This window comes from Pseudomonas sp. 43NM1 (assembly GCF_002836905.1).
In the GTDB taxonomy this organism is placed as follows: Bacteria; Pseudomonadota; Gammaproteobacteria; order Pseudomonadales; family Pseudomonadaceae; genus Aquipseudomonas; species Aquipseudomonas prosekii.
On the sequence record NZ_MKGS01000058.1, the window covers coordinates 1 to 57274 of the forward strand.

General features: G+C 59.5%; 53 protein-coding genes and 1 pseudogene (1 of these 54 cut by a window edge). 23 read left to right on the plus strand and 31 right to left on the minus strand.

The features are described 5' to 3' along the window. Positions 1-147: 147 nt before the first annotated feature. On the minus strand, positions 148-516 hold the full coding sequence (locus BI292_RS07140; RefSeq protein ID WP_092278381.1) for a PH domain-containing protein: 369 nt from the start codon (positions 514-516) through the stop codon (positions 148-150). Positions 517-548: 32 nt separating this feature from the next. Then, positions 549-1025: a hypothetical protein gene (locus BI292_RS07145; RefSeq protein ID WP_101207454.1), complete on the minus strand. Its 477-nt coding sequence runs from the start codon at positions 1023-1025 to the stop codon at positions 549-551. A gap of 373 nt (positions 1026-1398) precedes the next feature. Here BI292_RS07145 and BI292_RS07150 point away from each other — a divergent pair, with 373 nt between their 5' ends. Genes BI292_RS07150 through BI292_RS07165 form a run of 4 tightly spaced genes read left to right on the plus strand, consistent with a single transcriptional unit; the run spans position 1399 to position 6513 of the window. Further along, positions 1399-1875 carry a formate dehydrogenase subunit gamma gene (locus BI292_RS07150; RefSeq protein ID WP_101207455.1) on the plus strand — a complete coding sequence of 159 codons (477 nt, stop codon included), beginning with the start codon at positions 1399-1401 and terminating at the stop codon, positions 1873-1875. Beyond that, positions 1872-3416, plus strand: a complete 1545-nt coding sequence (locus tag BI292_RS07155) for an NADH-quinone oxidoreductase subunit NuoF (RefSeq protein ID WP_101207456.1) — start codon at positions 1872-1874, stop codon at positions 3414-3416. Before BI292_RS07150 ends, BI292_RS07155 begins: the two co-directional genes overlap by 4 nt. After that, entirely contained in the window at positions 3413-6295 is a 2883-nt protein-coding gene (fdhF, locus tag BI292_RS07160; RefSeq protein WP_101207457.1) for a formate dehydrogenase subunit alpha, read from the plus strand. Before BI292_RS07155 ends, fdhF begins: the two co-directional genes overlap by 4 nt. After that, a complete protein-coding gene (locus BI292_RS07165; protein ID WP_101207458.1) occupies positions 6292-6513 on the plus strand; it encodes a formate dehydrogenase subunit delta in 222 nt (73 codons plus the stop codon). The genes fdhF and BI292_RS07165 overlap by 4 nt, the downstream gene beginning before the upstream one ends. Positions 6514-6574: 61 nt before the next feature. Here the strand turns inward: BI292_RS07165 and BI292_RS07170 are convergent, their stop codons facing one another. Beyond that, entirely contained in the window at positions 6575-7324 is a 750-nt protein-coding gene (locus BI292_RS07170) for a type IV pilus biogenesis/stability protein PilW (protein WP_092278367.1), read from the minus strand. Positions 7325-7526: 202 nt separating this feature from the next. Between BI292_RS07170 and BI292_RS07175 the strand changes: the two genes are divergently transcribed. Further along, the gene (locus BI292_RS07175) at positions 7527-8798 is read left to right on the plus strand and encodes a VWA domain-containing protein (RefSeq protein WP_101207459.1); all 1272 of its coding nucleotides are present in this window, start codon (positions 7527-7529) and stop codon (positions 8796-8798) included. Positions 8799-8869: 71 nt separating this feature from the next. Here the strand turns inward: BI292_RS07175 and BI292_RS07180 are convergent, their stop codons facing one another. The 13 genes from BI292_RS07180 to BI292_RS07240 all read right to left on the minus strand — a co-directional run bounded on the left by BI292_RS07180 (position 8870) and on the right by BI292_RS07240 (position 20420). Further along, positions 8870-9448, minus strand: coding sequence for a TerD family protein (locus BI292_RS07180; protein WP_092278363.1), 579 nt, complete (start codon positions 9446-9448; stop codon positions 8870-8872). Between the two features lie 30 nt (positions 9449-9478). Continuing rightward, the gene (locus tag BI292_RS07185) at positions 9479-10054 is read right to left on the minus strand and encodes a TerD family protein (RefSeq protein ID WP_092278361.1); all 576 of its coding nucleotides are present in this window, start codon (positions 10052-10054) and stop codon (positions 9479-9481) included. Positions 10055-10087: 33 nt separating this feature from the next. Then, positions 10088-11122, minus strand: coding sequence for a TerC/Alx family metal homeostasis membrane protein (locus BI292_RS07190; RefSeq protein WP_092278359.1), 1035 nt, complete (start codon positions 11120-11122; stop codon positions 10088-10090). Between the two features lie 12 nt (positions 11123-11134). Beyond that, complete coding sequence (locus BI292_RS07195) at positions 11135-11584, minus strand: tellurite resistance TerB family protein (protein WP_092278357.1); 450 nt, start codon at positions 11582-11584, stop codon at positions 11135-11137. Between the two features lie 47 nt (positions 11585-11631). Continuing rightward, positions 11632-12828, minus strand: coding sequence for a TerD family protein (locus tag BI292_RS07200; protein WP_101207460.1), 1197 nt, complete (start codon positions 12826-12828; stop codon positions 11632-11634). Next, the gene (locus BI292_RS07205; protein ID WP_092278353.1) at positions 12825-13412 is read right to left on the minus strand and encodes a TerD family protein; all 588 of its coding nucleotides are present in this window, start codon (positions 13410-13412) and stop codon (positions 12825-12827) included. The genes BI292_RS07200 and BI292_RS07205 overlap by 4 nt, the downstream gene beginning before the upstream one ends. Beyond that, positions 13393-14172, minus strand: coding sequence for an HAD-IB family hydrolase (locus BI292_RS07210; protein WP_092281662.1), 780 nt, complete (start codon positions 14170-14172; stop codon positions 13393-13395). Before BI292_RS07210 ends, BI292_RS07205 begins: the two co-directional genes overlap by 20 nt. Next, a complete protein-coding gene (locus BI292_RS07215) occupies positions 14169-15119 on the minus strand; it encodes an HpcH/HpaI aldolase/citrate lyase family protein (RefSeq protein ID WP_101207461.1) in 951 nt (316 codons plus the stop codon). Before BI292_RS07215 ends, BI292_RS07210 begins: the two co-directional genes overlap by 4 nt. Next, positions 15119-16213 carry a cysteine protease StiP family protein gene (locus tag BI292_RS07220; RefSeq protein WP_101207462.1) on the minus strand — a complete coding sequence of 365 codons (1095 nt, stop codon included), beginning with the start codon at positions 16211-16213 and terminating at the stop codon, positions 15119-15121. Before BI292_RS07220 ends, BI292_RS07215 begins: the two co-directional genes overlap by 1 nt. Then, entirely contained in the window at positions 16206-16964 is a 759-nt protein-coding gene (locus BI292_RS07225; RefSeq protein WP_101207463.1) for a trehalose phosphatase, read from the minus strand. The genes BI292_RS07220 and BI292_RS07225 overlap by 8 nt, the downstream gene beginning before the upstream one ends. Then, entirely contained in the window at positions 16954-18090 is a 1137-nt protein-coding gene (locus BI292_RS07230) for a phosphoribosyltransferase domain-containing protein (protein ID WP_101207464.1), read from the minus strand. The genes BI292_RS07225 and BI292_RS07230 overlap by 11 nt, the downstream gene beginning before the upstream one ends. Before the next feature lie 68 nt (positions 18091-18158). Beyond that, a complete protein-coding gene (locus BI292_RS07235; RefSeq protein ID WP_101207465.1) occupies positions 18159-19298 on the minus strand; it encodes a trypsin-like peptidase domain-containing protein in 1140 nt (379 codons plus the stop codon). A 123-nt stretch (positions 19299-19421) separates the two neighbouring features. Continuing rightward, positions 19422-20420, minus strand: coding sequence for an ATP-grasp domain-containing protein (locus BI292_RS07240; protein ID WP_101207466.1), 999 nt, complete (start codon positions 20418-20420; stop codon positions 19422-19424). A 151-nt stretch (positions 20421-20571) separates the two neighbouring features. On the opposite strand from BI292_RS07240, the gene BI292_RS28755 reads away from it, so the two are divergent. The 5 genes from BI292_RS28755 to BI292_RS07260 all read left to right on the plus strand — a co-directional run bounded on the left by BI292_RS28755 (position 20572) and on the right by BI292_RS07260 (position 25414). Further along, positions 20572-20733: a hypothetical protein gene (locus BI292_RS28755; protein ID WP_157831224.1), complete on the plus strand. Its 162-nt coding sequence runs from the start codon at positions 20572-20574 to the stop codon at positions 20731-20733. 84 nt (positions 20734-20817) lie between these two features. Continuing rightward, a complete protein-coding gene (locus tag BI292_RS07245) occupies positions 20818-22719 on the plus strand; it encodes an alkaline phosphatase D family protein (protein WP_101207467.1) in 1902 nt (633 codons plus the stop codon). A gap of 116 nt (positions 22720-22835) precedes the next feature. After that, positions 22836-23420: a DedA family protein gene (locus tag BI292_RS07250; RefSeq protein WP_101207491.1), complete on the plus strand. Its 585-nt coding sequence runs from the start codon at positions 22836-22838 to the stop codon at positions 23418-23420. Between the two features lie 111 nt (positions 23421-23531). Then, entirely contained in the window at positions 23532-24545 is a 1014-nt protein-coding gene (locus BI292_RS07255; protein ID WP_101207468.1) for a sensor domain-containing diguanylate cyclase, read from the plus strand. 164 nt (positions 24546-24709) lie between these two features. Then, on the plus strand, positions 24710-25414 hold the full coding sequence (locus tag BI292_RS07260) for a hypothetical protein (protein ID WP_092278262.1): 705 nt from the start codon (positions 24710-24712) through the stop codon (positions 25412-25414). Between the two features lie 105 nt (positions 25415-25519). On the opposite strand, the gene BI292_RS07265 is transcribed toward BI292_RS07260, so the two are convergent. Both BI292_RS07265 and BI292_RS07270 read right to left on the minus strand, forming a co-directional pair. Beyond that, on the minus strand, positions 25520-26014 hold the full coding sequence (locus BI292_RS07265; RefSeq protein ID WP_101207469.1) for a RidA family protein: 495 nt from the start codon (positions 26012-26014) through the stop codon (positions 25520-25522). Positions 26015-26159: 145 nt separating this feature from the next. Then, positions 26160-26645: a RidA family protein gene (locus BI292_RS07270; protein WP_092278258.1), complete on the minus strand. Its 486-nt coding sequence runs from the start codon at positions 26643-26645 to the stop codon at positions 26160-26162. Between the two features lie 124 nt (positions 26646-26769). On the opposite strand from BI292_RS07270, the gene BI292_RS07275 reads away from it, so the two are divergent. Next, entirely contained in the window at positions 26770-28188 is a 1419-nt protein-coding gene (locus BI292_RS07275; RefSeq protein WP_101207470.1) for a PLP-dependent aminotransferase family protein, read from the plus strand. A 148-nt stretch (positions 28189-28336) separates the two neighbouring features. Here BI292_RS07275 and BI292_RS07280 read toward each other — a convergent pair. The 8 genes and pseudogenes from BI292_RS07280 to hmpA form a co-directional block, all read right to left on the minus strand. Continuing rightward, a pseudogene (locus tag BI292_RS07280) lies at positions 28337-28423 on the minus strand (transcriptional regulator); the annotation flags it as partial. 788 nt (positions 28424-29211) lie between these two features. Continuing rightward, complete coding sequence (gene cyoE, locus BI292_RS07285) at positions 29212-30099, minus strand: heme o synthase (protein WP_101207471.1); 888 nt, start codon at positions 30097-30099, stop codon at positions 29212-29214. An 11-nt stretch (positions 30100-30110) separates the two neighbouring features. Continuing rightward, on the minus strand, positions 30111-30446 hold the full coding sequence (gene cyoD / locus BI292_RS07290) for a cytochrome o ubiquinol oxidase subunit IV (protein WP_092278252.1): 336 nt from the start codon (positions 30444-30446) through the stop codon (positions 30111-30113). Next, entirely contained in the window at positions 30446-31072 is a 627-nt protein-coding gene (locus BI292_RS07295; RefSeq protein WP_092278250.1) for a cytochrome o ubiquinol oxidase subunit III, read from the minus strand. The genes cyoD and BI292_RS07295 overlap by 1 nt, the downstream gene beginning before the upstream one ends. A gap of 3 nt (positions 31073-31075) precedes the next feature. Further along, positions 31076-33106 carry a cytochrome o ubiquinol oxidase subunit I gene (gene cyoB, locus BI292_RS07300; protein ID WP_101207472.1) on the minus strand — a complete coding sequence of 677 codons (2031 nt, stop codon included), beginning with the start codon at positions 33104-33106 and terminating at the stop codon, positions 31076-31078. A 3-nt stretch (positions 33107-33109) separates the two neighbouring features. Then, a complete protein-coding gene (gene cyoA / locus BI292_RS07305) occupies positions 33110-34054 on the minus strand; it encodes a ubiquinol oxidase subunit II (RefSeq protein ID WP_092278246.1) in 945 nt (314 codons plus the stop codon). Positions 34055-34864: 810 nt separating this feature from the next. Next, the gene (locus tag BI292_RS07315) at positions 34865-35374 is read right to left on the minus strand and encodes a disulfide bond formation protein B (protein WP_092278244.1); all 510 of its coding nucleotides are present in this window, start codon (positions 35372-35374) and stop codon (positions 34865-34867) included. Positions 35375-35630: 256 nt separating this feature from the next. Then, entirely contained in the window at positions 35631-36812 is a 1182-nt protein-coding gene (hmpA, locus tag BI292_RS07320) for an NO-inducible flavohemoprotein (RefSeq protein WP_101207473.1), read from the minus strand. A gap of 148 nt (positions 36813-36960) precedes the next feature. Between hmpA and norR the strand changes: the two genes are divergently transcribed. From norR to BI292_RS07345, 5 genes are all read left to right on the plus strand, one after another. Further along, complete coding sequence (gene norR / locus BI292_RS07325) at positions 36961-38523, plus strand: nitric oxide reductase transcriptional regulator NorR (protein ID WP_101207474.1); 1563 nt, start codon at positions 36961-36963, stop codon at positions 38521-38523. Positions 38524-38787: 264 nt separating this feature from the next. Then, on the plus strand, positions 38788-39690 hold the full coding sequence (locus tag BI292_RS07330; RefSeq protein WP_092278238.1) for a chemotaxis protein CheV: 903 nt from the start codon (positions 38788-38790) through the stop codon (positions 39688-39690). 27 nt (positions 39691-39717) lie between these two features. Beyond that, positions 39718-40176, plus strand: a complete 459-nt coding sequence (locus BI292_RS07335) for an N-acetyltransferase (RefSeq protein ID WP_101207492.1) — start codon at positions 39718-39720, stop codon at positions 40174-40176. 128 nt (positions 40177-40304) lie between these two features. Then, positions 40305-40631 (plus strand): hypothetical protein, encoded by a 327-nt coding sequence (locus BI292_RS07340; protein WP_092278236.1) that lies wholly within the window; start codon positions 40305-40307, stop codon positions 40629-40631. A gap of 83 nt (positions 40632-40714) precedes the next feature. Beyond that, the gene (locus BI292_RS07345) at positions 40715-41464 is read left to right on the plus strand and encodes a YkgJ family cysteine cluster protein (RefSeq protein WP_101207475.1); all 750 of its coding nucleotides are present in this window, start codon (positions 40715-40717) and stop codon (positions 41462-41464) included. Between the two features lie 203 nt (positions 41465-41667). On the opposite strand, the gene BI292_RS07350 is transcribed toward BI292_RS07345, so the two are convergent. Together BI292_RS07350 and BI292_RS07355 are read right to left on the minus strand one after the other, a co-directional pair. Then, a complete protein-coding gene (locus BI292_RS07350) occupies positions 41668-42810 on the minus strand; it encodes a transporter substrate-binding domain-containing protein (RefSeq protein WP_101207493.1) in 1143 nt (380 codons plus the stop codon). A 142-nt stretch (positions 42811-42952) separates the two neighbouring features. Then, on the minus strand, positions 42953-43207 hold the full coding sequence (locus BI292_RS07355) for a hypothetical protein (protein WP_092278232.1): 255 nt from the start codon (positions 43205-43207) through the stop codon (positions 42953-42955). A 369-nt stretch (positions 43208-43576) separates the two neighbouring features. On the opposite strand from BI292_RS07355, the gene BI292_RS07360 reads away from it, so the two are divergent. The 7 genes from BI292_RS07360 to BI292_RS07390 all read left to right on the plus strand — a co-directional run bounded on the left by BI292_RS07360 (position 43577) and on the right by BI292_RS07390 (position 54314). Continuing rightward, positions 43577-44737 carry an efflux RND transporter periplasmic adaptor subunit gene (locus BI292_RS07360; protein ID WP_101207476.1) on the plus strand — a complete coding sequence of 387 codons (1161 nt, stop codon included), beginning with the start codon at positions 43577-43579 and terminating at the stop codon, positions 44735-44737. Beyond that, positions 44734-47838 (plus strand): multidrug efflux RND transporter permease subunit, encoded by a 3105-nt coding sequence (locus tag BI292_RS07365; RefSeq protein WP_101207477.1) that lies wholly within the window; start codon positions 44734-44736, stop codon positions 47836-47838. Before BI292_RS07360 ends, BI292_RS07365 begins: the two co-directional genes overlap by 4 nt. A 9-nt stretch (positions 47839-47847) precedes the next feature. Continuing rightward, positions 47848-48525, plus strand: coding sequence for a heavy metal response regulator transcription factor (locus tag BI292_RS07370; protein ID WP_101207478.1), 678 nt, complete (start codon positions 47848-47850; stop codon positions 48523-48525). Further along, entirely contained in the window at positions 48515-49879 is a 1365-nt protein-coding gene (locus tag BI292_RS07375) for a heavy metal sensor histidine kinase (protein ID WP_092278224.1), read from the plus strand. Before BI292_RS07370 ends, BI292_RS07375 begins: the two co-directional genes overlap by 11 nt. 984 nt (positions 49880-50863) lie before the next feature. Next, on the plus strand, positions 50864-51088 hold the full coding sequence (locus BI292_RS07380) for a hypothetical protein (RefSeq protein WP_092278222.1): 225 nt from the start codon (positions 50864-50866) through the stop codon (positions 51086-51088). 244 nt (positions 51089-51332) lie between these two features. Next, positions 51333-52601: an OprD family porin gene (locus BI292_RS07385; RefSeq protein ID WP_371918709.1), complete on the plus strand. Its 1269-nt coding sequence runs from the start codon at positions 51333-51335 to the stop codon at positions 52599-52601. 213 nt (positions 52602-52814) lie between these two features. Continuing rightward, on the plus strand, positions 52815-54314 hold the full coding sequence (locus tag BI292_RS07390) for a sensor domain-containing diguanylate cyclase (RefSeq protein ID WP_101207480.1): 1500 nt from the start codon (positions 52815-52817) through the stop codon (positions 54312-54314). Positions 54315-54489: 175 nt separating this feature from the next. Here the strand turns inward: BI292_RS07390 and lpxC are convergent, their stop codons facing one another. The 3 genes from lpxC to ftsA form a co-directional block, all read right to left on the minus strand. Further along, complete coding sequence (gene lpxC / locus BI292_RS07395) at positions 54490-55401, minus strand: UDP-3-O-acyl-N-acetylglucosamine deacetylase (protein WP_054045542.1); 912 nt, start codon at positions 55399-55401, stop codon at positions 54490-54492. Positions 55402-55513: 112 nt separating this feature from the next. Then, positions 55514-56716 carry a cell division protein FtsZ gene (gene ftsZ / locus BI292_RS07400; RefSeq protein WP_092278216.1) on the minus strand — a complete coding sequence of 401 codons (1203 nt, stop codon included), beginning with the start codon at positions 56714-56716 and terminating at the stop codon, positions 55514-55516. Between the two features lie 75 nt (positions 56717-56791). Then, a protein-coding gene (gene ftsA / locus BI292_RS07405) for a cell division protein FtsA (protein ID WP_046048247.1) crosses the window boundary here: on the minus strand, positions 56792-57274 show its final stretch. The gene runs 777 nt beyond the window's last position; only the last 483 of its 1260 coding nucleotides appear in the window; its start codon lies off the right edge, out of view — the gene reads right to left on this strand; it ends in the stop codon at positions 56792-56794.

Below are 57274 nucleotides of genomic sequence, written 5' to 3' on the forward strand. Positions count from 1 at the left end.
GGGATGGGGTTGCTTGCGAGGGGGTGTATCAGTTGGGTTCGGTGTTGGCTGATAGATTGCTTTCGCGAGCAAGCTTTGCTCCCACAGATGTCGCCCCACCCCTATTGAGTATTTAGCCCCGAGTTTTCGGGGCTTTTTGCGTTGGGCTCAGAGGACGTGTTGGGAGATGAGTTTGGAGATGGCGACCGTTGATGTTCTGCCGGTGAATTCGAATTTCACTTTGCCCAGCGACGAGAAGTAGATCTCCAGTTCCGAATCCAGATCGAAGGTGCCGGAGGTTTCCACCGAGTACGCGACGATGTTTTTGTATGGCAGCGAGGTGAAGTCTTTTTTGCTGCCGGTGATGCCCTGCACGTTGACGGCGATGATGCGTTTGTTGGTGAACACGACGCCGTCGCGCATGGACTTGTAAGAGTCGATGACGTGTTCGCCGTCGAGCAAAAGGTCGGACACGCGTTCGGCGTATTCCTCGTTTTGCTTGAGTTTGAAGAATCCCTTGTTGTTGAAATCAATCATGTGCCGCTCCTGTTGTTGAAGTGCTGTGCTGGCTATTCAATCTGAATCGGTCCTTTGGTGCCGGCATCGCTGTCCATCCAGTAATCCTGGTTTTGCAGGCGCCGGTCGCCCTGGAGGGTGAAGAGGAATTTGCCGTGGCGGAACTGCAACGTGCCGTCGGTGCGCTTGGCGTTGACGCGTTCGCCGTTGACCCAAACCTGTTCCTTGGCATCGATGCGAATCGTCGCGACGGTTTTGCCCGCCTCACTTTTGGCCACCCACTGCCCGGCGTAAGGCGTTGGCGTGGTTGCGGTGTCTGCGGCGGGGTCGGTGGCGGATTCCAGGGCGGGATTGGTGAAACCCGCCTTGGCGTTTTCCGCTTTGCTTTTGTGGATATCGCAGCCCTGCGCTTCGCTGACTTGCGTGCAGCCGGATTGCTCCAGTTGCTTGCGGTATTTGTCGTTGATGGCGTAGGCCGGGGCTTCCGCGGCGATCAGGATGACCAGCGCCGGCAGGATGGCTTTGTTCATGTGGGTTCCTCTGCGATCTCGTCGGGTTGCATCGTACGTTGACTATAGACAGCGGGTGCGCCGCGCTTGTGCCACAAAACATTTCCGACAACCCACGGCTTTGCCAGCTCTCTTCTAGACTTAACGCGTGGTCGTGGAAAGAACCGAGCACGTCGCTTTTGTGCAGTTGAATTGAAAGCGCCGTGGCAAGCTGCGATTTATGCCCTGAAGAGGTGCGGCGAAGACCGTACCGGGCCCAACAAGATGCCCGCTCAGGGTGCCTGGCCAACGGCCTGAAAATGCCACGAAACCGTGACGTGGTGTGAATGCCGCAGCCGACACTTTCGGACAACCGACGACCTTCTGGTATGTCCGTGACCGTGAGGAATGCTGTATGCCTGATGAGATGTTGAACCTGCCGATGGTCAACAACCTGCTGGAGCGCCACAAAGGCTCCCCCGGCGCGCTATTGCCGATCCTTCATGAGATTCAACAAGGCATCGGCTACATCCCCGATGCCGCGATCCCCGAAATTGCCCACGCGCTGAACCAGAGTCAGGCCGAGATTCGCGGCGTGATCAGCTTTTACCATGACTTTCGCACCGCGCCGCCAGCCCGGCACATTCTGCGTTTGTGCCGCGCCGAATCGTGCAAAAGTCGCGGCGCCGAGCAACTTGCCGCGCAGTTGCGCGAACGTCTGCAACTGGACGATCACGGCAGCAGCGCCGACGGCAGCATCAGTTTGCGTCCGGTCTATTGCCTCGGCGCGTGTGCCTGTTCGCCGGCGCTGGAGCTCGATGGTCAGGTGCACGCGCGGCTGAATGCCGAGCGCCTCGATGCGCTGCTCGACACCTGCCGGAAGGACGTATGAACCTCTACTTGCCGAGTGATTCGCTGGCCCGCGCGGTGGGCGCCGATGCCGTGGCGTCGGCGCTGGCCAATCAGCCTGGGGATAACCCTCTGCAACGCACCAGCTCCCGTGGACTGTATTGGCTGGAGCCGCTGCTGGAAGTGGACACGGCGCAAGGCCGGATGGGTTTTGGTCCGCTGAGCGCTGCCGACGTGCCTTCCGTGCTCGCTGCGCTGAACGGCAACCCCGCCGCGCATCCACTGGCGTTGGGTCTGGTCGAAGAGCTGCCTTATCTGAAGTCGCAACAACGCCTGTTGTTCGCCCGCGCCGGAATCACCCGGCCGCTGTCGCTGGATGATTACCGCGAGCACGATGGTTTCCAAGGCTTGAAAAGAGCCGTCGCCATCGGTGGCGAACTCACCGCGACCGAGGTTTTCGACTCAGGCCTGCGTGGCCGTGGCGGCGCGGCATTCCCCGCCGGGATCAAATGGCGCACGGTGCGCGCGACCGAAGCGGCGCAGAAATACATTGTGTGCAACGCCGACGAAGGCGATTCCGGCACCTTCGCCGACCGCATGTTAATGGAGGGCGACCCGTTTCTGCTGATCGAAGGCATGGCGATTGCCGGCATCACCGTCGGCGCCAGCTACGGCTACATCTATGTGCGTTCGGAATATCCCCAAGCCGTCGCGACGTTGCGCGAAGCGTTGGAGATCGCCCGGGCCAACGGTTACCTCGGCGCCAATGTTGGTGGCAGCGGTCAGGCGTTTGATATGGAAGTGCGCGTCGGCGCCGGCGCTTACATCTGCGGTGAAGAAACCGCGCTGCTCGACTCACTTGAAGGCAAGCGCGGCGTGGTCCGCGCCAAGCCACCGATCCCGGCGTTGAAGGGTTTGTTCGGTTTGCCGACGCTGGTGCACAACGTGCTGACCCTGGCCTCGGTGCCGCTGATTCTGGCCAAAGGCGCGCAGTTTTATCGCGATTACGGCATGGGCCGTTCGCTGGGGACGATGCCTTTTCAACTGGCCGGCAACATCCGCCACGGCGGTCTGGTGGAACGGGCGTTTGGCCTGACCTTGCGCGAATTGGTCGACGATTACGGCGGCGGCACCGCCAGTGGCCGACCGCTGAAAGCCGCGCAGGTCGGCGGACCGCTCGGCGCGTGGGTGCCGCCGGCGCAATTCGACACGCCGCTGGACTACGAAGCGTTCGCCGGCATCGGCGCGATGCTCGGCCACGGTGGCGTGGTGGTCGCGGACGACACGCTGGACATGGCGCACATGGCGCGCTTCGCCCTGCAGTTCTGCGCCGAGGAATCGTGTGGCAAATGCACGCCGTGCCGCATCGGTTCGACCCGCGGCGTCGAGGTCATCGACCGCTTGCTCGCCGCGCCGGACCAGAGCGCTCGCGATACGCAGGCGCTGATCCTCAAGGACCTGTGCGACACCATGCAATACGGTTCGTTGTGTGCGTTGGGCGGCATGGCCCCGTTCCCGGTGGTCAGCGCCCTCAAGTACTTCCCCGCCGACTTCGGTCTGCAGCCCTCGGAGGCCGACCAATGATCACCCTCTTCGACCCGAAAACCGACATTGACCTCGGCACGCCCGCGCGCGATAGCCAGGTGCAAGTCACGCTGAACATCGATGGGCGCAGCATCAGCGTGCCCGAAGGCACTTCGGTGATGCGTGCTGCGGCGTTGCTCGGCACGACCATTCCAAAACTCTGCGCCACCGACAGCCTCGAAGCCTTCGGCTCGTGCCGCATGTGCCTGGTGGAAATCGACGGCATGCGCGGTTATCCGGCGTCCTGCACCACGCCGGTCAGCGAAGGCATGAGCGTGCACACGCAGACGCCAAAACTGGCGACGCTGCGGCGCAACGTCATGGAGTTGTACATCTCCGATCACCCGCTGGACTGCTTGACCTGCTCGGCCAATGGCAACTGCGAGTTACAAACCGTCGCCGGGCAAGTCGGCCTGCGCGAAGTGCGTTACGGCTACGAGGGCGACAACCATCTGGCCGACGTCAAGGACACGTCCAACCCGTATTTCGACTACGACCCGAGCAAATGCATCGTCTGCAACCGCTGCGTGCGCGCCTGCGAAGAAACCCAAGGCACGTTCGCCCTGACCATCACAGGACGCGGTTTTGAATCGCGGGTCGCAGCGGCCGGTGGCGACAACTTCCTCGACTCCGAATGCGTGTCCTGCGGCGCTTGCGTGCAAGCCTGCCCGACCGCGACGCTGATGGAAAAAAGCGTGGTCGAACTCGGCCAACCCGAACACAGCGTGATCACCACGTGCGCCTATTGCGGCGTCGGCTGCTCGTTCCGCGCCGAGATGAAGGGCGACCAACTGGTGCGCATGGTTCCGGACAAAAACGGCCAGGCCAACCACGGCCATTCCTGCGTCAAGGGCCGGTTCGCCTGGGGTTACGCGACGCACCCGGATCGCATCACCAAACCGATGATCCGCCAGCACATCAGCGACCCGTGGCAGGAAGTCAGCTGGGACGAAGCGGTGACCTACGCCGCCAGCGAATTCCGCCGGTTGCAGCAAACCTACGGCCGCGACTCGATTGGCGGCATCACTTCCAGCCGTTGCACTAACGAAGAAACCTATCTGGTGCAAAAACTGGTGCGCGCCGCGTTCGGCAATAACAACGTCGACACCTGCGCGCGGGTTTGCCACTCGCCGACCGGTTATGGCTTGAAACAAACCTTGGGCGAGTCCGCCGGCACGCAGAGTTTCGATTCGGTGATGAAGGCCGATGTGATCCTGGTGATGGGCGCCAACCCGAGCGACGCGCATCCGGTATTCGCTTCGCAACTCAAACGCCGTTTGCGTGAAGGCGCGCGGCTGATTGTCATCGACCCAAGGCGCATTGATCTGGTGGATTCGGTGCACGCGCGCGCCGAGCTGCACCTGGCCCTGCGCCCCGGCACCAACGTCGCCATGCTCAACGCTTTGGCGCACGTCATCGTCACCGAAGGTTTGCTCGATCAGGCGTTTATCGACGCCCGTTGCGAGGGCAGCGATTTCGCCCGTTGGAGCGAACAAGTCAGCCGCGCCGATAATTCGCCGGAAGTGCTCGGCGAGATCTGCGGCGTCGCCCCAGCCGACATCCGCGCCGCCGCCCGCCTGTACGCGAGCGCCGGTAATGCGGCGATCTATTACGGCTTGGGCGTGACTGAACACAGTCAGGGCAGCACGGCGGTGATGGGCATCGCCAACCTCGCGATGGCCACCGGCAACATTGGTCGCGAAGGCGTCGGCGTCAATCCGTTGCGTGGGCAAAACAACGTTCAGGGCTCGTGCGACATGGGCTCGTTCCCGCACGAGTTGCCCGGCTACCGGCACATTTCCAATGAGGTAGTGCGCACGCAATTCGAACAAGCGTGGAACGTGACGCTGCAACCCGATCCGGGTCTGCGCATTCCGAACATGTTCGAAGCGGCGTTGGGCGGCAGTTTCAAGGGTTTGTATTGCCAGGGCGAAGACATTGCCCAGAGCGACCCGAATACCCAACACGTGACGGCGGCGCTGTCGGCCATGGAATGCGTGGTGGTGCAGGATATTTTCCTCAACGAAACCGCGAAGTTCGCCCATGTGTTTCTGCCGGGCAGCTCGTTTCTGGAAAAAGACGGCACGTTCACCAACGCCGAACGGCGGATCTCGCGGGTGCGCAAGGTCATGGAGCCGCTGGGCGGCAAGGCTGACTGGGAAGGCACGGTGGCGCTGGCCAACGCGCTGGGTTACCCGATGAACTACCAGCATCCGTCGCAAATCATGGATGAAATCGCCAGCCTGACGCCGACCTTCACCAACGTCAGCTACGCCGAACTCGACCGCCACGGCAGTCTGCAATGGCCGTGCAACGCGGCGGCACCGGACGGCACGCCGACCATGCACATCGAGCAGTTCGTGCGTGGCAAGGGGCGCTTCATGCTCACCGGTTATGTGCCGACCGAGGAGAAGGTCAACAACCGTTATCCGCTGCTGCTGACCACCGGACGGATCCTCAGTCAGTACAACGTCGGCGCGCAAACCCGGCGCACCGAGAACGTCGCATGGCACGACGAGGACCGCCTGGAAATCCACCCGACCGACGCCGAGAGCCGTGGCATCAACGAAGGCGATTGGGTCGGCATCGGCAGCCGCGCCGGGCAAACGGTGTTGCGCGCGCGAGTCACCGAGCGGGTAGCGCCGGGCGTGGTGTACACGACGTTCCACTTCCCGGAATCGGGGGCCAACGTGATCACCACCGACAATTCGGATTGGGCGACGAACTGCCCGGAATACAAGGTCACGGCCGTGGAAGTGAGCCGCGTCTACCACCCTTCCGAGTGGCAAAAACGCTATCAGGCGTTCAGCGACAATCAGCAACGCCTGCTCGATGAACGCCGCCAGGCCCGTGGCGCGAAAGCGGAGGTGCGCCGATGAGCACGGACAATTTGATCAAGATGGTCAACCAGATCGCCCAGTATTTTGCCGGTCAGCCGGATCACGCTGAAGCCGTGCTCGGCGTACGCAATCACCTGCAGATGTTCTGGACCCCCGGCATGCGCAAGGAGTTGCTGGCCTGGCAGACCGAACATCACGGCGAAAATCTGCACCCACTGGCGCAGGAAGCGGTCAGTGGGGCGGGCTGGGAGGCTTAGCTTTTTGCGTGGAATCAGCCCCGAATGTTTCGGGGCTTTTTTATAGCTGCAGCTTTTCTGACTAGAGCTCGACCCGGTGATAAACGCCGTCGGCGCCGACGTTGTGGCCAAAACCGCACCATTCGCCGGCCGTGCGTTTGACCGTGAGCTGCTCCTTCTGGATGTCGAAATCGTAAGCGCAGTCGCCATCGTCGTCGGCGCTCATGGCGTAATGCGCCTTGCCGTTATTGATCTCGACCAGTGCCGAGAACTCGCCAATGTTTGGCCCGGAATACATGGCCATCAGGCCGGCGTAATAACCCTGGAAGTCGATCTTGTAACGCTTGCCTTGTGGCTCGATGGTCATGCTGTTCCACAACGAAGCGCCTGCGTATTGCCAATACTGGCCTTCGGTTTTCGTCGGCAACTTGGCCAGCGCCTTGTTCACCTCGGCGCTGATTTTGCCGAGGTTGAAGATCGACTTTTTATCGTCGGGCAAGATGCTCAGCCATGCCCGCGCCTTGAGGTAGTTGCCCTCGTGGATGTAGGTCAGTGCGACGTTGTTATAGGCCATCGCAATCTTGTCTTCGTCGAGCTGACAACTCTCGGACCAGCCGACCTGCTGCTCGTACTGCGCCCGCGCCTTGGCGTATTGCTTGAGTTTGTAGAACTTGCCGCCCTCGGCGGAATACTCGCTGATCTTCTGGCAATTGTCGGCCACCTCTTCCTCGGTCACTTCTGCGTGAGCAACTAATGGCGTGAGCAGAAGCAGGAAGATCGCTTCGATTGTTATCAAGCGACGCAATGAAGGATAGAAGCGCTGAATGTTCATATAACTGTTCCCTGTTTGAACGGCGATTGGCCAAGCGGTGCGCAGATTAGCGTGGCCGCGCGGGCGAAACAATCAGCGCCGCTGATCCATTTGCTCCGGGCAAATGACGTGTCGCTCGCGCATAATCGGCTGCACTTTCATTCAATCGACACCACTTCCAATCACAGCCGCTTGCACAGCGCAGCCATTACAGGGACGGAACATGCAAATCAGCCAAGGACAACGCCTGCCTTTGTCCAGCCTCATGTCAGGCTCGCAACTTATCCTCTCGATCAACGTTCAGTCGCCGCATGTACTCGACTTTGTGTGCTTCGGCATCGATGCCCAAGGCAAGCTCTCGGATGATCGTTACATGGTGTTTTTCAACCAACCGACGACGCCGTGCAACAGTGTGAGCATGGCCAATGGCGGCGATTTCACGCTGGACTTGGCCAAGTTGCCGGCAAGTATTGATCGGCTGGTTTTCACTACTTCAATTGATGGCGCTGGCGCGATGCGCGACATTCAGGCCAGCAGTTTCAGCATCAAGAGCCTGTCGGGCGAAGTGTTGGCGCAATGTCCGTTCTCGGGCGCGACCTTCGCCGACGAGAAAGCCATCATGGTCGTCGAGTTGTACCGCAAGTCGGGCGAATGGCGTTTGGCGTCCAACCTGCAAGGCTTCAACGCAGGCCTTGAAGCGTTGGTGAAACACTTCGGCGGTGATGTAGCGGACGAACCGGCCGCGCCAACGCCAACGCCAACGCCGGCTCCCGCTGCGGTTACCAGCAGCGTTTCGCTTGAGAAGAAGATTGGCAGCGCCGCGCCGCATTTGATCAGCCTGGCGAAGAAAGCGCAGATCAGCCTCGAAAAAGCCAAGCTCACCGACGTGAAAGCACGGGTTGGCCTGGTGCTCGATGCGTCTGGCTCGATGAACCATCAATACACTTCTGGTCGGGTTCAAGAAGTGGTCAATCGCCTATTGCCGCTGGCGTTGCACTTCGACGATGACGGCACCCTCGATTGCTGGGCCTTCGGCGCCGAAACATTGCAGCTGTCCGCCGTGACCCTGGCCAACCACAAAGACTTCATCAACACCGATAGCAGCGGCTGGAAAGACTGGAAAATCGGCGCGCGTTACAACGAAGAACCGAAGGCGATCAAGAAGGTGATCGACTTCTACAAGAATTCCCGCGACACCACGCCGGTGTACATCCTGTTTATCAGCGATGGCGGCGTGTCCGCGAGTGGCGCGATCAAGAAACTGATGATCGAAGCCGCCAAACTGCCGATCTTCTGGCAATTCGTCGGCATCGGCGGACACAACTACGGGATCCTGGAAAAGCTCGACACCATGACCGGCCGGGTTGTGGATAACTGCGGGTTCTTCGCCCTCGATGACTTGCACGACATCAGCGAAGAGCAGCTGTACGACAAGCTGATGGAAGAATTCCCGCAGTGGCTGAAGGATGCGAAGGTCAAAGGGATCATTCTCTGACGCCGCGACCTCCAGCGCCGAGGCAAAAAAAAGCCCCGCTCGAAAGCGGGGCTCTTTGCCACCCGTGAGGGTTAGCCGATGCTCACACCGTGGGCTTCAGCCAGAGGCTTCAGGCCGCCAGCGAAACCTTGGCCGATTGCCTTGAACTTGAACTCTTCACCGCTGCGATACAGCTCGCCAAAGATCATCGCAGTTTCGGTCGAAGCGTCTTCGCTCAGGTCGAAACGTGCCAGTTCTTTGCCGTCAGCCTTGTTCATAACGCGGATGTAGCCGTTGGAAACCTGGCCGAAGTTCTGCTTGCGTGCATCGGAATCGTGGATGGTGACAGCGAACACCAACTTCTTCACCAGCGGCGCCAGGGAAGTCAGTTTAACGGTCACTTGTTCGTCGTCGCCTTCGCCGGCACCGGAGCGGTTGTCGCCCATGTGTTCAACGGAGCCGTCAGCGGACTTTTTGTTGTTGTAGAAAATGAAGCTGTTGTCGTCGAGCACTTTGCCGTTTTCGCCAACGATGAAAATCGATGCGTCGAGGTCGAACTCGGTGCCGTCAGTTACACGTGGATCCCAACCCAGACCGACGATGACTTCGGCCAGGCCTGGCGCTTCTTTGGACAGGGAGACGTTGCCGCCTTTGGAAAGACTTACAGCCATTTTCAGATTCCTTATTCAGTAAACCGTGGGTTAGAAGTTCATACCGTAGGAGTTGGCGAGGGCTTTCAAGCCACCCGCATAGCCCGAACCAACAGCGCGGAATTTCCACTCGCCATTGTTGCGATACAGCTCGGCGAAGATCATTGCAGTTTCGGTCGAAGCGTCTTCTGCCAAGTCGTAACGCACGATTTCGGCGTTGGTGACTTCATTGACAACACGAATGAAGGAACCGCCAACCTGGCCGAAATTTTGTTTGCGTGCATCAGCGTCGTGGATGGTAACGGTGAACACGACTTTGTCGATGTCGGCCGGAACGCGGCTCAGATCGATTTTCAGCACTTCGTCATCGCCATCGCCAGCACCGGTGCGGTTGTCACCGGTGTGCTCGATGGAGCCGTCAGCGCTTTTGAGCTGGTTGTAGAAGATGAAGTCGGCGTCGCTACGCACTTTGCCGTTGGCACCCAGCAGGAACGCGCTTGCGTCCAGGTCAAACTCCGTGCCGTCGGTTGCGCGAGGGTCCCAACCCAAGCCGACCAGAATCTTGGTCAGCGTAGGATCGGTCTTCGATAGGGACAGGTTGCCGCCTTTTTGAAGAGTCAGTGCCATGAGTACAACTCCTTTTGGTTAATGCGTTTTCAATTACTGGTTATCGGCCTGCGTCACTTCCTTTTCCGGGAAGATCACGCTAGCGAGAATGCCGATGGCCAGTACCACAACAACGATGATCAGACTGGTGTTCGGATCGATGTTGTAGCCGTGGTGGAAGATGTGGTCGGTTGCGTTCAAGCCGAGTTTTACGGCGATGAAGAACAGCAGCGCGATAACAGCCTTTTCCAGGTGCACAAGGTAACGTTTCAGCGCTTCGAGCACAAAGTACATGGTCCGCAGGCCAAGAATCGCGAAGAGCATGGCCGAGAACACGATCAACGGCTCGCGGCTGACGGCGATAACGGCCGGCACGGAGTCGAAGGCGAACAGCACGTCGGACACTTCCATGACCACCAGGCACAGGAACAATGGCGTCGCGAACAGACCACCTTTGGCCGCCAGGGACATGCCCTGGTTTTCCGGTTTACTCAGTTCGCCTTCCAGGGTCTTGCGGCGCACGAAGAACGAATGGCCGTGCAGTTTCGGCCACACCGGGAACAACTTCTTGGCGAAGCGGTAAGCCATGTGCGTCGAGTAATCCTCTTCCTCTTCGTCGTCACCGCCACCTTTGAGCATCATGACCGCTGTCCACGCCACGATCAGGGCGAAGACCACTTCGACCCACGGGCCGAGCGCCAGCAAACCGGTACCGATAGCCACGAAGATCAGGCGGAATACGATTGCGCCGATGATGCCCCAGTACAGTACGCGGTGGCGCAGGCCGTTGGGGATTTTGAACCAGGCGAAAATCGCCATGAACACGAACAGGTTGTCCACGCTCAAGACTTTTTCCAGCGCATAACCGGTGATGAACAGAGTGGCGACGTCCGGACCGTGTTCGTAGTACAGGAAACCTGCAAAGCCGAACGAGATCAGAATCCAGAAGATCGACCACGCCGACGCTTTGGCGAGGCTGATCGGCTGGTCACCGCGGTGGGTGAACATGTCGAGGATCATCGCGCCGAGCGCCAGCGCCACGAATACAGCGATGGTCAGCGGGGGGAAACCCAGGTGAGTAACTTCCACAGTGTGCGTTCCTTAGAGTTCAAAGTCTGCCGGGGGTAAGCCCAGCTCAAGGCAAATCAGGCGGCAGACGGCCTTTTCCTTGTCATCGAAATTGCCATCCGAGGCGCCGATGGCGCAGGCAACACGAACGAGCAGGCGACCAGCGCCATCCTTGCCCTTTATTTTGCTGATAACTTTCAGAGCTTCGGCCTGGCCGATCTGGAAGTCGAATTCGAACTTGCCGCAAGCGTCATTGAAAACCTTGATGACGTCGGTCAGGTTGAACACTTTCAGTTCTGGCGAGTTGTTGATGAACCCGGTCATCTTCATCTTTTCAGCCGAGCTTACTTCACCATCCGCTGCCGCAACCATCGCGCAGCTGTTGGCTACCGCTTCCATGAACTCCTTGTTCTTGAACTTGCCCACTTCGGTGGACAGTTTCTCGCGGGCCAGCGCCGCGTTTGTTTTCAACCATGACAACATGTCGTTCACCTCTAGGGCGGACCGGATCGGCCCGCCGTTTCAAATAATTACTTGGAACCCGCGGCCCAGCGCATGCCCCAACCGTAAGCCTTGTCCATGACCGAATGACCTTTGTGGAAATCGACCCGACGACTTACTTTTACCCCGCCCGCCTCGTTTTCCAACAGCGCGATGGCACACATGCCGAGGCGTCCGCCTTCTTCGTTCAAGCGAACTTCGATCGGCGGCTGGTCCGGAACATATATTGTTACCACGCCATCCGTCTCGCGCCAGTTCGGGGCACCTTCATAAATGAAGGCAAACACCAGCACTCGGCGGACTTCACTCCAGTGACGGCCGTTGATGTGCAGCCATTCGCCATCGCTGACCGCGCCGGTGCGGTCGTCGCCCTTCAACTGAATGTACGGCGCGTATTCCAGCTCGCCGAAGCAGTTGCCCAACGCCTGGACCACACCTTTGGTGCCGTCCTGCAACTCGTAAAGGCAACCGACGTCGAGGTCAATCGAAGTGTTGCGCGAGAAGAACCCGCCGCCCTTGCCTTTGTTCCAGTTGAGGTTGACCTTGATCTCGCCGAAGCCTGCAGCGGTTTTCTCCAGGCTGATCGAAGAGCGGGTCTTGTCGAGGGTGATTTTGCTCAGGCTGACCGACGACTTCACGGGTGCCGGTGCGGCAGGTGCCGCCACTGGCGCAGGAGCAGGCGCCGCGACCGGGGCCGGGGCAGGAGCAGGAGCAGGAGCTGGCGCGGCGACTTCGACGCCGAAGTGCTTGGCCAATGGCTCGAGGCCACCGGCAAAACCCTGGGCCACGCAGCGGAATTTCCACTCACCCTGGCGACGGTAGAACTCGCCAAGAATCAGCGCGGTTTCTTTCATGCCGCTGGTAGGAATCTGCGCGTCGATACCGCCAGTGACGCTCAGCGCCAATTGCGATACACGGTCAAAACTGGCTTTGTTTTCGTAGATGGTCGCAGTCAGCGCAACTTTGTCGACCACCGCGTCCAGACGCGACAGATCCAGCGTGAACACTGCGCGACCGGCAGACGACTCGGTCATCTGCACGGTTCCGCCCAGCACGTTGGTCTGGCCGTAGAAGCACATATCGGTGTCGCCACGGACTTTGCCCGCAGCGTTCAGGACGAATGCAGATACGTCGATATCAGCACCCGGGATCGCCGAGTAATTGATCTCGACCCGTACCTGGCCGGTGGCTACCGGCGCGTTGCCGCCAGGAACCAGAGTCGTCATGCACGCACCGCCTGAACGGCCAGATTGACCAGATCGTCAGCGGTACGGCCGTTGGTCACTTGGCCAATGGCTTTGAAGTCCCAGCCGCCGTTGCCACGCACCAGGCTGGCCATGACCACGCCAGTGTGGCGACCTTTTTCGGAGAGGTTGAAGCGCGCCAGTTCAGTCTTGTTGCTCGCGTTCAGAATGCGGCAGTAAGCGTTGGCGATCTTCTCGAAGTTCTGGCCAGTGAAGCTGTTGACGGTGAACACCAGCGAAGTGACGGTGGCCGGCAGGCGCTGCAGGTCAACGGTGATGGTTTCATCGTCGCCATCGCCTTCGCCGGTACGGTTGTCGCCGGAGTGCTGGATCGAGCCATCACGGGAGGTCAGTTGACGGAACCACACCAGGTCCACTGGCTTGAGGTCGGCATCAAACAGAATGCACGAAGCATCGAGGTCGACTTCACCACTGTTACCCATCAAACGGCCCATGAACCCGGCTTTCTCCGGGTCCCAGCCGAGGCCAAGCGTGATCGCCGTGAGGCCACCGCCAGCGGTTTTTTCCAGGGAGATTGATTGGTTTTTAGTCAGAGTTAGGGCCATCGGTACGCTCCTTGTTGGTCGTCAATTGCTGGGGTTTTTCGTTGCTGTCCGCCACCGCGCGAGGGGTCAACGGCGCATTGCCGGTGGTTCTCGTCACAGCCTTGGTTAACCGAAAGCGTCCACGACGCCATGCGGGATGGAAATGTCGGTAATGCGCATCTTGCGCGGCGGCCAGCAGTTCGTGGTCACCACGAGTGTCGCCCCAGGCGCGCAAACGGTATTGCGTGAGATCGCCGTAAACCGCTTCGAGACGCAGCACTTTGGCTTCGCAGCGGCAGTTGTCGCCGGAAATGCGCCCGGTCAGGCGTCCATCGACGACTTCCAGTTCAGTGGCAATCAGTTTGATATTGAGGCGATCGGCAAACGGTTTGAGCACCAGTGCCGGCGAGGCCGAACACAGGGTGACCTCGCTGCCGGCCTGCCTTTCTTCGGCCACGGAGGTCAAACCGGCTGGACGCATCAGGCGCGTCCAGTGCTGGCCGCAGAATTCGGCAGCCTTGTGCCGCACCCATTCTTCCTTGGTGTCGGTCAGGAACGCGGCGATCAGCCGGGCCTTGAGTTCATCGCGCGACAAACGCCGCGTCAGGTAACGCACGCCGGGCCCCGCGAGGCGCGGCAAGCGCTTGGCAAATTCGACTTTGCCAAAGGCAAATTTCAAAAATGGAACAAAGCTGTCATGCCGAGTCAATGTGCCGTCGAAGTCAAAGACTGACAGTACCTTGGCCCCGGCAGGGCCCATTTCTAGCATTTCCTGGGTCATCGGCCCGCCTCCGCCAGACGAATGGATTGATCGGTTTGGCTCGGCTCCGCTTGCTTGACGCCGTGCCATTTGGCCCGTTCAAGGATATTGGTCGCCCATTTGTAGTGAGTAGCTGGTTCGCACATCGTGTCATTGTGATTGAAGACCGCGGGCGCGACTTCATTCAGCATTAATTTGGCACAATTTAGATCTTCGAGGCTCACGCGCAAGCTGTCCTGAATCGTGCTGATCTGGCTCGGATGAATCGCCGTTTTGCCGACCAGACCATGGGCAATATCGAGGTCCAATTCTTCCATCAGCAGGTGCGGCGTCGCCAGGCGTTCAAACACTGGCGCGGTCAGCGAAAAGCCTTGCGAGCCCATGACTCCGGCCAGCATCTGGATCACGTAACCCATCGGCGTGCTGTAAAGCGTGGTCGCCGGATTGCGGCGCAGGCCCAGACAACCGAGCAAGTCATTGCCGCCGATGCGCAGCGCAATAATGCGCGAATCAAGGTTCTGCTTGAGTGCCGCGCCCAGCTCGACCATCGCCACCGGGTTAAACACCTCGCGGGTTTCCAGGGTCGGCATCAGGAAAATATCGGGATTGGTCACCGCCAGTTCCCACGAACGCAGGTTGGACATGCTCAGCTTCGGCAGGACAAAACCGTCGACATGCACCATTAACGGCCAGTCGTTGAGCACCGCAGCCATCTGCGAGTCGCGCGGGCGTACGAACAACATCGGGCCGTCTTCGGAGCGGCCGCCCTGCTGATCGATGGACAGCAGCAACTTATGCAGATTGCCCAGCGCGGTCTCGACGTCGATTTCGGCGACCGCGTCTTCCAGGCACACGACCATCGAGCGCAGTTCCGGGAGTTTTTTGTGCAGGACCACGTCGAGGATATCCTCGCGGGTTGCCGGCATGTAGAGCGTGGCGCCGAGTGCGTAGGGCGATAGTGTTTTCATCAGCTCAAACTCCGGATGACGGTCACTGCACGGTAGGGCCCCAATGCCGCGCCCATCTCTTCAACGGTGACGTTGGCCCGTTCGGTCAGGTGCATCAGCAACTGAACGTCCGGGTCGCTGCGATCGCGTACCAGAACATGATCCGGCACCCGGCGCAGCACCGCCCGTGTAGCTTCGGCAATGCCCGGCTTCACTCGGTTCAAATTGCTGATACCCCACTGGGCGGCAATCGCATCGATAACGCTCAGCGCCGAGGCTTGCAGCTCACTGCGCTGCGCTTCGGTCCACGGGGCAGCAGCCGCGACCGGTGCTTGTGCCTGACGCACGGCTTCAATCTGATCGATGAAATCGCGCGTGACGTCGTGTTCGTGCAAGTGATCGTAGACCACGCAACCATGCAGGCCACCGTTGGCCGGCCAGATCGAGCGTGAAACCAGCCCGGACACGGTCGCGCCGAGAATCCCCGACGGAATCACCCAATCTTCTGCGGAGGCCGCCAGCCAGGCGCGTCCGCACGGGTCGGCGAGCACCACAAGGCGTGGCTGCTCGGGGAAACGCTCGTCACCCTTGAGGCTGCGCTGGATTTCGCCGGAGATGGCGCCCTTGCCGGTCCAGCCGTCGACGAACACGATGTTTTCCGCGCCATGAGCCTGAATCACCGCTTCGAGGGCAACCATGTCGATGCCGCGATCACGCACGATGCTGATGCCATAATGGTGCGCGTCGCGCCCCAGATCCAGCAGCGCCCGGCGCAGCAACACGCCCAGCGGCAACCCGGCCCGCACAAACGACACCAGCGCGATCGACGGCCCGCTATAAGCCTGATCCAGCGCCAGCGCCAATGCCTGAACGTCACGCGCCATGCGTGCCGCGTTCTGCGACATCGCGCGCTGATACAGGCCTTTGTGAACCTCGGTCGGCGCCGATTCCAGGCTGATCATTTCCGAATAATGCTTCTGCTGCGTCTGGATCAGGCGCTCTTTCTCTTCAACGTCCGTCACTTCGATTTCGACGGGTTGCAGCAGAAAGTGCACGTCGTCCGGCGCGTAACTGCCACTGCCTACGGTGGTCAGATGGGCAAAGGCATTAACCATTAATCATTGTCTCCACGACTTTGGCCAACTGGCTATTGGCCGGTGTCGCCCAGAAATTACATTCGCTCATGAAACCGAGGTCGGTCACGCTGTCGCCAAAGCCCAGCACCGGGCGCTCGCCGTTGCTGATGCGATCACGGCGCAGCAGCTCCTGGACCGCCAGACGCTTGGACAAACCATTCGGCAGGAACGCGAGATTGTTGCCGTTGCCGTGGATATGCATGTCATCCAGCAAGCCACGGGACTGCACTTCGGCGAGGACTTTGTGCAACACGCTGTCGTCGGATTCGTTGTGTTTGGTTACCACATAATTCAACAGGCCCTGCTCTTCCACGACCCAGCCGCGCAGGGAAAAACCCATCTCTTCGCCAATCGCCAGTGTCGCTGCGCTCAACGCCGGAAGACGTGTTTGATACGCGGCCAAGGCCTCGCTCATCTGTCCGTGCCAATCACGATCCAGCGAACCGTCGGCCTGCAAAATCACGCCGCCGTGGGAGCAAACGGCGCCCGCGGTGAACGGTAATTGCACGCGGCTGTAGGCTTCGACGCTGCGCGCGGTAACCGGCACAACATCCGCCGAGATCAGCAGCCATTCGACGAAACTCTTCTGCACCGCGCTCATGTAGCCATTCGGCTGACCGTCGACGTCTAGCGTCGCGGTGTGGCGTTCGGCGCCTTGCGGCATCTTGCGCGCGGTCTGGAACAAGGTGTCATCGAGATCGATGAGTATCAGGGGACGCTTATTGCTCATCGACAATCACCTCTGCGTTCAGCGCGTCTATCAGCGATTTTGGAACCGCCTGCGCCGGCGTTTCGGTGCAGATCAACACTCGGTCGAACTGCCCTGGACGCACGTTATAAAGAAAATTCGGAATACCGAGGCCGTAGTTGTCGGAGAACGACAACGCGTGCCCGATCTCATGGCCCAAAGCAATCGGCGAACGGCTGGTGGAACTGAAATGCACGTCAGCCCCCGCTCGCTCAAGCCGTTCGGCCAACAGAAACGGGCGCCAGACAAACTCGCTGGTGCCGATGACCATCACCCGCTCGCCGGGTTTGACCTGCATATCCGGGGCCAAGGTGTCTTCGACGTGCCGCACACCCAGACGTCCCCAGTCCTTACGCGGATCCAGCGGCCATTCGCCCACCGCCACTGCGCCGACATCCGGCATTTCCGGCAGCGGTGCATCCACGTCCTCGGAGAACCGATAAGCGCCCTGCAGCATCGATACCTGAGTTGCCGTTTCGCCGAGCAGATTGCGCACGGCGCCACGCGACCAGTCGGTGAGCACGCAGGTGACGACCCGCTCAATCTTGCTCAAACCGGCATCGATCAGCGCACGGTGCAAATTGATGAAGGTCTTGCCGGTCGAGGCTTCATCGTCAACCAGAACCAGCGAGCGCGCGGTCAGCATCATTTCCCGGATTGCCAGGTCAGTCGGCTGATGAATCAAGTGCGCACTGGCGTGACTGTGCTCTTCTTCGAAACGGGTAAACAACTCGGTTCCGACCGGATGCCGGGTGCTGACCATATAAATGGTATCGGGACGTGTCTTGGCGTAGGCGCGATGCACGCCGGCACCGAGGCCGACGGCGGTTTCGGCCATGCCGATCACCAGCACCGGGCCGGGCAAGTCGGCGGGGATCTTCGCCGCAAGGCTTTCGTAGCTGGCCTGCATGACCGATGGGCGCACCGGAATGTGCCGGCCCAGCACGCGCGAGACGAACAGGAACGCACGCTTGGGGTTGCGGCGTTCGGCGAACCCGAACAACGAATGGGGTTCGATCACCGATTCATCGACGTCGACTTCCATCAACCCGCGTTTGAGCTGGGCGCTGAGCCGGGTGGTCGAGGTTTTTTCTACTGCGGATTCCATGTGCAACATTCCTAAAAGAGGCGAGTAGTGAACTGACAACCCTTCACTAGTGGTAAAGCAGGTTGCCTCTACGGATTTCGGGCTTCGATCCGCCAGAGTGACGATTGCGCTTCACGCGCCATTTCGGCGGTCGAGATTACTCGAACGGTTGGAGATTTGGGTGGCGAGACGTCCCAGGCATCGAGAAACGCCAATAACAAGCCGGCTTTCACCGCGAAGTTCATGTTTTGCGCGTCCGGCAGCGATGACGTGACCATGCCGATGACCGCGCCGCTGGAATCGAACAGTGGACTGCCACTGGACCCCGGCTGAATGGCCGCGGTGAATTGCAGCAGGCTGGCATCATTGTGCAAACCGAACAACCCCGACACCCCGCCCTGCGTCACGTGCACACCGCCACCAGCCAGCCCTGCCATCGGAAAACCCAGGGCGATCACCGGCTCGCCCAGCGCACACCCGACGGCGTCCTTGAACACCACAGGCGTCAGCGGCGGACAATCCTGAATGCGCAGCAACGCCATGTCGTTGCGCTGATCGACCACCACCACTTCCGCGCGGTAACGGCCGGAGAACGAGGCGATGTGCAATTCCTGCATGTCTTCGATGACATGCGCGCAGGTCATCACGTGGCCCGGCGAGACAACAAATCCGGTGCCCGAGGCGGCGGTGCGGTTTCTAGGTGAATCACCGGAATAGGGCCGGCGCGTGGGATGCGCGTCATCAATCGTGATGCCCATCCGCCGGCCCATGGCGGCCAGACCGTAAGCCGAACCTTCGGCCAGCGCGCGGAATTTCCACTGATCGTTGCGGCTGTAGAACTCGCCAATGACGATGGCCGACTCGCCGTTGCTTTGCAGATCCAGCGACAGTTCGACTTGATTGTCGACTTGCAGACGCAAGTCTTTCAGATCGCTGACCGGACCGGCAGCGGCGAACGTATACACCACCAGCAGCAGACGCTCGCTGCCACCCGGCAGCCGCGACAAATCCAGCGAACAGCCAATGGACGACGGCGTGCCGCTCCATTCCATCCATTGTTGAGTGACTTGAAACAACGCCGGATCACCGGTCGGCAGACGTTTCTCGGTGACCGGCAGCAGCGCGACAGCTGCGTATTCGCCGAAGGCAGTCGCGTTGCTGCACTCCAGCGTCCATGCACATTTAACGCCCGAAATCGCTGCGTTCGCTCCAGGCGTTAGCGCCTTCATCCTGTCCTTCCTTGATCGATGGCGGGCAATTATGCCAAGACAGCAGCAATCATTCACTGTCTAAGCACTAACTGAGAAAGCATTAACTGAGAAAGCATTAACTCTATAAGTGGCTTTGTAATATCAGGAAGGCGCAACCACGGCAACAGTGATGGGCTTGACCCGAACGTTGTCGACCCACTGGCTCGCGGGTTCGGCCAAACCGAGCCGACGAGCGGCGAAAATCCCCGCCAGGTTTATCCCGGTAGCCCGTGTGTAACCAATGCCGCCGGAGTATCGCGGGTTGATTTCCAACAGATGCGGAATGCCATCCTGGTCGTCTCGGGTCTGCACGTTGACCAAGCCGTCGCACTTGAAATGCGCCGCTGCTTTGAGCGCAAGTTCCACCGCCGCCGAATCGCGCTCGAAGGTCTGGTGATAACCCTTCTTCCGGCGACCAACAAACGCAACCGCTTTGCCCGCTTCGCAGACCATGTCCACCGAGCATTCGGCGCCGGACAGATAAGGCATGACCAGCATCGGCGCCGGTTCTACGCCGCACTTGTAAATGCTCAGGTAGGTGGCGAAATCGATTTCCCGCGCGTCCGGGTTTTGCAGGCAACGGAACGGATCGACATCAGCCTTGAACCGCCAGAAACCTTGCCCATAAATGCCGACCACCGGTTTGATGCACACCTCGCCTTGCGCGGCCAGCAGCTCATAAGCGGCGGCCAATTGCTCGGCGTTGTTGACGGTCACCGCAGGAATGCACGGCAATCCAGCGCGCTCGGCCTCGGCGGTGAAACGGCTCTTGTCATCGACGTTTTCGAAGGTGTCGATAGACAGGCCACCAGTCACCAATTGCAAACCAACTGCCACGAAACGCTCACGCGCCGCTTCATAGACGCTGCCGTTGTGCCCGGCGACGATCACCTTGATCCCGTGCTCAAGCGCGGTGGCGATCACCCATTCAATGCGTTCTTCGCTGTCCAGCGGCTCTTGAAAACTGACATCGGCCTGACCGGTGATTTCCGGACGATCCCGACGGTGCGAAGCAAAAATCTTCACGTCCGCCGGCAGTGCTTCGCGCGCGCTGATGAGAATATCGCGCTGGCTGGATTGACCTTCGAGAAACCAGATCACGTTGACGCTCCTCAATGAATTTCGACCGTATTTGCCACACCGGCCGAGCAAACCAATGCCGACCGCAGCTAAATTTCCCGTCACGATAACGGACAAAACACAAAAGGCTACTTAATTCCCCTGCGGCCCCGGCCCGGGGGGATAAATCAAATTGCCGCTGCTCGGCATTTCCAACCGCCGCGACGCAGCGGGCCGCGTGCTGGTGCGCTGGATCGAGCGCAGCCATACGGTGTCGCTGAGCGATGTGTTTCGCTGGTTGGTGGCGAATGGCGACGCCGCGGTGATGCGCGCGGAAAACCAATCGCGGCCATAACCTGAGGATCGCCAGCGATTGCAATTAATTGACATCCGCTGCGCTATTATCCGGCGCTTCTCCGTAGCCAGAACCCGGACGTCCATGTCTTCGCCACTGCCAATGCCCGCTGCCGATCAATCATTGCCACCCGTGCTCGCCGGCCCGCTGTTGCGGCGCCTGGAGCCGTCGCGGCTGGTGTTTTGGCTGGTGGGCTCGCGTGCGTTGGCGCTGACCTTGCGCCTGCAAGGTGTCGGCGATATCGAGCTGGGCGACGAGCACTGCACGCTGATCCCGGTTGGCACGCAGGCGTTTGTGCATTTGATTGATGTGCGCCTGGACAGCGCCCTGCCCTGCGACACGTTGATCGAGTACGACGTGTTGATCGATGGCGTCGGCATCGCCGAGTGGGCGCCGCACTTGCTGTACGGCGAAGCGCGTTGCCCGAATTTTGTCCTGCGCGCGCGGATCGACCAGATCCTTCACGGTTCCTGCCGCAAACCGCATCACCCGGCGGCGGATGGTTTGCTGTGTGTCGATCGTCTGTTGGCGGCGCCGCATGAACCGAGCGAGCGCCCGGCGCTGTTGATGATGAGCGGCGATCAGGTCTACGCCGACGACGTTGCCGGGCCGACGTTGCGGGCGATTCATGCGTTGATCAAACGCCTTGGTTTGTTCGACGAGCACCTCGACGGTGCCGTGGTCAGCGACAGCGCCGCGCTCTACGAACATGTCGCCAGTTATTACCATCGTGCGGATTTGTTACCGGCGCTTGAGAGCAACGAGACATTGCGTGAGCGATTTTTCGGCGGATCGCGTAAGCCGATTTTCACCAGCAGCAGCGCCGACAATCATCTGGTGACGTTCGCCGAAGTCATGGCCATGTATTTGCTGGTGTGGTCGCCGACGGCATGGACGCTGATCGACCCGAAACCGCCGGCGCTGACGCCTGAACGAGGCAAGCGTTATGCGCTGGAGCAGACGCGCATCGACGCTTTCAAATCCGGTCTGGGCAACGTCGGCCGCGCGCTGGCGCACTTGCCGAGCCTGATGATTTTCGATGATCACGATGTCACCGATGACTGGAATCTTTCTGCGCAATGGGAGGAAACGGCCTACGGCCATCCGTTCTCCAAACGCATCATCGGCAACGCGCTGCTGGCCTATATGGTGTGTCAGGGCTGGGGCAATAACCCGGATGTGTTCGGCGAAATACTGACGAAAACCCGGCAGTTGAGCGCCACCCAGCGCTACCTCGACAGCCCGCTGCAAGACGCCTTGATCGATGATCTGCTGAGTTTTCAGAACTGGCATTACGTGCTGCCGACCTCGCCGGCGCTGGTGGTGCTCGACACCCGCACCCGCCGCTGGCGCAGCGAGATGACCCTCAAGCAACCGTCGGGTTTGCTCGACTGGGAGGCCTTGAGCGAGTTGCAGCAGGATTTGCTCGATCACCCGTCGGCGATCATCGTTTCACCGGCGCCGATCTTCGGCGTCAAGCTGATCGAAGCTGTGCAACGGGTATTCAGTTGGTGCGGTTTTCCGTTGCTGGTCGATGCGGAAAACTGGATGGCGCATCGCGGCGCGGCGCAGGTGATCCTGAATATTTTCCGCCACTCGCGCACGCCGGGTAACTACGTGGTGCTGTCAGGCGACGTGCACTATTCCTTCGTCTACGAGGTCCTTATCCGACACCGCAAGGGCGGTCCGCGGATTTGGCAGATCACCAGCAGCGGGATCAAAAACGAATTCCCGCCGGCGCTGCTGGAATGGTTCGACCGCCTCAACCGCTGGCTCTATTCGCCGCGCTCGCCGTTGAACTGGTTTACCAAACGCCGCCTGATGCGCATCGTCCCGCATACGCCGGAGCATGCCGAGGCCGGTGAGCGGCTGTGGAACTCGGCGGGCATTGGTCAGGTGCTGTTCAACGAAAAGGGCCAACCACGCGAGATCTACCAACACAACGCCGACGGTTCGCCGCGCACGCGCATGGTTGCGCCTGAGTAATTGCCGATCCGCGCGCTCGAAACTTGAACTGAGCGATAGCGCCGACATCAGAGCATTCATTAACGCCACTGAAGCCCACAGTGGAATTTGATTGCCCGTACACCAAGGATTCGGCTTTGTTTGAACACATAGATTTCAACTACCTGCTCAGCACATATGGTTACTGGGCGGTGTTTTTCGGTTGTTTGCTGGAAGGCGAAACCATCCTGATTCTGGCCGGCATGGCCGCGCATCAACACTTGCTGCAACTGTGGCCGGTGATTGCCTGGGCCGGCCTCGGCGGCATGCTCGGCGATCAGTTGCTGTACTGGAGCGGCCGACATTTCGGCGCTCGGCTGATGCCACGTCTGAAACGCAAACAGGCAAGCATCGACCGCGTGACCGAGCTGATCAAACGCTACCCGTCGACCTCGGTATTTGCCGTGCGCTTTCTCTACGGCATGCGCCTGGTCGGCCCGGTAGTCATCGGCGCCAGCGGCCTGTCGCCGCTGCGCTTTGCACTGCTGAATGCGCTGGGCGCGGCGGTCTGGGCGACAGTCTTCGCCAGCGCCGGCTACTTTGCCGGCGAAGCGCTTGAGACGATGCTGGGCAATCTGAAACCTTATCGCTTGCCGATTGCGCTCGGGGTTCTGGTGCTGGCGGTAGTGATAGGGCTGGTTCGGCATTGGCGGGCGAAGAGGAAAGCTGGGCGGGTTGGGTGAGGCCCGCGCTCCTCTTCATCTGTCGCCAACCCACTAGCCGCGCCAAGCTGCCATGGACTAATCTGCTCGACGGGCGGGGCACATTGGTTCAGGGCGGCAAGGAGAGCGGAGATGGGCGAAGCATCGAATCTCGAAGCGTTGAAGTTCAATCTGTCGGACTTCAACGAAGACATGCTGCACACGATTATGGAACTGGTCAGCGACGGTATCTGGGACTGGAACGCCAACACCGGTTTCGTTTACCGCAATCCCGGCTGGTACGAGATGCTCGGCTATTCGCCGCACTCGCTGGAAAACACCGTGCTGACCTGGGAATCGGTGATCCATCCCGACGATTATTCGCGGGTCATGGCGGCGTTCGATGCTTATCTCGCTCAGCGCGCTGGCGGTTATCAGGCTGAATACCGTTGCCGCAAGCAGGATGGATCGTACATCTGGATCGAAGACCGCGGCTTCATTCTGGCGCGCAATGCCGATGGTTCAGTGGCGCGGATGATCGGCGCGCACCGCAGCATTGAAGACAAAAAACGTCTGCTCGAAGAACTGGAGCGGCGCAATCACTCGCTCGAAGCGCTGGTCGAAGAGCGCACCCGGGAGCTGTCTCGGGTCAATCAACAGCTGCAAATCCAGCTCGAAGAAAACCGCAAACTCGCCGAAACCGATGCCCTGACGGCAATTGCCAACCGCTATCGCCTGGAGAAAGCCCTGCCCCAGGAATGCGACCGTGCCCAGCGCTTCCGCCAACCGCTGGCGCTGATCGCGATGGACATCGACGATTTCAAGATCATCAACGACCACTATGGCCACGCGCTCGGCGATGCGGCGTTGGTGCAAGTGGTCGAGTGCTTGAAAAAACAGCTGCGCGACGGCGACTTGCTGGCGCGCTGGGGCGGCGACGAATTCATCATGATTCTGCCCAATACCGCACTGGCCGACGCTCGCGCAATCGCCGAGCAGGTCCGCCATGGCCTGACCGACCTGCCGCCGGTGGGCGACTATCAAGTGACCATGAGTTTCGGCGTGGTCCAGCGTTTTGACGAGGAACAGCAAACCGGGCTGCTGGCGCGGGCGGATCAGGCGCTGTATCGCTCGAAGGTCATGGGCAAAAATGTGATTTCGGGGTGATTGGCAGGGTGAGGCTGCGCCCACAGGTTGCAGATGACCGCAGTTTTTGCCCCGCTCGCCTGTTCGGTCGTGACAACGCCGCGCCGGTCCAATAGATTAGGCGGCCGGAAAAGGCCTGGCGCTTTTTCGCCTCAATTCAAGTTAAAAGAAGTAGTGAAATTTCAATGTCCGATTCCAACACCGCTGAATCCGTAGTCACCTTGTCGTCCAAAGCGGAATACGAAAACTCCATCAATCTTTCACAGCACGTGCCTCAGGCCAAGACCATCAGCGAGATGGTCCTGGACGCGTTCCAGTCGACCCGCGAAAGCGACCAGATCCGCGAATTGCGCGCCGCCATTCGCCAGGCGCATGACAGCTTCGATGACGACAAAGCCTACGAACTGATGGGCGAACTCAAGCAACTAAAAGACGCCGAGGCCTCAGACATTGCCGCCCTCGAAGACTTGAGCAGCAAGTTCCCGATCAGCCGCATCCTGTCGAGCTTCAAGGATGACCCGGCGTTCCAGGAAATCGTTTACGGCTTGGCCCTGAAAGTGTTGAACCAGACCCATCAAGCCATCAGCAATCCAAGCAGCGGCAAGAGCAAAGTTGCTCGCGCGAAGAAAGAAGTCGAAGTGTTCACCATCAGCAAGGATGGCGTGAACGTTACGTTGCCGCTGCGCACGCCGCGTTCGCGTTTGAACGTTGACCGTGAAGCGCTGGAGTTCCTCGGTTTCACGTTTGTGGGCGAAGGTGACGAAGCGGAACTGGAAAGCGAAACCTTCCTCGACAATGCCGGCACCGAACAAGCGATCAACCGCAAGAACATCATCACCGCGCTGCAACAGCAAACCGCGTTCGACGGTTACAGCATCGCCGCGCAGTAATCTGCCTGGCGGCTACTGCCAACAGCAAAAGCCCCGCACTGAGTTTCAGCGCGGGGCTTTTTGTTGCTGGTCTATTAATGGTCGAGCTCGTTGTTCAGCTTGGTGTCACAACGGCGCGGGGCGTAATGCGACGATCATGTCCATTTCTACTGCGGCGTTATTGGGCAGTTGATACACGCCGATGGTCGTGCGGGTATGTTTGCCGGCATCGCCCAACACATGCCTGAACACATCCGACGCACCGTTGGCCACTTCGCCCAGTTCGGCAAAGTCGGCGGTGGACTTGATGTAGACGTTGATCCGCAACAGGGACTTGATCTTGTCCAGCGAGCCAATGGTGTCGACGATCAACGCCAAACCGCGCATGGCACTGATGCTCGCGGCCAGTTGCGCATCGGCCAGCGACAGCTCCAGCCCTACTCGGCCGGGATACTGAACTTTGCCGTGTTTACGCGGCACCAGGCCGCTGACATACAGTTCATCGTCATGCCGAACCAACGGTTCGAAATGCCAACCGGTGTTGCTCTCACTGTAGATGTCGTAATCGAGTTCCCTGGCCAATGCGATAAAGCGTTCATCGCACGTCATCTGCTCAGTCATTCCACTTAACTCCGGCTTTTAACCCATCGGTTAAATCTCATTTTCGACAGATTAGCCCAAGCCGACTTTGACCACGACCCTCAATCAAAAAACCCCGCAGTTCTTTTGAAGGCGAGGTTTTGCAGGAGCGTTTGAATGACGCTGGCTACGGCTGTAAAGCGACGATCATATCCACTTCTACCGGGGCATTTTTCGGTAACTGGTAAACACCGACTGTGGTGCGGGTATGTTTGCCGGCATCGCCCAGAACATGGGTAAAGATATCCGAAGCGCCGTTGGCGACTTCACTGAGGTCGATAAAGTCAAAGGTGGATTTGACATGCACGGTGACGCGAATCAGCGACTTGATCTTATCCAGTGAGCCGACCGCATCCATGATCAGCGCCAATGCGCGAATGGCACTGATGCCCGCCGCGGCTTGGGCGTCCGCCAGGTTAAGTTCCAGCCCTACGCGGCCGGGGTATTGGATTTTGCCGTTCATGCGCGGAACCAGGCCGCTGACATACAGTTCATCGCCATGTTGCAAGATCAAAGAGTAATGCCCGCCGGCAGTGTTCTCGTCGTAGATGTCGAAGCCATGTTCCTTGGCCAGATCAATAAAGCGTTCATCACGGGTAATTGGCTTATTCATTTGCTGAACCTTCTAGATCAATAACGCACACAACTCGCTGCCGAGAGTAGGCACACACGGTTGCGTTGAGCAGAGCAAGTTCGTATAAAATCCAGCGAACTTTACTGCCAGGGATACCAGTAAAATGCAGGCTCAACGCGCCGTGATCGCCGCCATCGAGCTCCAGCCGGGCGTGCCGCTGGTGCAGCAGATCGTCGATCAGCTGTCGAACGCCATCAGCCAGGGAGGCTTGCCGCACGGCGCCAAACTGCCGCCGATCCGCGAACTCGCCGAGCTGTTGAGCGTGGGCAAATCGACGGTGGTCGACGCCCTCGACCACTTGCGCGCCAAAGGCCTGGTGGTATCCCGCCAGGGTTCGGGGCATTACGTGCACCGCTCCAGAACCACGCTGCCGAGCGCCGCCGCGCCGGACTTGCAACCTCAAGACACGCTCAGCGTGGTGCGCCGCGCGGTGCTGCTGGACAACGGCGCGCTGCGCCCCGGCTGCGGATTTCTGCCCTCCTCCTGGCTACCTGCCGAGGAACTGCTGAAAGCGGTGCGCGGCACGCTGCGCGCTTCGGCCCTGCGCATGGGCGAATACGGCGTCACCGGCGGCTACCTGCCGCTGCGCCAGGCATTGCGGGTGAAACTGGCGACCTTCGGCATCGAGGCGCCGGTCGAACAAATCATCACCACCGCCAACACCATGCAAGGCATCGACCTGCTGATGCGCCTGCTGCTCAAACCCGGCGACAGCGTGCTGCTCGACGACCCGTGCTACTTCAACATGCACACCAACCTCGCGCTGCACGGCGCCAAAGTCGTGACCATTGCCCGCCAGTGCGATGGCATCGACATGGACGCCTTCGAGCAACAAGTCATCGCGCACAAACCGGTGCTCTATCTGACCAACAGCACGCTGCACAACCCGACCGGCCACTCGTTCTCCCCGGCCCAGGCCTACCGTTTGCTGGAGCTGAGCCACCGCCACGGCTTCCATATAGTAGAAGACGATTTGTACGGCGACCTGCAACAACGTCGCACCCCGCGCCTCGCCGCCAGCGGCCTGGACAACGTCAGCTACGTGTCCGGCTTCTCGAAAACCCTGACCGCCAACAGCCGCGTCAGCTACGCGGTGCTCTCGCCGCAACTGGCGGCACGCCTGATCAACCTGAAAATGGCCTGCGGCGGCGTGACCTCGGAATTCGCCGAGCAAATCACCTGCACCCTGCTCAGCAACGGCAGCTACGCCAAACACACGCGGCGCACGGTCGATCGGCTCTACGAATCGAGCAGCCGCGTGGCGCGCTGGCTGGTCGAGGCCGGGTGTTCGGTGTCTTCGTTGCCGGGCGAAGGTTTGTTTATCTGGACGCGTTTACCCAGCGGGGTGAATGCCGAGACACTGGCGAGGAAAGGTCTGGAGAAGGACGTCGCACTGGCGCCGGGGACGTTGTTGAGCAAAGCGGCGGATGCGAGTGAGTTCATGCGATTTAATGTGGCGCACAGTGATGATCCTGAGGTGCGGGAGCGGTTTTTTCGGTTGTTGGATAAGGGCTGCGCATAGCTGACCTGCCCATCTGCGACCGTCGTGTCTGTATGTGTGGCCCGTGAACATCGGCAAGCGGAACGCGGCCATGTAGGCGTTGGAAGACTCACCTTCTGTGCTTGAATGAAAAAGCCCCGTATTTCTCTCGAAGATGGGGCTTTCGGTTATTGCACAGCGTGATCTTTCCATCACGCTGAGCTGCCATCTCATCGACGCCCTGCATCAGCTCTTCGAACAGGTTGCGCTTTTTCATGGGGTACCTCGTATTTTCAACTGGTTCAATCCTGCAGTTGAATCCGGTAAATCTGAAAGAGACTGGTTGGCTGTCGGCCGCTATCGCGAGCAAGCTCGCTCCCACATTTGGGTTTGTGTGCATCTGGCGAGGAATGGGTCGGCTGTAGGAGAGCTATCGCGAGCAGGCTCACTCCTACAGGGATTGCGTACAGCCGGGAGAACCAGGTCGGCTATCAGGCCGCCTCGCGGCGCTGTTGCGGTGCCCGCCCCCTCGTGAGGCCGAGCGCAGGTTCTGCGCAGTGGGCAACCCGCCAAGGATGCCGGGTTAGCCGCCCCCGGCCAGGGATGGCCGATGGCGGCGGGCCCACGGAGCAGGACCGGAGCGAGGGCATGCCGAGCCTGGGCGAGGCACCGAACGAAAGGGGCAAGAGCGCTTTGGTTACTTTCGCGCTTCTCGAAAGTGACTCGCTGTAAGAGCGAAACCCAATGCCGCCGTGACCGCAGAAATGGATATGTACATCCGACAAGAATAGGTCGGCTGTGAGGGAGCTATCGCGAGCAAGCTCGCTCCCACATTTGGGTTTGTGTACATCTGGGAGAATTAGGTCGGCTGTTAGAGAGTTATCGCGAGCAGGCTCACTCCCACATTTGGATCCTTGTACATCTGGGAGAACTCGGTCGGCTGTTAGTGAGCCATCGCGAGCAGGCTCGCCACCACAGTGAATCGCAGTAGCGCACCAGAATCCGGGCAATAAAAAACCCCGCTCTCCTCTCGAAGGGCGGGGTTTTTGATTCGGCGGCTGGCGCTTAAGGCGCGTAAGTCAGCAACAACTCACCCGGCACCTTGAAGTCCAACGACATCATCACACTCAACGCAGTAATGGTGAAAATCGAGAACACAAACAACTTGCGTGCCCACACCGTGTCATCCACTGCCTTGTAACCGGTCCAGGCCATGTACAACCAATACATGCCCATGGCCGCGGCCACCGCGAGGTAACTCATGCCGGCGTAACCGCTGAACGTCAACATCAACGTCGCGACCAGGAACGCCAGGATGTACAACAGAATGTGCTTCTTCGCCACCTGAATCCCGCGCTTCACCGGCAACACCGGAATCGATGCCGCCCGATAATCATTGAAGCGGAAAATCGCGATCGCATAAGAGTGCGGCATCTGCCACAAACTGAACATCACCAGCAACGTCAGCGCAGCCATGTCGAAACTGTTGGTCACAGCAACGTAACCGATCACCGGCGGCATCGCGCCCGACAGACTGCCCACCAGCGTGCCGTGAACCGACTTGCGCTTGAGGTACAGGCTGTAGAAACCGACGTAGATGACGAAACCGATCACCGCAAACAGCGCGGCCAACGGGTTAGCCACCTTGTACAACAACACAACGCCGGCAATGCCCAGGACGGTCGCGTAGATCAGGGCCAGTTTCAGAGAGATCAAGCCCTGCACCAGCACCCGGTTCTTGGTGCGTTCCATCTTCAGGTCAATGTCGCGGTCGATGCAGTTGTTGAACACGCAACCGGAAGCCACTACCAGGGACGTGCCGATCATGGCGGCCAGGAATATGGCCAGATCGACATGCCCTTTCGAGGCCAGGAAAAATCCGCCCGCCACAGAAAGCACGTTACCGAAAATGATCCCCGGTTTGGTGATTTGGATAAAGTGCTTAAAGGACATCCGGACTTTCCTCAGTGCGCCATCATGACGGTGTGGATGCTGAACATGATCCACAGCGACAAGCCAACCAGCAGGACAATCACCATCGCCGCGAAAACAAATGCAATCACGTTGTTACGCTGGGCGGCGGAACGGTCCAGGTGGAGGAAGTACACCAGGTGCACCAGCACCTGGATCACTGCGAAGGCGAGGATGATCCACAACGTCCAGACTTTCGGCAGCGATGGGTACATCACCAGGCCGAACGGAATGATCGTCAGGATTACCGACAGAATGAAGCCGATGGCGTACGACTTGACGCTGCCGTGACCGGCATCGTGGCTATCGTGGGAATGTGCATTAGCCATTACAGAGTCCCCATCAGGTAAACAACGGTGAATACGCAGATCCAGACCACGTCCAGGAAGTGCCAGAACAGGCTCAGGCAGCTCAGGCGGGTCTTGTTGGTCGACGTCAGGCCGTGCTTGTTGACCTGATACATCATGATCGCCATCCAGATCAGACCGCTGGTCACGTGCAGACCGTGGGTGCCGACCAGGGTGAAGAACCCGGACAGGAAGCCGCTGCGGCTAGGGCCGTAGCCTTCGGAGATCAGCAGGTGGAACTCGTTGATCTCCATGCCGATGAAGCCCAGGCCGAACAGGAAAGTGATGGCCAACCAGCCCAGCACCGCTTTCTTGTTGCCCTTGAACAACGCCAGCATGGCGAAGCCGTAGGTGATCGAGCTGAGCAACAGGCAGGCGGTTTCGCCCAGCACGTATGGCAGCTCGAAGATGTCGTGGCCCGACGGGCCACCCGCTACGTTGTTAACCAGTACCGCGTACACCGCGAAGATCGACGCAAACAGAATGCAGTCGGTCATCAGGTAGAGCCAGAAACCGAATACGGTCATCTCGCCCGAGTCATGGTGATGGTCATCGTGCCCATGTTCATCGACATGAGCGTGTCCAGCATTGGTCACTAAGTTCGACATGGTTTAAGCCTGTTCCAACGAGGTTTCAACACGGGTGGCGCCAGCAGGGATTTTCCCGGCCGCTACCAGACGCTTGTGCTGCTCGGCTTCGATACGCTCGATCACGTCGACCGGCACCATATAGCCCTGATCATCACGTGCAGCGTGGATCACGAAGTACACGACAGTGCCGACCAGACCGAAGATCGCCAGCCACCAGATGTGCCAGATCATCGCGAAACCGAACACCGTCAACAGAGCACCCATGACCACACCGGTCGCGGTGTTGTTTGGCATGTGGATCGGCTCGTACTTGGCCGGAACCTGGTACGCGGTACCGTTTTCCTTGGCTTCAGTGAACGGGTCGATGCCTGGTGCTTTTGGCAGTACCGCGAAGTTGTAGAACGGTGGTGGCGACGAAGTCGACCATTCCAGCGTGTGGGCATTCCACGGATCGCCATGCTCGCACATGTTTTCCGGCTTCTTGCGGTCACGAACGCTGACGTACAGCTGGATCAACTGGCAGGCAATACCGACCGCGATCATCACTGCACCGAACATTGCAACGTGCAGGTAAGGCACCCACTCAGGGTTGGTGGTGGCGTTCAGACGACGGGTCATGCCCATGAAGCCCAGTGCATAGAGCGGCATGAACGCGACGAAGAAGCCCGAGATCCAGAACCAGAACGCTGCCTTGCCCCAACCTTCGTGCAGCTTGAAGCCGAACGCTTTAGGGAAGAAGAAAGCGAAACCGGCGATGTAGCCGAATACCGCGCCGCCGATGATCACGTTGTGGAAGTGAGCGATCACGAACAGGCTGTTGTGCAACACGAAGTCGGCACCCGGGATGGCCAGCAATACGCCGGTCATGCCGCCGATGGCGAAGGTCACCATGAAGCCCAGGGTCCAGAGAACCTGGCTGGTGAACTGCAGACGTCCGCGATAAATAGTGAACAGCCAGTTGAATAGCTTCACCCCCGTCGGGATCGAAATCAGCATCGTCGCCAGCCCGAAGAAGGCGTTGACGCTTGCACCCGAACCCATGGTGAAGAAGTGGTGCAGCCAGACCATGAAGCCCAGGATCGAGATCGCGCCCGAGGCGTAGATCATCGAGTGGTGGCCGAACAGACGCTTGCCGGAGAAGGTCGAGATGACTTCGGAGAAAACCCCGAACGCCGGCAGAATCAGGATGTAAACCTCGGGGTGACCCCAGGCCCAGAACAGGTTGACGTACATCATTGGATTGCCACCAAGTTCATTGGTGAAAATGTGGAAATCCATGTAACGGTCAAGCGTCAGCAGTGCCAGGGTAGCGGTCAGGATCGGGAACGAAGCCACGATCAGCACGTTGGCCCAGGTGCAGGTCCAGGTGAAGATCGGCATGTCCATGATCTTCATGCCCGGGGTACGCATTTTCAGCACGGTGGCCAGGAAGTTGACCCCCGTCAGCGTTGTCCCCAGACCTGATAACTGCAGTGCCCAGATGTAGTAGTCGACGCCAACGCCCGGGCTGTAGCCCAGTTCCGACAGCGGTGGATACGCAACCCAACCGGTACGGGCGAATTCGCCGACACCCAGGGACACGTTCACCAGCACAACGCCGGACACCAGCAGCCAGAAGCTCAAGGAGTTCAGGAACGGATAGGCCACGTCACGTGCGCCGATCTGCAGCGGCACTGCAAGGTTCATCAGGCCGGTGAAGAATGGCATCGCCATGAAGATGATCATGATCACACCGTGAGCGGTGAAGATCTGGTCATAATGTTCAGGCGGCAGGTAGCCAGGCGAACCCTCGGTGGCCAGGGCCAACTGGGAACGCATCATGATCGCGTCGGCAAAACCACGCAGCAGCATGATCATGGCAACGATGATGTACATCACACCGATTTTCTTGTGGTCGACCGACGTCAGCCACTCGGTCCACAAGTACGTCCACTTCTTGAAGTAGGTGATTGCAGCGAACACCGCCAAGCCGCCGAGCGCGATCATGGCGATGGTCATCATCACAATCGGTTCGTGGAACGGGACCGCTTCCCAACTTAATTTACCAAACATCGTTTACTCCTCTGCCCCGGCAGCTGAATGCGAACTCATGTCCATTCCTTCCATGGCGGCCATATCGTCTTCTTTCTTCTCGTGATGCATCGGCGCGCCTGGTTTCATGCCTTCGTACTTGTCGACGATGGTCTGGAACAGGTTTGGCGTGAACGAGGAATAAAGCTCGACTGGGTTGTTCTGGCTTGGTTTGGAGAGGGCTTCGTATTCAGCTTTTTCCAGCTGTTTAGGTGCCTTCTTGACATCACTGACCCACGCATCGAAATCCGCCTGGGAAGTGGCGATAGCTTTGAACTTCATGCCGGTGAAACCCGCGCCGCTGTAGTTGGCGGAGATACCGTCGAACTCAGCGTTCTGGTTGGCAATCAGGTGCAGCTTGGTCTGCATGCCCGCCATCGCGTAGATCTGGCCACCCAGGCCCGGGATGAAGAACGAGTTCATCACGGTGTCGGAGGTGATTTTGAAATTGATTGGCGTGTTGGCTGGGAACACCAGTTTGTTAACGGTGGCGATGCCTTGTTCCGGATAGATGAACAGCCATTTCCAGTCCATCGAGACCACTTCAACGGTGATCGGCTTGACGTCCGATTCCAGCGGCTTGTACGGGTCCAGTGCGTGGGTCGACTTGTAGGTCACGTAACCCAGGGCAATGATGATCAGGACCGGAACAGCCCACACCGCGATTTCGATCTTGGTGGAGTGCGACCATTTAGGCGCGTACACCGCGTTCGGGTTCGAAGCGCGATATTTCCAGGCGAACAGGAACGTCATGACGATGACCGGCACAACGACCAACAGCATCAGCAGCGTTGCGGTGATGATCAGGTTTCGCTCATCCAGGCCCACCTGGCCCTTGGGGTCGAGCAAGGTCATGTTGCAGCCTGACAGCAACAACGTGCCGAGCAGCGGCAATAAGCCTAGTAGTCTGGGGTACCTGTTTTTACTCATCTCACGACCTCTAAAGCAGCTTGCGCAATGCAGTTGGGTTTTGATCGCCAACACTTCACCCTGCCAAGGGTTGGCATTTTCTTGGATTGAATAAGGGCTGCCCGTCGCGCGTCAGACGCTGTTCGACAAATCCTGGGCTAGCGGTGAGTTCTTATTCGAATTCGTGGTCAAAGGCCTTGTTACAGACCAATTCCATTTGGTGCGGATAGTCGGAAAGGCACCGACACCTGGGAGTCGCATGAAGCCAGCAGGCTTCTCGACGCCCTGTTAGCTCAGTAGAGAGCAGCGCCGGGGATTCAGTGCGGGCGATTGTAGATACGTCGCGACGCATAAACCATGTCTCATCCCGAAATAATTTTTATCCGTTCCAGCAACAATCATTAACGGATTTCGCAAAAGTTCAGCATGGTATCGAAATTGATTCTCAACAAAAACACCAAAATTTGTGGGGCTACCACGCGCAGTTCAGACAGCCTTGATGGCTTCATGCCTTCGCAGTGATGCGTCAAAGCCCCGATCAGCAAGGGCTTGAGCGTTTCCTCGGCGCCTGTTAAAACTGCCTGCTTACCCACAATGGTGCATAAATCGTCCGCTGCTCAAACGCGGGCAAATCGTTGCGTAGCTAAGCACCAATTCCGGACTTTGAAATGAGTTGCGACACTCCAGCTGTGACAACATGTCGCACACGTTGCGCACCCTTGGCTGTCGCACATCACGATCTGTTTACTTGAGTTCTGAAATGCAAAACGCCCCGACCCTCTTATCGAGGCCCGGGGCGTTTTTGTTTACGGCGAGGCGTTGGATGAAGGGTTAGCGCAACGCTTTGCGATTACGCGAAACCAGCACCGGCACCAGCACCACCACCAGCACAAACGCTACCAGCGCCCATTGCGCCAGCGACAGCCCGAGGATCGGCGGATACGGCGTCGAGCAGAACCCGTCGACCTGGAAGCCCAGCGGGAAGATCTTCGCCAACGGCAGGTCATCGACGATCGGTTGCAGCACATCGATGCCACAGCTGACCGTTGGGTAGAACTGCGTATAAACGTGATGCCCGGCAACCGCGACACCGCCCAGAGCGCAGATCACCACCAGGGTTTCGAACACCGTCAGGCTGCGTCGTGTGCGCATCGCCGCGCCGATGAAAGCGAAGATCGCGATCAGCAACAACGCGTAACGTTGCAGGATGCACAACGGGCACGGCGCCTCTTCCAGCACCACTTGCATGTACAGCGCGCCGCCGATCAACGCCAGGCAGATGATGCCCAGCAACACCAGATAACGCCGCTCACGGCCCAATCGCATTGTTTCGTCACTCATCGCGTTTCCCTTCCGAAGATCAATTGCCCGCAAGTCTACACGCAGGCCCAAAGCTTTAAGAGCCTGACGCGCGCCGGGGGATGTCGGGGAATAGACGACAGGCTGGTTAAGGAGGGATTAATTGAGAGGTCTGAACCGAGGTGCAGTTATCGCGGGCAAGCGTTGCTCCCACAGGGGGCATGCCACAAATCCTGTGGGAGCAAGGCTTGCCCGCGATTGAAGCGGCGCGGTGAGACTGACTCACCGCGCCCACCAATTACTCCAAAGCAGAAGCCGGCCCAAAGAACTCATAACGGCTCTGTTTCTCCGGCACACCCAGTGCTTTCAAATGACGCTTGATCGCCGCCATAAACCCCTTCGGCCCGAGGAAGTAAGCATCCAGGTCACGCTGCTGCGGCAGCCATTCGCCCAACTGTTCCTGACTCAGCAAACCAACCTTGTCCGCCGCCGGGCTCACGCCGTCATCTTCGGCGTAGCAATAGAAGCGCTTGAGCTGCGGATGGCGCGCGGCCAAACCATCAATCCAGTCACGAAACGCATGCACGCTGCCATTACGCGCGCAGTGGATAAAGTGCACCGGCCGCTCGGTGGCCAACGCCGCTTCAAGCATCGCCAGCGTCGGCGTGATGCCGACGCCGCCGCTGATCAGCACCAGCGGTTTGTCGCTGGCGGTCAGAGTGAATTCGCCCGATGGCGGAAACAGCTGAATGCTCGAGCCGACGTGCAGGCTGTCGTGCAAGTGATTGGAAGCGCGACCACCGATTTCGCGCTTGACGCTGATGCGGTACTGGCCCTTGTCCGAAAGCGATGACAGCGAATAATTACGACGAATCTCTTCGCCATCCAGAATCAGCTTCATGCCGATGTACTGGCCAGGCTCGGCGGCGAGGATCGGGCCTTTGTCGGCCGGTTCGAAGTAGAAGGAAGTGATTTCCGCGCTTTCCTCAACCTTGGCCGCGACGATGAATTCCCGCGCGCCGCGCCAGCCGCCCGGTGCATGTTGTTTCTGGTCGTAAATGGCGGTTTCGGCGCCGATCAGAATGTCGGCCAACTGGTTATAGGCAGCACCCCACGCGGCGATGACTTCTGGTGTGGCGATTTCTTCGCCGAGCACTTCGGCAATCGCCCGCAGCAGGCAGGTGCCAACAATGGGGTAGTGTTCCGGCAGAATTTGCAGGGCCACGTGTTTGTTGATGATCTTCGCCACCAAATCGCCCAGTTGATCGAGCTGATCAATGTGCCGCGCGTACATCAACACACCGTTCGCCAGGGCACGGGGCTGATCGCCGCTGGCCTGGTGGGCCTGGTTGAACAATGGGCGGACTTGCGGGTATTCGGAGAGCATCATGCGGTAAAAGTGTGTGATCAACGCTTCGCCACCGCTTTCGAGCAGCGGCACGGTGGATTTGACGATGGCACGATCTTGAACGCTGAGCATAAGGGCGACTCCTGAGCTTTTATGTGAATGCCTTATGCTTATCAGTTTCCATGCCAAGAATTAAATCGTTAAAAATCAACATCTTAATTGGACAGTAGTCATATCGACACAGGCTGTTTTATAGTCACGACGACTACACGGAGTCAATATGACCGCAAAATCGCTGCTGACTGCTTTGCTTCCCCTGGTCTCCGACCTGTCCCGCGAACTGCCCGAGGGTGAGCGCTATCGGCGTTTGCTCGAGGCCATGCGCGCTCTGCTGCCCTGCGATGCCGCCGCACTGCTGCGCCTCGACGGCGAGTGGCTGGTGCCGCTGGCCGTGGACGGTTTGAGTACCGACACCTTGGGTCGGCGCTTCAAAGTCAGCGAACACCCGCGCTTCGAGGCGCTGCTGAGCAGTCCCGGGCCGACACGTTTCGCCGCCGACAGCGACTTGCCCGACCCGTATGACGGCTTGGTCGACGGCCTCGACGATCATCTGGAAGTCCACGACTGCATGGGTTGCCCGCTGTTTATCGATGAACGGCCGTGGGGCCTGTTGACCCTCGATGCGCTGGACCCGGAGCAATTCGAGCCAATCGAGCTCGACGCCCTGCAAGCCTTCGCCAGCCTCGCCGCCGCGACGGTGAACGCCGCCGAGCGCATCGAACGCCTGGCCAATCGTGCTGAAGACGAACACCAGCGCGCTGAGGTGTACCGTCAGGCCAGCGGCCAGCAGAACCGCGAGATGATCGGCCAGAGCAAGGCGCACAAACGCCTGGTGGAAGAAATCAGTCTGGTCGGCGGGAGTGATTTGACCGTGCTGATCACCGGCGAAACCGGGGTCGGCAAAGAGCTGGTGGCGCAAGCGATTCACGCCGCCTCGCCGCGCGCCGACAAACCGATCATCAGCCTCAACTGCGCCGCACTGCCGGACACCTTGGTCGAAAGCGAATTGTTCGGCCACGTGCGCGGCGCCTTTACCGGCGCGACCAGTGATCGTCGCGGCAAGTTTGAACTGGCGAATGGCGGCACGCTGTTTCTCGATGAAGTCGGCGAGCTCTCGCTGACGGTGCAGGCCAAGTTGCTGCGCGTGCTGCAAAGCGGTCAATTACAGCGCTTGGGCTCGGATAAAGAGCATCAGGTGGATGTGCGGCTGATCGCGGCGACCAACCGGGATCTCGCCGAGGAAGTGCGCAGCGGCCGATATCGTGCGGACTTCTATCATCGCTTGAGTGTTTATCCTTTGTTGGTCCCGGCATTGCGCGATCGCGGGCGGGATGTGTTGCTGCTCAGCGGTTTTTTCCTTGAGCAGAACCGCTCGCGCATGGGCCTGAACAGCCTGCGTCTGAACAGCGATGCGCAAGCGGCGTTGCTTGCGTATGCGTGGCCGGGGAACGTGCGGGAGCTGGAGCACTTGATCGGCCGCAGCGCGTTGAAGGCGCTGGGCAATTGCAAGGAACGACCGAAGATTCTCAGTTTGAGCGCGGCGGACCTGGACTTGCCGCACGGCAGCGTCGAGCCGGCGGCTGAAGCGGTGGCGGCCAGCGCGGCGGTGTCGGTGTCGGTGTCGGTGTCGGGGGATTTGCGTGTGGCGACCGAGAATTATCAGCGGCAATTGATCAGCGCCTGCCTGGAACGCCACCACAACAACTGGGCCAGCGCGGCCCGTGAGCTAGGCCTCGACCGGGCGAATCTTGGGCGCATGGCCAAAAGATTGGGGATGAAATAACCCAATTGTATTGACCTGCACAATCCGTGTGGCGAGGGGGCTTGCCCCCGTTCCAGTGCACAGCACTGGCAAGATTCTGAAAACTCTCTGGATTTTGGCGCCGCTTCGCAACCCAACGGGGGCAAGCCCCCTCGCCACAGGGGTTCGCCGTTGGGCCGAAATGAGTGATTAGCCTAAAGCCTGCCCGCAACAAGTCGATAACCCGGCATCAATAGCTTTTGGCGACTAACCCTCGCCCATCACCTTTCTCCAAAGAAGGTTTTTATGTCCACCACCAAAGCCCGCGCAGATTCACTTTCGCTTCTGCTGTTTACCTTGCGCAGCGGCAAGTTGATGGCGATCAACCTGCTCAAAGTCAGTGAAATCATCCCCTGCCCGCCGCTGACCAAACTCCCGGAATCGCACCCGCACGTCAAAGGCATCGCCACGTTGCGCGGCGCGTCGCTGTCGGTGATCGACCTCAGCCGCGCCATCGGTGAGCGGCCGCTGGAAGATCCCAACGGCGGTTGCCTGATCGTCACCGACGTCAGCCGCTCCAAGCAGGGTTTGCACGTGCAAGCGGTGAGCAAGATCGTCCATTGCCTGACCACCGACATTCGTCCGCCACCGTTCGGTTCCGGCGGCGTGCGCTCGTACATCACCGGCGTGACCTCGGTCGATGGCGTGCTGGTGCAAGTGCTGGACATCGAAAAAGTCATCCACGGCATCGCCCCGGCGCAGATCGAAGTGGCGCCGACCGAGCTGAGCATGGAAGACGCTGAAGTGCTCGGCAACGCGCGGATTCTGGTGGTCGATGACAGCCAGGTGGCGCTGCAACAATCGGTGCACACCTTGCGCAACCTCGGCCTGCAATGCCACACCGCGCGCAGCGCCAAAGAAGCCATCGACTGCCTGCTCGACCTGCAAGGCACGGCGCAGCAGATCAACCTGATCGTTTCGGACATCGAAATGTCGGAGATGGACGGCTACGCGTTCACCCGCACCCTGCGCGAAACCCCGGACTTTTCGCACCTGTATGTGCTGCTGCACACCTCGCTCGACAGCGCGATGAACAGTGAAAAAGCACGCCTCGCCGGGGCCAACGCGGTGTTGACCAAGTTCTCCTCGCCAGAACTGACCAAATGCCTGATCGCCGCCGCCAAGGCGGTCGCCGAGCAGGGCCACTGAGTGGTGGCCGAGCAATTCTGTTTTCTGCTGCGGCGCAATCTCGCCGAGCCGCTGCCGCCGGTTGTCTGGCCGACCGGCATCGAATTGAGCCAATACCGTCCGCAACTCGCGGTAGCCGTGCACCAGTTGATGGAGCTGGGTTATCGCGAGGGCGGTGGTCGCGTGCCGGCGCTGGACGCCTGGCAGCAGCGCTTTGAAACCGATCCGGAATATGACCCGAGCCTGTGTTTTATTGCCTTGGATGGCGAAGGAATCGTCGGCGTTTGCCAATGCTGGACCAGCGCTTATATCAAAAACCTGGTGGTGCACCCGCGCGCGCAAGGTCGTGGCTTGGGCCGGACGTTGTTGCTGCATGCGTTCACGGTGTTTGCGCAGCGGCGTGAAGGCTTTGTCGATTTGAAGGTGTTGGAAGACAACCTGCGGGCGCAGCGGTTGTATGAAAGCGCCGGCATGCGCGTGGTTCGCCGGGAAGCGGTGCCAACCTGATTGATCGCCTTCGCGGGCAAGCCTTGCTCCTGCGGGGGAATGGTTTGCAATGTGGGAGTGAGCCTGCTCGCGATGAGGCCATCAGGCATACTCCATCCTCGGTCAATAACCATAAGGATGCTGCCCCGATGAAACTCACCACCCTGCTCGCCCTCAGCTTCACTGCCCTCGCCTCTCAGGCCCACGCCTCCAGCCCGGACGCCTGGGCCGCTTTCGACAAAGCCGTACTCGCCAGTTGCACTAAGGCCAGTGGTCTCAAAGACGCGAAACCTGTCGGCAACGCCGCGCAATTCGATGATCGCGTCGGTTACGTCGCCGTTCTCCTGCAAGGCCAATACCCGCAAAAACACATGAAGGGTCAGCAAGGCAGCGAGCTGTGCCTCTACAACAAGCAGAGCAAAACCGCGTATGTCACCGAGTGGGACTCGATTCGCCCCGCCGCGAAAAAGCCTTGAGTGGCGCATAACTTGCTTCGACGGCTGTCTGTGCGATGGCTTTCCGTCGCCACTTGATGCACTCACATTTGGCCGGTCGAACAATGAACACGACGTTTTCCTGCGTAGGTTGCGGCAAATGCTGCACTGATCACCACGTGCCCCTGACCCTGAAGGAAGCCCGTATGTGGGCGGCTGACGGTGGTCAGGTGATCGTGTTGGTCGAAGGCTTTTTGAGCAATGGCCTGGGCCTGCCGCTGCAACAGCGCGAGCATGCCGAACGGCGCTCGGTGCGGGTTCGCAGCGGTGCCAGCGAGGCCTATGTGGCGATCACTTTCGCCGCTTACAACGTCGGCGCCTGTCGGAATCTTGACGAAGACAATCTCTGCCGCATCTACGAACGCCGGCCGCTGGTGTGTCGTATCTATCCGATGGAAATCAATCCGCATATTCCGCTGAACACGGCGGTCAAGGAATGCCCGCCGGAGTGTTGGGAGCAAGGCCCGGACCTGATTGTGGGTGGCGAATTGGTTGATCAGGAACTGCTGACGCTGATTCAGCGCTCACGTCAGGCTGACCGCGATGATGTGCAGACCAAGGATGTGATTTGCGGCTTGCTGGGGATTCGCACGGCGGCGTTGAAGGGTGATGGATTTACTGCGTATCTGCCGCAGATGGACGCGTTTGCGTCGATTGTTGATCAGGTCGCGGCGCAGCAGCCGCAAGCGCCGGGCGGTGACTGGTTGTTTCACGTCTCGGGCGATGACATTGCCGGGCAAGTGTTGGCTGCCGGGGCTGAAGTGGCGACCGAAGTGCCGGTCAACTATGCGTTTATCTCGCTGCGGGCGGCTTGATCCTAGAAGTGTATCGGCCGTCTTGGCCTCATCGCGAGCAAGCTCGCTCCCACAGGGATTTCGAAACGCCATAGACCTACTGTGGGAGCATAGCTTGCTCGCGATTGGCGCCAGACCTGCCCCCCCTATAACCCGAAGCGCTCAAAATCCCCTGTGGGAGCAAGCTTGCTCGCGATGGCGCCAGACCGGCCACCACCGCTCTATCAGCGAACAGCCACCGCCAGACACTCAACCTCGACCCGCGCACCCAACACCAATGCTTTAGCGGCAAATGTCGTACGCGCCGGCAAGCGGTCTGCCGGGAAGTAGCGTTTGTACACTTCATTCATCGCGTTGAATTCCTTGATGTCAGCCAGAATCACCGTGCACTTGGCCACGTTATCCAGCGAAGAACCGTGGCTTTGCAGCGCGGTGCGCAGGTTTTCCATGGTCTGCACCGTCTGCGGGCCGATGCCGCCCTTCACCAGTTCGCCGTCAGCGCCCGAGCCAAGCACGCCGGACAGGTAAACCGTGTCGCCAATGCGCACCGCATCCGAGAATGGCAGGCCTTCGTCGCCAGGAAAGTAGATCGGCGAATCGAGCGCTTCGGCCGGCAAGTAGCGCTGGGTGATCATCTGGTACTGGCCATTCTGCTTCAGGCGTTCCAGCGCCGCGTTGAGCTTGTCGCGCAATGCCATGTCGCTTTTGCGCACTGCCATCGCCACGCCACTGCCGAGCATCGGATCGTCGAGCGCCGGGCCGGCGAAGGCGAATGCCTGACCCTGCGGCTGAGCCAGCAACGCATGGGCGATTTCAATCGAGTCTTGCAGCGTGGCGTCGATTTCACCGGCCTGCAGGCTGGCAATCAATTGATCGTTGAACCTGAAACTGCGCACCGTCACCCCGGCAACCTGCCAACGCGCCTTGGCAAACGCCTCGCGGCTGGTGCCCGCCAGCACGCCGATACGCTGGCCTTTGAGTGATTCGGCAGTTGGCTGTAGCGCAGAACCCTGGCGCGCCACCAGACGGCTGCTCAGCGGGTAAAGGTTTTCAGTGAAATCGATGCGCTCGCGCCGCGCAGCCGTGGCGGTCATTGGCATGATCACGTCGAAACGCTTGGCTTCCAGCGCTTCGATGTTGGTGGCGTAATCCTGATCGACCCAGACGCAGCTGGATTTCAATTCCGCGCACAGCGCGTTGCCCAACTCGATGTTTAACCCGACCAGTTGACCATTGTCGTCACGACTTTCGAACGGTGGGACCAACGCTTCGACGCCGAAGCGGATCTGCGGCTCGACCGCAGAAGACACGCAACCGGTGGTCAAAGCCACCAGCGACAGCACAGAGAGGATTTTCAGCAGAGGCATTTCAGTGGCCTTCATCGAACATTCACGGGGAGTGAATCTTCGACGAGTGACCACCGACTTTCCCAGAGGACAAATCGCTCATTCCTGTGGGAAGAATCTTTAAAACACGCAGACTTTTTTCAGGCCAATGGCCGGCTAAACGTCAGCGTTTGCCCATCGAACGACGCGTACCCGGTGGCGCTGCGCCAGGGGTTTTGGTGTGGCCGTTCTTGGCGCCGTTCTTGTACCACGGCTGATTGGCATTCTTGGCGGCGGCCAGTTCGCCCGGTTTGAACGGAAACTTGAACGCCGGGATCGCGGCTTTTTCGCTGTCTGCGCTGGAGTCGACGCTGTCTGGCAGGTCTGCCGGCTCATCGCTCAAAGCGTCGGCGACCGGCGGTTGTGTCGGGGAAGTCATGAAAGCTCCGGGTGGTGCACAAAGAGTCGGGCCCGGTGGGTGGACCGCGAAAGGCGCGAGTATACCTGTGTCGGGAGCGGCAAGCTGCAAGCGGCGAGTTTCAAGCGACAAGTAGTCGGTCTGTAGGTTTGGCGGTGACGGGTCTGACGCCTTCGCGGGCAAGCCTCGCTCCTACAGGGAATGCATTCCAAATGTAGGAGCAAGGCTTGCCCGCGATGAACGATAACTCGGTCTATCTGGCGAACTACGTCTGCCAAACTGACAGCCGCGTCAGTTAGCAGTCACTTTCCTGACCGGGTCACAGGACTATAACGGGAGGTATAAAATCCGACGCTATTCCCGTCCCTCCAGCCCCGGCGCCTCTTTCGCATGCGAATCCACAAAAAATCCGCGTTGATCGCTGTCCCGCTGATCGTCCTGGCGGCGCTGATCCTGTGGTACGCGACTAAACCGGCCACCGCCAAACTCGCCGCGCCGACCGCGATTCCGGTGCGCGTGGTGACAGTTGCCGCGAAAGATGTCCCGCGTTACGTCAGCGGCATCGGCTCGGTGCTTTCGCTGCACAGCGTGGTGGTCCGGCCGCAGATCGACGGCGTTCTCACCAAGTTGCTGGTCAAGGAAGGTCAACTGGTCAAGACCGGCGACCTGCTCGCTACGATTGACGACCGTTCGATCCGCGCCAGCCTCGATCAGGCGCGCGCGCAACTCGGCGAGAGCCAGGCGCAGTTGCAAGTGGCGCAGGTCAACCTCAAGCGCTACAAGCTGTTGAGCGTCGACGACGGTGTGTCCAAGCAGACTTACGACCAGCAACAAGCGCTGGTCAACCAGCTCAAAGCCACCGCGCAAGGCAATCAGGCGTCCATCGACGCCGCGCAGGTGCAGCTTTCCTACACGCAGATTCGCTCTCCGGTCACCGGTCGCGTCGGTATTCGCACAGTCGATGAAGGCAATTTCCTGCGCATGACCGATACCCAAGGGTTGTTCACGGTGACGCAGATCGATCCGATTGCCGTGGAGTTTTCCCTGCCCCAGCAAATGCTGCCGACCCTGCAAGGCCTGATCGGTGACCCGCAACGCGCGCAAGTGAAGGCCTACATCGGCGCCGAGACCGACGGCGAAACCGGCAACCTGCTGGGCGAAGGTCACCTGACGCTGATCGACAACCAGATCAACGCCAACACCGGGACGATTCGCGCCAAGGCTGAATTCAACAATCCGGGGCAAAAGCTCTGGCCGGGCTTGCTGGTCACGGTAAAAATTCAGACAGCGTTGAGTAAAGATGCGCTGGTGGTGCCGCCGACAGTCGTACAACGTGGGCTCGATCAACACTTCGTCTACCGGGTCAACGGCGACAAAGTCGAAACTGTGCAAGTGCAAATGGTCTATCAGGGCAGCGGCCAGGACATCATCAGCGGGGTCAAACCGGGCGACATATTGGTCAGCGACGGGCAGTCGCGGCTCAAACCCGGTTCAACCGTGCAAGTCCTCAGCGAGCCGCCGCAAGTGGTGCAAACGGAGCCCAAGCGATGAAAGGCCCTTCGGCGTGGTGCATCGATCACCCGGTCGCGACCATTCTGCTGACGTTTGCCCTGGTGCTGCTCGGCGTCATCGCGTTCCCGCGTTTGCCGATTGCGCCGCTGCCGGAAGCGGAATTCCCGACGATTCAGGTCAACGCGCAACTGCCCGGCGCCAGCCCCGACACCATGGCGTCGTCGGTGGCAACGCCGCTGGAAGTGCAATTCAGCGCCATCCCCGGCATGACCCAAATGACCTCGAGCAGCGCCCTCGGCTCGACCCTGCTGACCCTGCAATTCACCCTCGATAAAAGCATCGACACCGCCGCCCAGGAAGTTCAGGCAGCGATCAATACCGCCGCCGGCAAACTGCCCAAGGACATGCCGACGCTGCCGACTTGGAAGAAGGTCAACCCGGCCGACAGTCCGGTGTTGATCCTCAGTGTCAGCTCGACGCAGATGCCTGGCACCGAACTCAGCGATCTGGTGGAAACCCTGCTCGCGCGTCAGATAAGCCAGATCGACGGTGTAGGGCAAATCAACATTACCGGTCAGCAACGTCCGGCGATTCGCGTCCAGGCCTCGGCGGACAAACTCGCCGCCATCGGCCTGACCCTCGCCGACATTCGCCTGGCGATCCAGCAAACCAGCCTCAACCTGGCCAAAGGCGCGTTGTATGGCGAGTCGAGCATTTCGACGCTGTCGACCAACGACCAACTGTTTCACCCCGACGAATACAGCCAACTCATCGTTTCCTACAAGGACGGTGCACCGGTTCACCTGAGAGATGTCGCCAAAGTCGTCAACGGTTCGGAAGATGCCTACGTGCAGGCCTGGGCGGGTGATCGGCCGGGGGTCAATCTGGTGATTTCGCGGCAACCGGGGGCGAACATTGTCGAGACCGTGGATCGCATCCAAGCTGCGCTCCCGGGGCTTGAAGCGATGCTGCCGGCCTCGGTCGAGGTCAAGGTGCTGATCGACCGCACGCAGACAATTCGCGCATCGTTGCACGAGGTGGAAATCACCTTGCTGATCGCGGTCCTGTTGGTGGTGGCGGTGATGGCGCTGTTCCTGCGTCAGTGGTCGGCGACGCTGATCGTGTCGGCGGTGCTCGGTGTGTCGCTGATCGCCAGTTTTGCCCTGATGTACGTCATGGGTTTTAGCCTGAACAACCTGACGCTGGTGGCGATCGTGGTGGCCGTAGGGTTTGTGGTCGACGATGCGATTGTGGTGGTGGAGAACATTCACCGGCATCTGGAGGCCGGCGACGGCATGCGCGAGGCGGCGATCAAGGGTTCCGGCGAGATCGGGTTCACCGTGGTTTCCATCAGTTTCTCGCTGGTCGCAGCGTTTATTCCGCTGCTGTTCATGGGCGGCGTGGTCGGGCGTCTGTTCAAGGAATTCGCCCTCACTGCGACCTCGACCATCATGATTTCGGTGGTGGTTTCGCTGACCCTCGCGCCCACACTGGCGGCGCTGTTCATGCGCGCGCCGGTGCACAACGCCAATAGCAAAAAGACCTTCGGCGACCGTTTGCTCGCCGGGTATGAGAAAGGCCTGCGCCGCGCCCTCGCCCATCAGCGCTTGATGATCGGCGTATTTTTCCTGTCGCTGGGCTTGGCGGTGGCCGGCTACATCTTTATCCCCAAGGGTTTCTTCCCGATCCAGGACACTGGTTTTGTCCTCGGCACCACCGAAGCGGCGGCGGATATTTCCTACGGCGACATGGTGAAAAAACACTTGGCGATGGCCGAAATCGTCGCAGCGGACCCGGCCGTGCAAGCGTTTTCGCACTCGGTCGGCGTCTCCGGCAGCAACCAGACCATCGCCAACGGGCGCTTCTGGATCGCCCTGAAAAAACGCGGCGACCGCGACGTCACGGCCAGCCAGTTCATCGACCGGATTCGCCCGCAACTGATGAAAGTCCCCGGCATCGTCCTTTACCTGCGCGCCGGCCAGGACATCAACCTCAGCTCCGGCCCAAGTCGCGCGCAATATCAATACGTGCTCAAGAGCAACGACGGCGCGACGCTGAGCACCTGGACCCAACGCCTGACCGACAAATTGCGCAGCAACCCCGCGTTTCGCGATATTTCCAACGACCTGCAACTGGGCGGCAGCATCACCCACATCAGCATCGACCGCAGCGCCGCCGCGCGTTTCGGCCTGACTGCCAGCGATGTTGATGAAGCGTTGTACGACGCTTTTGGTCAGCGGCAGATCAACGAATTCCAGACTCAGATCAATCAATACAACGTGATTCTGGAGCTCGACACCCAACAACGCGGCAAGGCTGAAAGCCTGAATTATTTCTACCTGCGCTCGCCGTTGAGCGGGGAAATGGTGCCGTTGTCGGCGCTGGCCAAGTTCGACGCGCCGACCATCGGCCCATTGTCGATTGCCCACGACGGGATGTTCCCGGCCGCCAACATGTCCTTCAACCTCGCGCCCGGCGTGGCGTTGGGCGATGCGGTGATTCTGCTGAATCAGGCCAAAGCGGAAATCGGCATGCCGACCGCGATCAGCGGCAATTTCCAGGGTGCGGCGCAGGCGTTTCAGAGTTCGCTGGCCAGCCAGCCGTGGCTGATTCTGGCGGCACTGGTGGCGGTTTACATTATTCTCGGCGTGCTTTACGAGAGCTTCGTGCACCCACTGACGATCATCTCGACCCTGCCGTCGGCGGGATTGGGCGCGGTGATCATGTTGTGGATCTGCGGTCAGGACTTCTCGATCATGGCGTTGATCGGCCTGGTGTTGCTGATCGGCATCGTCAAGAAAAACGGCATCCTGATGATCGACTTCGCCCTCGAAGCGCAGCGCAGCAGGGGCTTGCCGCCGGAAGAGGCGATTTATCAGGCGTGCATCACGCGGTTCCGGCCAATCATCATGACCACCCTCGCCGCCCTGCTCGGCGCGCTGCCGCTGATGCTCGGTTACGGCACCGGCGCCGAGCTGCGCCAGCCGCTGGGGATCGCGGTGGTCGGCGGTTTGCTGGTGAGCCAGGCGCTGACGTTGTTCACCACACCGGTCATATACTTGTGGCTCGAGCGACTTTTTCATAGACACTCCCACCCACCAGCGCCCGCGCCTGCAACGGCGCTGGCGACCACAGACTGAGGCGGGGTCATGCGCGTTCTGATTATTGAAGACGAGGAAAAAACCGCGGATTACCTGCATCGCGGCCTCACGGAACAGGGTTACACCGTCGACGTGGCGCGCGACGGCGTCGAAGGTTTGCACCTGGCGCTGGAAAGCGATTACGCGGTAATCGTTCTCGACGTAATGCTGCCGGGGCTCGACGGCTTCGGCGTGTTGCGTGCGTTGCGCGCGCGCAAACAGACGCCGGTGATCATGCTCACCGCCCGCGAGCGCGTCGAAGACCGGATCAAAGGCCTGCGCGATGGCGCCGACGATTACCTCGGCAAACCGTTTTCCTTCCTCGAACTGGTCGCGCGCCTGCAAGCGCTGACCCGCCGCAGTGGCGGCCACGAACCGGTGCAAGTGAGCATCGCCGACCTGTGGATAGATTTGATCAGCCGCAAAGCCACACGCGCCGGCGCCCGACTGGACCTGACCGCGAAAGAGTTTTCGCTGCTCAGCGTGTTGGCCCGGCGCCAGGGTGAAATCCTCTCGAAAACTGCAATTGCCGAGATGGTCTGGGACATTAATTTCGACAGCGACGCGAACGTCGTCGAAGTCGCGATCAAACGCCTGCGCGCCAAGCTCGACGGGCCGTTCGACGAGAAATTGCTGCACACAATTCGCGGCATGGGTTATGTGCTGGAGAGCCGTGGTGTCCAGTAATTCAATCGCGCTGCGCCTCAGCGGGATGTTCACGCTGGTGGCGGCGCTGGTGTTTCTGTTGATCGGCTGGGCGTTGTATCAGCAGGTCGACAAAGGCCTGGGCTTGTTGCCCGAAGCCGAGCTGGATGCACGGTACAGCGTGCTCGAATCCACGGTCGGCCGGTATGGCACGCCCGAGCATTGGGTGAAGATCAATAACAAGCTCAAGCTGCTCGGCGAAGAAGACAAGCGCATCAGTTTCTGGATCGTCAGCGGCGATCCGCAGTATGAATACGGCCACATCACCCCGCAGATCCGCGACTTCGCCGCAGGGCCGTTGGGCCGCCGCGATTTGCATTTGCCGGGGCATGATTCGCCGCTGAAAGTGCTGGTCAGTCAGTTCCCGGCCAAGGACCAACGCCCGCCGTTGCGCTTCATGATCGGCATCGACACCGAGACGATTTTGCAGACTCAGCACCACTTGCTGATTGCCCTGATCAGCCTGGCGATTGTCGGCGTGTTGCTGGCCTCGGCGCTGGGTTATTGGGTGGCGCGGATCGGCCTCAAGCCGTTGATCAAACTGTCCCAGGAAGCCCAGCGGCTGGCGCCGCCATTGCGCTCGGGACGTTTGCGTCTGTCGCCATTGCCGCCGGAGCTGGACCAATTTGTCAGTTCGTTCAACGCGACACTGGAGCGCGTCGAACAGGCCTATTCGCGGCTGGAATCATTCAATGCCGACGTCGCGCATGAATTGCGTTCGCCGCTGACTAACCTGATTGGCCAAACCCAGGTCGCGCTGACCCGCGGGCGTTCGGCGGAACACTATTTCGAGGTGCTGCAATCCAATCTCGAAGAGCTTGAGCGGCTGCGTTCGATCATCAATGACATGCTGTTTCTGGCCAGCGCCGACCAGGGCAGCAAAGCGACAAAACTGACCACGACCTCGCTGGCCGATGAAGTGGCGACGACCCTCGAATATCTGGATTTCATTCTCGAAGATGCGCAGGTTGAGGTGCAGGTCAGCGGTGACGCGCAGGTGCGGATCGAGATCGCGCATCTGCGCCGGGCGTTGATCAACCTGCTGAGCAACGCGGTGCAACACACCGAGCCCGGGCAGGTGATTCAGGTGCGGATCGAGGCGGCGGAGCATCAGGTGAGCATCGGCGTGGCCAACCCCGGAATGCCGATTGCCAGCGAGCATCTGCCACGCTTGTTCGAGCGCTTTTACCGCGTAGACGCGTCGCGCAGCAACAGCGGCAATAACCATGGCCTCGGTTTGGCCATTGTGAAAGCGATTGCGCTGATGCACGGCGGGGATGTTTTTGTGCGCAGTGATCACGGGGTTAACACCTTCGGCATTCACCTGCCGGTCTGACTCGGATCGACTCTGAATCCACCCCTCACCCTAACCCTCTCCCCAGAGGGTAGAGGGGACTGACCGAGTTGCTCTGAGAGCCACATCGACCTGATATATCGAGTTGAACTCGAGTTCTGAAAAGCCCCCGATCGGCTCCCTTTCCCCCTCTCCCCTATGGCGAGAGGGGACTGACCGAGTTGTTCTTAGGGCCACATCGACCTGATATATCGAGTTGAACTCGAGTTCTGAAAAGCCCCCGATCGGCTCCCTTTCCCCCTCTCCCCTATGGCGAGAGGGGGCTGACCGAGTTGTTCTCAGAGCCACATCGACCTGATATATCGAGTTGAACTCAAGTTCTGAAAAGCCCCCGATCGGCTCCCTTTCCCCCTACCCCTATGGCGAGAAGGGACTGACCGAGTTGTTCTTAGGGCCACATCGACCTGATATATCGAGTTGAACTCGAGTTCTAAAAGCCCCCGATCGGCTCCCTTCCCTCCTATCCCCTATGGGGAGAGGGGACTGACCGAGTTGTTCCTAGAGCCACATCGACCTGAAATATCGAGTTGAACTCGAGTTCTGAAAAGCCCCCGATCGGCTCCCTTTCCCCCCTCCCCCCTATGGCGAGAGGGGACTGACCGAATTGTTCTCAGAGCCACATCGACCTGATATATCGAGTTGAACTCGAGTTCTGAAAGGCCCCCGATCGGCTCCCTTTCCCCTATCCCCTATGGCAAGAGGGGACTGACCGAGTTGTTCTCAGAGCCACATCGACCTGATATATCGAGTTGAACTCGAGTTCTGAAAAGCCCCCGATCGGCTCCCTTTCCCCCTCTCCCCTATGGGGAGAGGGCTGGGGTGAGGGGTGGTTCTTCCAACCGACGCAAAACCCAACTATTGCTTCTCACGCAATAGTCCTTTCTGAAATCAGCTCTGTTTCCCTTCGCCACAGCGCCTTAACCTTCGCGCACCAAACAGCACTTGCCAAGCAAGAAGGTTTTAAAGATGTCCAACACTATGGGTATTGCCAGCGCTTTCGTCATGTCCGCCTTATTCCTGTCCCCGGTTGCCATGGCGGAAGAATCGCCAGCCTTCGTCGCGCAAAACGCGGCGCGGGAAGACGCCTTCCAGGCGCATCAGACAGAAATGACCGCCAAGGCCCAAGACGCTGCACAAACCCCTCAAGCGTCGACTTCTGCTGCCCGGCCACAGGTTGAGAAAGACAGCTGATTACGCGTATCGCACCGTTTCCCTCGACACTTTTCATCGGCTCTTCCCGTTGAAAAGTTGTCTTCAAAGCCGCTGCTATCAGCGGCTTTTTTTCGTTGTGCAGAAAACACGTTTCAAAACGTCTCCCTAAACAAGAAATAAAAAACGTCGATCCATGAACTGACGTTGATGACCAAAAGGAGCTGTACCGCACGTGTCTTTTACTCTAAAGCTGAGCCCGTTGTTCATTGCAATTGCTGCAACGATGTCCGCCAACGCCCAAGCCGCCGATGAGGCGAGTCAAGAAGGTTTTGTCGAAGGGTCAAGCCTTAACCTCAACGCTCGCAATTACTACATGAACCGCAATCGCCTGCAGAACGCCGATGACAACATCGAGTGGGGCCAGGGTTTTCTCGGTCGGTTTGAATCCGGTTTCACCCAAGGCACCGTCGGTTTCGGCATTGACGCCCACGCGATGCTCGGGTTGAAACTCGATGGCGGTGGCGGCACCGATGGTTCGAGCATCCTGCCGATCGGCGCGGGCAACGGCAAAGCGCCGGGCTCGTTTTCCACCGCCGGCGCTGCGTTGAAAATGCGCGCGTTCGACACCGAATTGAAGGCCGGCGACTTGTTCCTGACCAACCCGGTGATCGCCGGCGGCGACACCCGCATGTTGCCGCAGACCTTTCGCGGGGTCAGCCTGACCAATACCAGTTTCGATGGCTGGATGATCGAAGGTGGCCAAGCCAGTTTCACCAAACCGTACAACCAGAGCGGCCATAAACGCATCGGCGCCTCCTACGGCACCCTGGCCGACGGCGACAACAGCGAGCACCTGAACTGGGCCGGCGTGGTCTGGAGCGGTTTGCCGGGTTTGACCAGCAGCCTGTACGCCGCTGAGCTCAAGGACATCTGGAACCAGTACTACTACGATCTGGATTACACCTACGCGGTCAACGAGATGGTCAGCCTCAACCCGGGCCTGCATTTCTACCACACGCAAGACACCGGCGACGCGTTGCTGGGCAACATCGACAACAACACCTACAGCCTGCATTTTACCGTCGCCGCCGGTAATCACAGCGTCACCGCCGCGTATCAGCGGGTCAACGGCAACACGCCGTTCGACTACATCAGCCAGGGCGACAGCGTATTCCTCGACAACTCGCAGCAATACTCGGACTTCAACGGCCCGAACGAGCGCTCGTGGAAACTCAAATACGTCTACGACTTCATTGGCGTCGGCGTGCCGGGCCTGACCTCGGCAGTGTCTTACTCGCGCGGTGAAACCGATCTGACCAAGGTCGACCCGGACAGCAAGGGTTACGCCTCGTGGTACAGCGCCGATGGCAAACACGCCAAGCACTGGGAACGCGATATCGATTTGAAATACGTGGTCCAGCAAGGTCAGGCCAAAGACTTGTCGCTGCGCCTGCAATGGGCCACCAACCGTGGCGGCAACGGCTACGGCGCGCTGGATCAGGACACCGACGAATACCGCGTGATCGTCGATTACCCGTTCAACGTGTTCTGAAACCCGGCTGACCAGCTAACGCAAAAAACTGCAGGAGCGAGCCTGCTCGCGAAAGCGTTTTGTCAGTCATGACACGGCCTCTTCGCGAGCAGGCTCGCTCCTGCAGCCCGCCCTCCCAATATTCATGACTGTTTGCGGCATTAAGCGCGCGTCCTCCGGCAACGGCGGATATGCAACTAAGCTTATTAAGCCTTTTCAGCAGACAGCCAAACCATGATCGCCAGCCGCATCCCCGACATCCCGCGCAGGACCCGACGGCCAGAATGGCTGCTGCTTCTCGGCAGTTGCCTGACGGTGATCGCGATTGTCAGCATCGTCACTTACCTGTTGATCCGTGAACACGCGAATGCGCGCCAGGAAGCAACGCGCAGTGCGACGACCATTGCCCAACTGATCGACGCCGATGTGCTGCGCACCGTCGAGCTCTACGACTTGACCCTGCTGGGCCTGATAGCCGCTTCCCAACGCGATGACTTGAAGCAGATGTCGCCGCAAGTGCGGCATCTGGTGCTGTTTGATCGCTCCACCACCGCGCGCTTCAAGGGCGACATTTTGTTGCTGGATAAAAATGGCGAGGTGCTGGCCGACTCGTCGCTGATCCAGCCGAAACCGGGCAACTTCGCCGATCGCGATTACTTCCTCGCGCATCTCTCCAGCCGCGACAGCGGGATGTTTATCAGCCGCCCGTTCAAAACCCGCTGCGATTGCGAAGACCACGACCAGTGGCGCATCAGTTTCAGTCGACGCATCACCTCGCCCACCGGCGAATTCCTCGGCGTGGCGGTGGCGTCGATGCGCCTGGCGTACTTCGATGAGCTGTTCAACAGCCTGAACATCGGCAACGACAGCACGTTGAACATCATCAACAACGACGGCCTGCTATTGGCGCAAAAACCCTATTTGCTGAGCGATTCGATTGGCAAAAGCTTCGCCAACCGACCCAACGTCGAGCGCATCCTGCGCGAGGGCAGCGGCAGTTTCAGCAGCGTGTCGAGCATCGACCAGCAGCACCGTTTGTACACCTTTTCCCGAGTAGGCAATTTGCCGTTGACGGTGATCGTCGCGCTGTCCAGCCGCGAAGTGTTCGCCACGTGGCAACGCACGGCGCTGGTGGTCAGCGGCGCCACCGGTGTGTTGTGCATCGGCCTGCTGTGGTTGGCCTGGTTGCTTTCGCGCGAACTGCGCCTGCGCCACAACGCCGAGCGCGAATTGGCGCAACTGGCGGCCACCGATGCGCTGACCGGCACGGCCAACCGTCGAATGCTCGATCAGGTGCTGCGCCACGAGTGGTTTCGGGCGCAACGTTCCGGCAAACCGCTGTCGGTGCTGATGATCGATGCCGATCATTTCAAGGCGTTCAATGATCGGCACGGCCATCCGTGCGGCGACGAGGCATTGCGCGCGGTGGCGAAGGTGATCAGCAGCCATGTCCGACGGCCGGCGGATCTGGTCGCGCGTTACGGCGGCGAGGAGTTTTCGGTGATCCTCGCGGAAACCGACAGCGCCGGCGCACAGCAAATCGCCGAGCACATCCGCGCCGGCGTCGAACGGCTGCCATCGCTGGCGGGCGCGGATTCGCCGATTACTGTCAGTATCGGCATCAGCACCTGGACCACGGCCAGCGACATGAGTCTGGAGCGGTTGCTGTTTGCGGCGGACAAGGCGTTGTATCAGGCGAAAGAAGGTGGGAGGAATCGGGTGGTTGCCGACTGACTTTTGTGCTGCGTCGGCGGGTCTCTTCGCGGGCAAGCCTCGCTCCCACAGGTTTTTGCGGATCCCCTGTAGGAGCGAGGCTTGCCCGCGAAGGGGCCGTAATGTCTGCCACAAAATCCAGGCATAAAAAAAGGCCACCCGAGGGCAGCCTTCAAAAACTAGAGAGGTTTTTTGCTTACACGGCCGCAACAGGACGCATGTAAGAGATCGGTGCAGTGCTGGCGTCTTCGAAAGTCACGACTTCCCAAGCATCTGTCTGCTCAATCAACTTGCGCAGCAGCTGGTTGTTCAATGCGTGGCCGGACTTGAAGCCCTTGAACTCACCAATCAGGCTATTGCCCAGCAGGTAGAGGTCACCAATTGCATCGAGGATCTTGTGCTTCACGAATTCGTCTTCATAGCGAAGGCCGTCTTCGTTCAGTACACCATCCGCGTCGACCACAATAGCGTTTTCAACGCTGCCGCCGAGTGCGAGGTTGTGCTTGCGCAGGTACTCGATGTCACTCATGAAACCAAAGGTACGGGCGCGGCTGACTTCTTTTACGAACGAAGTGCTGGAAAAATCCACGCTTGCACTTTGTGTGCGGTTACGGAAAACCGGGTGATCGAAATCGATCTCGAAGCTCACTTTGAAACCTTCGAAAGGGACGAAAGTGGCGCGCTTGTCGCCGTCTTCCACTGTCACTTCCCGCAGGATCCGGATGAACTTCTTGGCCGCGTCCTGTTCTTCCAGGCCGGCCGACTGAATCAGGAATACGAAAGGTCCAGCGCTACCATCCATGATTGGAACTTCGGACGCGGAGAGCTCGACGTAGGCGTTATCGATGCCCAGGCCAGCCATGGCCGAGAGCAAGTGCTCCACCGTATCCACTTTGACGTCACCGTTGACCAGCGTGGTCGACATCGTGGTTTCGCCAACGTTTTCCGCGCGAGCGGGAATCTGCACCACAGGGTCCAGATCGGCACGAACAAACACGATGCCGGTGTCGATAGGTGCGGGCTTGAGGGTCAGGTATACCTTCTCCCCGGAGTGCAGGCCTACACCTGTGGCACGGATAATATTTTTCAGTGTGCGTTGTTTAATCATGGCTTGGGCCGCTTCAGCGCAAATTGCGAACTGGTATCAACAAAGGCTGGCGATAATAGCAGACCAGACCTTTGCTGAACACCAATCACCTTCATAGCCCTGATACATTCCATCAATCAGCCTGACGACGCAGGAATGCCGGGATGTCCAGGTAGTCCAGATCGTCCTGCGGATTCATCTTCGCGGCAGTCGCAGCACCGGCCTGAGCCTGGTTGCGCATGACGGTCGGACGGTCCAGGTCACGATAGTTGACAGCAGGCGCTTCCTGACGCGAAGGCGCTTGTTGCTGCTGCTGTTGCGACTGCGAAGCCACGGACGTGTGCATGGTGTTGTCGATAACCTTTACAGGCTTCTCGATTTTCGCGCCCAGACCAGTGGCAACCACGGTCACGTGCAATTCGTCGCGCATGTCCGGATCGATAACGGTACCGACCTTGACCATTGCGTGCTCGGAAGCGAAGGCTTCGATGATGCTACCCACGTCGGAGTACTCACCCAGGGACAGGTCAGGACCGGCGGTGATGTTCACCAGGATGCCGCGTGCACCTTGCAGGTTCACGTCTTCGAGCAACGGGTTGCGAATGGCCGCTTCGGTGGCCTCGCGTGCACGGTTCGGACCGCTGGCGCAGCCAGTGCCCATCATCGCCATGCCCATCTCGCTCATGACAGTCCGTACGTCGGCAAAGTCGACGTTGATCATGCCCGGACGCTTGATGATGTCGGAGATACCGCGAACGGCACCGGCCAGTACATCGTCTGCCTTGGCGAAAGCCGACAGCAGGCTGGCGTCTTTACCGAGGATGGTCAGCAGCTTCTCGTTGGGAATGGTGATCAACGAGTCGACGCTTTCAGACAGCAGACGGATACCTTCGTCGGCGATCTGCATACGCTTGCGACCTTCGAACGGGAACGGACGAGTCACCACCGCAACGGTGAGAATCCCCATTTCCTTGGCCACTTCAGCAATGATCGGCGCAGCCCCGGTACCGGTGCCGCCGCCCATGCCAGTGGTGATGAACACCATGTTGGTGCCCTGCAGGACTTCGGCAATGCGCTCACGGTCTTCGAGAGCGGCCTGACGACCTACTTCAGGGTTGGCGCCGGCGCCCAGACCTTTGGTCACGCCGGTGCCGAGTTGCAGGATGGTCCGCGCGCCGATGGATTTCAGCGCCTGGGCATCAGTGTTGGCGCAGATGAATTCAACGCCTTCAATGTTGCTCTTGACCATGTGATTAACAGCGTTTCCGCCGCCACCGCCAACACCGATAACTTTAATAACCGGGCTTGCGGGGATGTTGTCTACGAGTTCGAACATTTTCCCTCTCCTTTACGTTCTCTAGTTTTTTCGCCTACTGCGTTTGTTGCGGTCTTGCGGTGTTGCGGTAATTCTTCAGAAGTTGCCTTGTACCCAGCTCTTGATGCGATCGAGCAGAGCGGCTTTCGGTTCTTCATTGCTATAGCTGTCGCGGCTGCTGATGCCCGAGAACGAAATCCCGTCGGACTGCTTTTGCAGGCCGTACATCAACAAGCCAACGCCAGTCGAATAAATCGGGTTGCGTACCACGTCATCCAGACCTTTCACGCCGTGAGGCACGCCCAGGCGTACTGGCATGTGGAAGATTTCCTCGGCCAGTTCGACCGCGCCTTCCATCTTCGACGTGCCGCCGGTCAGGACGATGCCAGCCGGAATCAGGTCTTCGTAGCCGCTGCGACGCAGTTCGGCCTGGATCAGCGTGAACAGCTCGTCGTAACGCGGCTCGACCACTTCGGCCAAAGCCTGGCGGGACAGTTCGCGCGGTGGACGGTCGCCAACGCTTGGGACCTTGATGGTTTCACCCGCGCCGGCCAGTTTGGCCAGGGCACAGGCGTAGCG

Excerpts from the sequence above, each read along its gene's own strand:
- BI292_RS07185 (WP_092278361.1), bottom strand. The coding sequence starts at position 10,054 with ATGGCACTGACTCTTCAAAAAGGCGGCAACCTGTCCCTATCGAAGACC.
- BI292_RS07220 (WP_101207462.1), bottom strand. The coding sequence starts at position 16,213 with ATGGTTAATGCCTTTGCCCATCTGACCACCGTAGGCAGTGGCAGTTAC.
- fdhF (WP_101207457.1), top strand. The coding sequence starts at position 3,413 with ATGATCACCCTCTTCGACCCGAAAACCGACATTGACCTCGGCACGCCC.
- BI292_RS07210 (WP_092281662.1), bottom strand. The coding sequence starts at position 14,172 with ATGACCCAGGAAATGCTAGAAATGGGCCCTGCCGGGGCCAAGGTACTG.
- hmpA (WP_101207473.1), bottom strand. The coding sequence starts at position 36,812 with ATGCTCAGCGTTCAAGATCGTGCCATCGTCAAATCCACCGTGCCGCTG.
- cyoD (WP_092278252.1), bottom strand. The coding sequence starts at position 30,446 with ATGGCTAATGCACATTCCCACGATAGCCACGATGCCGGTCACGGCAGC.
- BI292_RS07350 (WP_101207493.1), bottom strand. The coding sequence starts at position 42,810 with ATGCCTCTGCTGAAAATCCTCTCTGTGCTGTCGCTGGTGGCTTTGACC.
- BI292_RS07200 (WP_101207460.1), bottom strand. The coding sequence starts at position 12,828 with ATGACGACTCTGGTTCCTGGCGGCAACGCGCCGGTAGCCACCGGCCAG.
- BI292_RS07165 (WP_101207458.1), top strand. The coding sequence starts at position 6,292 with ATGAGCACGGACAATTTGATCAAGATGGTCAACCAGATCGCCCAGTAT.
- BI292_RS07265 (WP_101207469.1), bottom strand. The coding sequence starts at position 26,014 with ATGACTGAGCAGATGACGTGCGATGAACGCTTTATCGCATTGGCCAGG.
- BI292_RS07275 (WP_101207470.1), top strand. The coding sequence starts at position 26,770 with ATGCAGGCTCAACGCGCCGTGATCGCCGCCATCGAGCTCCAGCCGGGC.
- BI292_RS07330 (WP_092278238.1), top strand. The coding sequence starts at position 38,788 with ATGTCCACCACCAAAGCCCGCGCAGATTCACTTTCGCTTCTGCTGTTT.
- BI292_RS07145 (WP_101207454.1), bottom strand. The coding sequence starts at position 1,025 with ATGAACAAAGCCATCCTGCCGGCGCTGGTCATCCTGATCGCCGCGGAA.
- BI292_RS07355 (WP_092278232.1), bottom strand. The coding sequence starts at position 43,207 with ATGACTTCCCCGACACAACCGCCGGTCGCCGACGCTTTGAGCGATGAG.
- BI292_RS07345 (WP_101207475.1), top strand. The coding sequence starts at position 40,715 with ATGAACACGACGTTTTCCTGCGTAGGTTGCGGCAAATGCTGCACTGAT.
- BI292_RS07195 (WP_092278357.1), bottom strand. The coding sequence starts at position 11,584 with ATGTTGTCATGGTTGAAAACAAACGCGGCGCTGGCCCGCGAGAAACTG.
- BI292_RS07365 (WP_101207477.1), top strand. The coding sequence starts at position 44,734 with ATGAAAGGCCCTTCGGCGTGGTGCATCGATCACCCGGTCGCGACCATT.
- BI292_RS07390 (WP_101207480.1), top strand. The coding sequence starts at position 52,815 with ATGATCGCCAGCCGCATCCCCGACATCCCGCGCAGGACCCGACGGCCA.
- BI292_RS07340 (WP_092278236.1), top strand. The coding sequence starts at position 40,305 with ATGAAACTCACCACCCTGCTCGCCCTCAGCTTCACTGCCCTCGCCTCT.
- BI292_RS07235 (WP_101207465.1), bottom strand. The coding sequence starts at position 19,298 with ATGAAGGCGCTAACGCCTGGAGCGAACGCAGCGATTTCGGGCGTTAAA.
- BI292_RS07360 (WP_101207476.1), top strand. The coding sequence starts at position 43,577 with ATGCGAATCCACAAAAAATCCGCGTTGATCGCTGTCCCGCTGATCGTC.
- BI292_RS07170 (WP_092278367.1), bottom strand. The coding sequence starts at position 7,324 with ATGAACATTCAGCGCTTCTATCCTTCATTGCGTCGCTTGATAACAATC.
- BI292_RS07150 (WP_101207455.1), top strand. The coding sequence starts at position 1,399 with ATGCCTGATGAGATGTTGAACCTGCCGATGGTCAACAACCTGCTGGAG.
- BI292_RS07385 (WP_371918709.1), top strand. The coding sequence starts at position 51,333 with ATGTCCGCCAACGCCCAAGCCGCCGATGAGGCGAGTCAAGAAGGTTTT.
- BI292_RS07270 (WP_092278258.1), bottom strand. The coding sequence starts at position 26,645 with ATGAATAAGCCAATTACCCGTGATGAACGCTTTATTGATCTGGCCAAG.
- BI292_RS07260 (WP_092278262.1), top strand. The coding sequence starts at position 24,710 with ATGTCCGATTCCAACACCGCTGAATCCGTAGTCACCTTGTCGTCCAAA.
- BI292_RS07225 (WP_101207463.1), bottom strand. The coding sequence starts at position 16,964 with ATGAGCAATAAGCGTCCCCTGATACTCATCGATCTCGATGACACCTTG.
- BI292_RS07180 (WP_092278363.1), bottom strand. The coding sequence starts at position 9,448 with ATGGCTGTAAGTCTTTCCAAAGGCGGCAACGTCTCCCTGTCCAAAGAA.
- ftsZ (WP_092278216.1), bottom strand. The coding sequence starts at position 56,716 with ATGTTCGAACTCGTAGACAACATCCCCGCAAGCCCGGTTATTAAAGTT.
- BI292_RS07255 (WP_101207468.1), top strand. The coding sequence starts at position 23,532 with ATGGGCGAAGCATCGAATCTCGAAGCGTTGAAGTTCAATCTGTCGGAC.
- BI292_RS07380 (WP_092278222.1), top strand. The coding sequence starts at position 50,864 with ATGTCCAACACTATGGGTATTGCCAGCGCTTTCGTCATGTCCGCCTTA.
- BI292_RS07315 (WP_092278244.1), bottom strand. The coding sequence starts at position 35,374 with ATGAGTGACGAAACAATGCGATTGGGCCGTGAGCGGCGTTATCTGGTG.
- BI292_RS07295 (WP_092278250.1), bottom strand. The coding sequence starts at position 31,072 with ATGTCGAACTTAGTGACCAATGCTGGACACGCTCATGTCGATGAACAT.
- BI292_RS07245 (WP_101207467.1), top strand. The coding sequence starts at position 20,818 with ATGTCTTCGCCACTGCCAATGCCCGCTGCCGATCAATCATTGCCACCC.
- BI292_RS07370 (WP_101207478.1), top strand. The coding sequence starts at position 47,848 with ATGCGCGTTCTGATTATTGAAGACGAGGAAAAAACCGCGGATTACCTG.
- BI292_RS07140 (WP_092278381.1), bottom strand. The coding sequence starts at position 516 with ATGATTGATTTCAACAACAAGGGATTCTTCAAACTCAAGCAAAACGAG.
- BI292_RS07215 (WP_101207461.1), bottom strand. The coding sequence starts at position 15,119 with ATGAAAACACTATCGCCCTACGCACTCGGCGCCACGCTCTACATGCCG.
- cyoE (WP_101207471.1), bottom strand. The coding sequence starts at position 30,099 with ATGTCCTTTAAGCACTTTATCCAAATCACCAAACCGGGGATCATTTTC.
- cyoB (WP_101207472.1), bottom strand. The coding sequence starts at position 33,106 with ATGTTTGGTAAATTAAGTTGGGAAGCGGTCCCGTTCCACGAACCGATT.
- BI292_RS07205 (WP_092278353.1), bottom strand. The coding sequence starts at position 13,412 with ATGGCCCTAACTCTGACTAAAAACCAATCAATCTCCCTGGAAAAAACC.
- BI292_RS07175 (WP_101207459.1), top strand. The coding sequence starts at position 7,527 with ATGCAAATCAGCCAAGGACAACGCCTGCCTTTGTCCAGCCTCATGTCA.
- BI292_RS07230 (WP_101207464.1), bottom strand. The coding sequence starts at position 18,090 with ATGGAATCCGCAGTAGAAAAAACCTCGACCACCCGGCTCAGCGCCCAG.
- BI292_RS07155 (WP_101207456.1), top strand. The coding sequence starts at position 1,872 with ATGAACCTCTACTTGCCGAGTGATTCGCTGGCCCGCGCGGTGGGCGCC.
- lpxC (WP_054045542.1), bottom strand. The coding sequence starts at position 55,401 with ATGATTAAACAACGCACACTGAAAAATATTATCCGTGCCACAGGTGTA.
- cyoA (WP_092278246.1), bottom strand. The coding sequence starts at position 34,054 with ATGAGTAAAAACAGGTACCCCAGACTACTAGGCTTATTGCCGCTGCTC.
- norR (WP_101207474.1), top strand. The coding sequence starts at position 36,961 with ATGACCGCAAAATCGCTGCTGACTGCTTTGCTTCCCCTGGTCTCCGAC.